We start from the raw sequence: 57,671 nt of genomic DNA, 5'->3' as shown, positions 1-57,671 counted from the left end.
GCGCGCCTTCCACCACCACTACCGCGGCAACGACGCCAGCGCCTTCGACGCCGAAGACCTGCGCATCCTGTACGCGCTGACCCAGCCGCTGCTGGCGCGGCCGCAGCCGGTGCCGGCGATGGAGCCGGACGCGCCCTGAGCCGGGGCGCTGCGGCCTGGGTGCCGGTCCCGACGGCGTGCACGCCTGTCACTTGGCGTCGCCGCGGTTCTTGGTAGCATCGCGCGCCAACGGACTCCAAAGGACGCAGTGCGATGAGGCGAGGAACCACGGCCCTGTGGGCGGCAACCTTCCTGCTGTTGGGCGGGTGCAAGGACAAGGCCGCCGATGCGCCGGCCGCGGCGCAGACCCCGGCGACGGCGAGCGCGCCCGCATCCGCCGCGCCCGCCGACACGAACGCGGCGGCGCAGCCGGCCGCCGCCGAGGTGCCGGCACCGGGCCAGGTGCTGGCCGACATCTACGGCGCCAAGGGCGACGGCTCGGCGTCTTACGCCATCGACAACGGCGCGGTGGCCAGCTTCTGGTACGGCTATCGCTTCGACCTCGGCGGCAAGCAGTACTACACCGGTTTCGCCAATGCCACCGGCGGCAAGTACGCCAAGCCCGGGGACCCGGCCGGCGACCAGGACCTGCCCGACCCGGCCGCGACCGTCAGCATCAGCCAGGCCACCTACGTGCTCGACAGCGCCGGCGGCAAGCCGGCCTGGACCCTGTTCCACGCGCAGCGCTGGGCCGGCGACTTCGGCTCCGACGGCAAGGCCGACACCCTGGACGAACAGCGCAAGCCGCAGAGCACCGAGACCAAGGATGGCCACCTGCTGCTGGCGCTGCCGACCACCCGTTTCGCCGACGGCATCACCAGTGCCGGCTTCGCGGTGTTCATCTTCGACCCGAACAAGAACGACCTGGGCGACTACAAGGGCTGGGTGTACCTGGGCACGGTCGCCGCCGGCGAGGACAACAGCGCCGCCTGCGACGACCAGGGCACCATGAAGTGCGCCACCAGCACCGGCACGCTGAGCTTCGTGCCGCCGGCCAGCGGCAATGTGCCGTCGCTGCGGATCGCCCTGCAGGGCACGGCGGTGGAAGGGCCGGGCAAGGTGCGCACGCTGGGCCCGGCCGATACCGTCACCTACACCTACGACCCCGCCAAGCAGCAGTACACCCCGCCGCTGGACCGCTGAACGGACGGCGCGCGGATGTGACGCGGCGCGCGCGGCAGCGGTGGTTTCGGGCGTAGGACCTGGTTTAAGATGCGCCCCACGGGGCCTGATGATCAGGCGAGTCATTCGCGAGCGGCATGGGATGCTGCACTCGCCCGAAATGCCGGCGTGGATTGCCGGCGTGCGGTTCGCCATGCGCGACCGCCATCACCGCCCCTGCTCGGGGCCGGCGTGCATGTCACCTTGTTCCGTCCGAAGCTGCGCCTGCGGGGAGTGTGCTCTCCGTGCAGCGCGCCGCGTCCGCGTCGTGCGCCTCCTGCGTCACGCCGGCCGCGGTAGCGGGGCGCATCGGAATGTGCAGGTGGGTTCTTCCGGCTTCTTCACCGAATACAGGATGTTCTGGACATGTCGAACGACAACAAGCGCGCCGCTCCCGAAGTGCCACCCGATGCGGGCAGCGTGCTGTACCTGATCTACGGCTGGGACGGCGATGGCGCCGTGTCCTACGAGATCGACAACGGTGCCGTGGTGAATTTCTGGGGCGGCCGGCATTTCGAGCTGGACGGCAAGCAGTACTACACCGGTTTCAGCTACGCCACGCCGGGCCGGTACGGCATCGACGATGCGGAAACCTTCCCGAACCCCGGCGAGGGCGTCTCGCTCGGTGCCGCCACCTTCCAGCTGACCACCCCGGGCGGCGAGCGGCCGTGGATGGTGCTGCATGCGCAGCGTTACGTCGGCAGCTTCGGCGCCTACGCGCGCGCCGATGCGTTCGATACCACCCGCGCGCCGCAGCAGCATGCGCTGGGCGATGGCCGGTTGCTGCTGGCCGTGCCGACCACCCGCTTCGAAAACGGCATCACCGAAGCCGGTTTCGCCATGTTCGTGTTCGATCCGAACCGGCACGACCTCGGCGATTACCGCAGCTGGGTCTACTGCGGCACGGTGGCGGCCGGCGAGGACAACGAAGCGGCCAGCGACCCGGACGGCGTGGTGCCGCACGTGTCCAGCACCGGCGCTCTGGAATTCCAGGCGGTGCCCGGCCAGCCCATGCCGGCGCTGCGGGTGGCGCTGCACGGCACCGCGATCGCCGGTCCCGGCCGCGCGCGCCTGCTCGATGGCAGCGACGTCCTGCAGTACGCCTACGACCCGGACAGCGGCCAGTACCAGCCGACGCCCGTCGCATGACTCCACGGCGCGCGGCGGCGCGCCGGTGACGCAGCACCCGATGTTCCGCAGTACGCAATCGTTCTGTTGACCGCGCACTAACAAGCTCATGGACGAGCTCGGTTGACCCAGGCGGCCGCGATGGCCGTACCTCAACCTCAAGGAGTTACACGAGATGGCACGCGATACCAGCAAGGCAGAGAATCTCGACATCATCGAGCGGGAAGCCAGGCAGCGGCAGATTCCGGTCGACGATTTCATGCGTTTCGCCTACATCGAAACCGGCGGCCGCTTCGACGAGCAGGCCAGCCGCGGTCCCAACAGCGCCAAGGGCCTGTTCCAGTTCACGCCCGGCGCCGCCAGCGCCTACGGCATCCGCGGTCGCGAGCTCGACGCGGTGGTCAACACCGATGCCGCCGCACGCATGTACCAGGACAACCGCAACAGCCTGACCCGCCAGCACGAGCGCGACGGCCGCGCCTACCTGTCCGGCAAGGCGCAGCCCGACGGCCTGGACATGTACATGGCGCACCAGCAGGGCGCCGGCGGCTATCGCTCGATCCAGGCCGCGATCGCCACCGGCCACTTCGAGCTGAAGGGCACCCGCGCCAACATCCTCAACAACGTCCCCGGCGAAAAGGATGCGCAGGGCGCGCGCCAGTTCCAGGCCTACACCGGCACCTCGCTGGCCGACTTCAAGAAGCTGTCCGACCAGGACATGGCCAAGGCCTTCGTGAAGTACTGGGAAGCCAAGTACGACCACATCGCGATCCCGGAAAAGGGCATCAAGCCGATCGCCGAGGGCCAGGCCGCCCAGGCGCCCGCGCGCACGCCGGCACCGGCCGGCGGCAAGCAGGGCGGCCACGACGGCATCGCGCTGACCGCCGCCTACGACCTGGGCGTCAAGCACGACGACGTCAAGTACGCGATCAACGTCAAGAGCAGCAAGTACTACCACCCCGGCGTGGACGGCAAGCATCTGTCGCAGGGCTACATCGACTGTTCCGGCTGGGTCACCGAGCTGCAGAACGCGACGATGAACGAGATCAACCGCAAGGCCGGTCGCGACGTGTTCACCCAGAAGGACATGCTGGTGCAGGGCATGACCGGCTCCGGCGAGATCGTCAAGAAGGCCTACGACAGCTCCGGCGTGCTGCTGGAGGGCAAGGACGTGTTCAAGCCCGGCGCGCTGAAGGAAGGCATGGTCATCGGCGTGGATTCGGGCAAGACCGCACACGAGCACTGGAAGGGCATCGACCACATCATGATGGTCGTGCGCGATCCCAAGAGCGGCGAACTGCTGGTCAGCCAGTCCACCGGCAGCAAGGGCGTCAACACCATGCCGCTGGACGACTACCTGGCCACGCATCAGAACGCCAAGCTGTTCGCCTCCGATCCGCTGGCCAAGGGCCGCGACCTGCTGCAGGACCGCCAGCAGACCCAGGCGCAGACGCAGGGCGCGCAGGAGCCGCGCACGGCGCTGAAGCCGGGCGAGCAGGGCGCCGACGTCAAGGCGATGCAGCAGCGCCTGATCGAACTGGGCGTCAAGGACGACCAGGGCAAGCTGCTCAGCGGCACCGGCTACTACGGCGATCGCACCAAGGAAGTGGTCGCCAACCTGCAACGCGAGAAGGGCCTGGCGCCGACCGGCATCGCCGACAAGGCCACCCTGGAGGCGATCGCCAAGCAGCCGGCGCAGGCCAAGGCGGAGGCTGCGGCGCTGGCCGACAACCCGCTGTACAAGCAGGCCATGGACCACCTGCAGAAGCAGGGACCCAACGGCGGCTTCAAGAGCGCCGAAGAGATGCAGCGCGCCGCCGGCCAGGTCGCGTTCGAGGCCAAGGTCAGCGGCATGAACCGCATCGACGACCTGGTGCTCAGCGGCGACCGCCGCGGCCTGATCGCCGTGCAGCGCAATCCCGACAATCCGCACGACGTCAATCGTGCCTACGTGGACAGGCAGCAGGCCGCGGCGGTGCCGCTGGAGCGCAGCCAGCAGCAGCTGGCCGCCGAAACCCAGCGGCAGGCGCAAGAGCAGCAGCCGGATCCGCAGCGCGAGAAGACTCAGGCGCCGCGCTGATCGGTCTCGCGGCAACGGCCGCCGTCGCGCGTTGCGCGGCGGTGGTCGTGCGTGGCGATGTCGAGCGCTGCGCAAGACCGCCGCGCATGCGCCGGCGCGACATTGCCCAACGCCGGCCAAACACGATCGCCTGCCATCGCGGCGTGCGATGGACAGTGTGCACGACGATCGATTAGAACCTCGCCTTCCCGCTCGCGCAAACGACAAGGACGCAACCCCACCATGGCCATCGCCAAGGCGTTCCAACGCTCTTCCCTGCTGCTGTTGTGCGTGGCCGCCGCCGCGTGCAGCGCGCCGTCTTCCACCCCCAGCCAGACGCAGGCACCGGCCGCTCCGGCGGCAGACGCTGCGGCAGCCGCGTCCCCTGCCGCCGCGCACGATGCCGGTACCCAGGCCGATGCGGGCGCCGCCACGCCGGCTGCACCGGCTGCGGCACCCGCCCCTTCCACCGCTTCAGGAGATTCGCCCGTGCTGCGACCGTCCTACGACACCTGCATCACCGCCGCCGGTGGCGCGACCCCGGCGATGCTGGACTGCATTTCCGACGAACACGCCTACCAGGACCAGCGCCTCAACACCGCCTACAAGGCGGCGATGGCCAAACTGAGCGAGGCCGAGCAGCACGCGCTGCGCGAGCGGCAGCGCAAGTGGATCGCCGAGCGCGACGAAAAGTGCGTCGCCGATCCGGACGGCGGCCAGGCCGAGCGCGTGGATGCGGCCGAATGCCGGCTGGAAATGACCGCGCACCGCGCCGACGAACTCGAAGCGCACTGACCACCCCTGTATCGAACCCGACGCGCGGCGCCTTCCACGCCGCGCGTCCTGCCAAGGAGAACGCGATGAGCGACAAGGATTGGGAACTGGGCCAGACCTCCAAACACTACGAGACCGGCGGCCGCGGCGCGTCGACCGTGTCCTCCGGCGTCGACGACCCGGGCGGCGTGTCCTACGGCTCGTACCAGATGACCTCGCAGACGACGACCCGTGAGGGCAAGGTCATCAACGGCGGCACCGTCGCCGCGTTCGTCAAGGACAGCAAGTACAGCGACGACTTCGCCGGCCTCAAGCCGGGTTCGGACGCGTTCAGCGCCAAGTGGAAGGAACTGGCCAAGACCGACCCCGGCTTCGGCCAGGAACAGCACGACTACATCAAGCGCACCCACTTCGACAAACTGGTCGACCGGCTCAAGGACAAGGGCATGGACCTGTCCGACCGCGGCCCGGCGGTGCAGGACGCGATGTGGAGCACCGCGGTCCAGTACGGTCCGGGCAGCGACAAGAAGCCGGGCGGGTCCGGCGTGTTCCTGCGCGCCATGGAAGAGAAGTTCGGCAAGCAGGCGGATCTGTCCAAGATTTCCGACAAGGAGATCGTCAGCGCGGTGCAGGACTACAAGGCCGAGCACGTCAAGGAGCTGTTCCCGCGCGTGCACAAGCAGAAGACCCTGGACTCGCTGGAGAACCGCGCCGAGAACGAGAAGGCCGACCTGCTCAAGCTGGCCGACCTCGGCAAGACCGTGGCCAAGCCCGGCGAGCAGCGCGACGGGCACACCGCGCCGAAGCCGCACGACGGCCATCGCGAGCCGGCCGCGCACAACGGCGTGCTGGCGCGCAATGCGCAGGGCGAGGCGGTGAAAGGCCTGCAGGAGAAACTGGCCACGCTCGGCTACCTGGAGGCCAAGGATGCGATCGGCACCTACGGCCCGAAGACCGAAGCGGCGGTGGAGAAGTTCCAGCAGGACCAGCACCTGAAGGGCGTGGACGGCAAGGCCGGCCCGGAGACGCTGGGCGCGATCGACCGCAGCGTGCAGCGGCAGCAGGGCGTGGAGCAGTTGCGGCGCGACAGTCCGCTGTTCGACCAGGCGGTCGCGCAGCTGGAAAAGCAGGGGCGCAACGGTGGCTACGGCGACCGCGAGTCCATGCAGCGTGCGGCCGGGCAGTTGGCGTTCGAGGCCAAGGTCAGCGGCATGTCGCGCATCGACGACCTGGTCGCCAGCACCGATGGCCGCGGCATGATCGCGGTGCAGCGCAATCCGGAGAATGCGCACGACGTGCATCGCGCGTATGTTGACCGTCAGCAGGCGGCGACCGTGCCGCTGGAGCAGAGCCAGCAGCAACTGGCGGCCGAGACCCAGCGCCAGACCCAGGAACGGCAGGTGCAGGACCAGCAGCGCACCCAGACCCAGGCGCAAGCCCCCGGGCGCTGAGTCGCCCCGCGCAGGGCGGTCATCGGCACGCGCTGCTGGCCGCCCTGCCTTGCGCAGTTCGCATCGCGCGTCGTGGCAGGCGCGCGGCAGGACAGCGGCCGCGGCCATGGCCTATGCTGCACACATGTCGCATGACCGCTTCTGCCGCCACCTTTCTTCGTCGCGCCCCGGGCGCCGGGCTGGCGCACTGCGCGCAGTGGGCCTGACGCTCGCGTTCGCCGTCGTGCCTGCTACGTTCGCGGTGGAACCGACCACCTCGCCGGCGACCACGCCGGAACAGGCGGGACTGGTCGACGTGCACACGCTGGCGCCGGACATCGCGATGGACATCCGCTACGCCGGCCACGACAACTTCACCGGTCGCCCGGTGCCCGGCTACGACGCACCCAAGTGCTATCTGCTGGCGCCGGCCGCGAAGGCCTTGGCGCAGGTGCAACGCGACCTGCAGGCCAAGGGCTACCGCCTGCAGGTGTTCGACTGCTATCGGCCGCAGCGGTCGGTGCGCGCCTTCGTCGCCTGGGCGCGCGATCCGCAGGATCAGGTCGCCAAGGCGCGCTACTACCCCAAGCTCGACAAGGGCGTGCTGCTCGGCGACTACATCGCCGAACACTCCGGCCACAGCCGTGGCGCCACCGTCGATCTGGGTCTGCTGGACTGCCGCCAGGGCGCTTGCCGCGCAGTGGACATGGGCACCGGCTTCGACTTCTTCGACCCCAGCGCGCACACCGACACGCCGGCCATCGACGCCACCCAGCGCGGGCACCGCCAGCAACTCCTGAAGGCGATGGCCGCGCGCGGCTTCGTCAACTATCCGATGGAATGGTGGCACTACACCTTCCAGCCCGAGCCCAGCCCCGGCGTCGCCTTCGACGTGCCGGTGCGCTAGCGCCTCCTCGTCTTCGCCACGGACCACCCATGACCGGCACGCATCAGTTCGTCGACCTGCAATGCCCTTACTGCGGCGAGTGGATCGATGTCGCGCTGGATCCGTCGGTGGACGTGCAGCAGTACGTCGAGGACTGCCAGGTGTGCTGCAAGCCGATGCTGATGACGGTGCGCTGGGACGAGGACGGCGCGCCGGTGGTGAGCGCGATCGCCGAAAACGCCAGTTGATCCGCGCGCCGGCGCGGCGCGGCGTACGCCGATGCGCGACACCCTCTAGACTTGCGGCCTTGCCGACCGAGGACACCCGATGAACCTGCCGCTGCACTTCGGCCTGCTGGGCTCGCTGGAAGCCGGGCTGATCGCCTTGGCGGTCGGCTTCCTGGTGTATGCGCTGTGGCAATGGCTGGGCCGGCGGCTGGGCTGGTCAGAGGGCCAGCAACTCGGCGGCGCCTGCCTGATCGCGGTGGCGGTGTCGGCCGGCATCGACTGCTGGAACCTGTTCTACACCAGCATCGTGCGCCTGGAGTCGCCGCTGTACGCGCGCATCGCCCTGGCCAGTATCCACGATCCGGACGAACTGGGTTCGCGGGTGGTGCTGGAAGTGGCCGGCGCCCTCTCCGGCGTGGCCCTGGCGTGGGTCGTATTCAGGGCGCGTTCAAGCGAAAACGTCGGCGACGGCGGTCACGAAACACGCTGAAACAGACGTTTTCTTTCTGCAATCCAAACGTCTTGAATGGTCGCCTTACCGCGTGCTCACCGATCCCTAACCAGCGCGGTAACGTGCTGCGCGGACGCCGTGGTTAACGAAGCGTTTTGCGGCGAATTTCGACAGGGAATGGATTCAGTCTGAGACCGGCACGGTAGCGCCGTGTTCCGGAATCGACCGGACATGCCACACCGAGAGAGCCAAGGAGAATCCACCCATGAACATTCGCACCCGCACCCCGCTGATCGGTACCGCCGCCCTTCTCGCCGCCGCGCTGGCCCTGCCGGCGTTCGCCCAGGACGCGCAGGCCGATGCCGCCGCGCAGGCGCAGACGCAGTCGTCCACCAGCGCCACGGGCCAGAGCGGGCAGGCCGGCGCGGCCTCCGGCGGCGCCCAGACCTGGGCCGACGTGGACGCCGACAAGGACGGCGCCATCAGCAAGCAGGAGGCGCAGGTCAACGCCGGCCTCAGCCAGATCTTCGCGCAGGCCGACGCCAACCACGACGGCAAGCTGACCCCGGACGAGTACAAGGCCTACGTCGCCAAGCAGCAGGGCGGCGCGGCGACCGGCAGCGACAGCAACGGCGGCCAGTAACCGGAGCGGTACCGGCACGGCGGTCGCGCGGCGATGAGGACGCGCGCCGCCTGGCCGTGGCCGACCCTGGTGTACCACGAACCTCGTGGTGCACGCTGACGCTCCACCACGACGGCGGCCTTGGGCCGCCGTCGTGCGTTGTGCGTCAGGGCAGTGCCTGTCGTCTATTGGTCGGCGACCCGCTGCTATGCTTGGCGGATGATGCCGACACCTACCGCCTTGCGTTCCTCTCCCATCGCCCTGGTCGGCTTCGACGGCGACGACACCCTGTGGAAGAGCGAGGATTATTACCGCGACGCCGAGGCCGCGTTCGAAGCCATCCTCGGCCAGTACCTGGACCTGCAGGACGCCGGCACCCTGCAGCATCTGCTGGCGGTGGAGCGCCGCAATCTCAAGGTCTTCGGGTATGGCGTGAAGGGCATGACCCTGTCGATGATCGAGGCGGCGATCGAGCTGACCGAGGCGCGCATTTCCGCGCACGACATCGGGCGCATCGTCGAGATCGGCCGCGCCACGCTGCAGCATCCGGTGGAGGTGATCGCCGGCGTGCGCGAGGCGGTGGCGGCGATCGCCGCCGAGTTCGAGATCGTGCTGATCACCAAGGGCGACCTGTTCCATCAGGAAGCCAAGATCGCGCAGTCCGGCCTGGGCGAGCTGTTCCCGCGTATCGAGGTGGTGTCGGAGAAGGATCCCAAGACCTACGCCAAGGTGCTGTCCGAGTTCGGTATCGGCGCCGAGCGCTTCGTGATGATCGGCAACTCGCTGCGCTCGGACGTGGAGCCGGTGATCGCGCTCGGCGGCTGGGGCATCCATACGCCGTACACCACCACCTGGGCGCACGAGGCCGAGCACGGGCTGTCGGCCGACGAACCGCGCCTGCGCGAAGTGGCCGCGGCCGCGGACTGGCCGCAGGCGGTGGCCGAACTCAACCGGCATGCGGCGAGCCTGCAGCGCGGTTGAGTGGATCCCTCGCCCTGCGGCGTTGGCATCACCGGCCTCTGGCCTTGTCGCGTAGGAGGGGCTTCAGCCGCGACACCGCCGAGCCTGCGCTGTGCGTACCCGCCGGCTGTCGTCCTGCCTTGCCGCACTGACAGCGCCCACTGCCTCCGGCAGAATCGACGCATGCCTCCGCTTCCGTCTCCTGCCGGTCTGTTACTGAGCGCCGCCCTGTTGGCTGCCGGCCCGGCCATGGCGCAGGGGACGCCCGCGCGCGCCCCTGCCTCCGAGAGCGGGGAAACGGCACCGGCCGAGGTGCCCGGTACCGACGATGCCTGGATCGATCGGCAGTTGCTGGACATCGACCGCTACGCCGCGCGCTACCCCGACAGTTTCCTCGACGAGGTCGTGCGCTACGCGCAGATGCCGCGCGGCTATGCCGAGGTGCTGCTGCGCGATCGGCGCTGGCCGCCGCGCGATGTCTATGTCGCCGCGTTCCTGGCCAAGGCCGCGGGACGGCCTTACCGCGAGGTGGTGCGCGCACGCACCGCGGCCGGCGTTCCGGCCGGCTGGGCAGCGGTGGCGAGCGACATGGACGCGCCGCCCGGTTCGCTGGCCTACCGCGCGCTGCGCCATGCCATCGTCGCCAGCTACGACCACTGGGATCGGCCGATCGTGCTGGACGCGCTGTTGCGCCGGCAGCTGGGCGACCGCGCCACCCGCGACCGCGCTGCGACGCAGCCCCAGGACGGATCCACGCGCACGCAATAAGCGCGGGGGAGCACAACGACACAGAGCGGCCGCCTGCACGTTCGCCCATGTCGTTGCGCGAACCTCCCGTTGCCTGCACGGCACGCAGGCGACGTTATGCATCCACTTCAGCGCGCACGAGCCCCTCTCCCCCCGGGAGAGGGGTTGGGGTGAGGGTCGGGGCGCGCAGCGCCCCAGGCAGTTTGGGTGCACGAGGCTGCGCCCGGACCCTCATCCGCCCCTGCGGAGCACCTTCTCCCGGCGGGAGAAGGAGACAGCGGTGCCGGCCACTCGCGTGCCGCACCGGTACGCGCCGCCCATTCATCCACACTGGCCGCGCCGGCGCCGCGGCGCGAGAATAGGCGTTCTGCCGGTCCTGCTGCCGGCGCCACCGCCGCTCCGGACCGCCCGATGACCAACGCCTTCGTTTCGCCCGACGCTATCCGCAGCCTGTTCGCGCAGGCCATGTCCGACATGTACCGCACCGAGGTGCCGTTGTACGGCACGCTGATGGAGCTGGTGGCGCAGGTCAATGCGCAGACCCTGGCCGCGGACCCGGCACTGGAGGCGCAGCTGCAGCGCAACGACGAACGCGCGCGCCTGGACCAGGAGCGGCACGGCGCGATCCGCGTCGGCACCGCCGAGGAACTGGCCACGCTGCGCCGCCTGTTCGCGGTGATGGGCATGGCGCCGGTCGGTTATTACGACCTGTCGGTGGCCGGCGTGCCGGTGCACTCCACCGCGTTCCGCCCGCTGGATGCGGCGGCGCTGGCGCGCAATCCGTTCCGCGTGTTCACCTCGCTGCTGCGGCTGGAGCTGATCGAGGACCCGGCGCTGCGCGAGCAGGCGGCGCAGATCCTCGCCAAGCGGCGCATCTTCACCGACGGCGCGCTCGCGTTGATCGCGCAGTGCGAACGCGACGGCGGCCTGGCCGACGCCGACGCGCAGCGCTTCGTCGCCGAGGCGCTGGAGACCTTCCGCTGGCACAGCGATGCCACCGTGAGCCTGCCGACCTACCGCGCGCTGAGCGAGGCGCACAAGTTGATCGCCGACGTGGTCAGCTTCCATGGCCCGCACATCAACCACCTGACCCCGCGCACCCTGGACATCGACGCGGCGCAGGCGGAAATGCTGCGCCGGGGCATCGACGCCAAGGCGGTGATCGAAGGCCCGCCGCGCCGCGCCTGCCCGATCCTGCTGCGCCAGACCAGCTTCAAGGCCCTGGAGGAAACCGTACGCTTCCCCGCCGGCGCGGACGGCGCCGAGGCCGGCACCCACACCGCGCGGTTCGGCGAGATCGAGCAGCGCGGCCTGGCCCTGACGCCGAAGGGCCGCGCGCTGTACGACGCGCTGCTGGAACGCGCACGCGCCGCCGACGGCAGCGCCGGTGCCGACTACGCCACGCGCCTGCAGGCCGCGTTCGCCGATTTCCCCGACGACTACGCCATCCTGCGTCGCGAGGGCCTGGGCTATTTCCGCTACGCCCTCACCGATGCCGGTCGCGCCGCCGGCGCTGCGGCCCTGGCCGGGAAGCCGGCCGAAGCGCTGATCGCCGACGGCCTGGCCAGCGCCGACCCGATCGTCTACGAGGACTTCCTGCCGGTCAGCGCCGCCGGCATCTTCCAGTCCAACCTCGGCGGCGGCGAACAGCGCGCCTACGCCGCGCACGCCAACCGCGCCGCGTTCGAGCAGGCGCTGGGCGCGACGGTGCACGACGAGTTCGCCATCTACGCCGGTATCGAGCGCGATTCGCTGGAGGCGTTGGCGGGTTGACAGCTGTGTTCCTGTTGTCAACGGCGGTAAGACAAGGACGATGTCCGACGTCGTGGCTACTTGTCTCTGGATGTCCGAGGTTTGGTTGCACCACCAATGATGTCGCCTGATTTGAAACTGCCGGCGTCACTGGTAGGGGTTTCACTTGACGGTACCGTCGATTGGTATCAGTATTTGAACCGAAAACCGGCCGTTTGCAGGTGACATATAAGCGGGGCTTGACCCCCACCTGCATCCGGCCATCTTATTGCCTAGGGAGATGGGCATGCATCGGCGCTTTGCCGTCCTGCTGGATGCGGGATTCGTCAAAAGAAAATTGAAGTCGAGCGGTGAAGTTTCCGCCAACCGCATACAGCAACTTGTAGAGGCAATTCGCAAGCACGAATGCCTTCAGGATTGCCTTCTGCATCGCGTCTACTACTACGACGCTGCGCCACTTGGAAGATCGGTTGAGCAGCCTGTCACTGGCGAGGTCATCGAGTACGACAAGACGCCTGTGTTCCAATCCAACGTGGCCTTGGTGAGGGATGTTGCCAAGCTTCCCCATTTTGCGCTTCGTCAGGGCGAATGCAGCCACGATGGTTGGATGGCAAAGTTCAAGTCGCTGAAGAGTGCGGGGAACTACGATGCCGGGTCTGACACGTTGAAGCTGAAAAGCTCGGACCTGAAACCGGTCATCAAGCAAAAAGGCGTGGACATGCGTATCGGCATGGATATCGCTGCCCTGACTCTAAAAAAGCATGTGGAAGTCATCGTACTTGTCACGGCAGACAGTGACTTCATCCCTGCAATGAAGTTTGCGCGTCGGGAAGGCGCGCAACTCTATTTGTTCAGCCTCGGCCATGGAACAAAAGAAGATGTGGTCGAGAACGCGGATCTTATGATCGTGTCGACAGCTAAATCTTTGATGGACGCGCTGGCGGCATGACCGGTTCCGCACCTCGGAATTCGAAACGAATGGCGCGAGGTGCTGTCCTCGACAAGATCTAGGTCGCGCGCCGCGCTCCTGCCGGATTTACCCCGCGTAACGCGCCTTGAGCATGGCATACGCCGAGCGCAGCGCCAGCGCTTCGCCACCCGCCGGGCGGCCGGGGCGGTCGCTGTCGTTCCAGGCGTACACGTCCAGGTGCGCCCAGGCCTGCCGTGCCGGCACGAAACGCTCCAGGTACAGGGCGGCGGTGACTGCACCGGCCATGCGCGAGCCGGCGTTGGCCAGGTCGGCGACCGAGCTGGTGAGATAGCGCAGGTAAGGACGCCACAGCGGCATGCGCCAGACCGGGTCGCGGGTGCGCTCGCCGGCGGCGATCCAGGCCTGCGCCAGCGTGTCGTCGTTGCAGAACAGTGCCGGCAGATCCGGACCCAGGGCGATGCGCGCCGCACCGGTCAGGGTGGCGAAATCCAGGATCGCGTCGGGGCGCTGCTCGCCGGCATAGGCCAGCGCATCGCACAGCACCAGGCGGCCTTCGGCGTCGGTGTTGTCGATCTCCACGCTGGTGCCCTGGCGGGTGGCGATCACCTCGCCCGGGCGGAACGCGTTCGGGCCGACGGCGTTCTCCACCGCCGGCAACAGCACGGTCAGCCGCAGCGGCAGGCGCTGCGCCATCACCAGCCCGGCCAGCGCCAGCGCGTGTGCGGCGCCGCCCATGTCCTTCTTCATGTTGCGCATGCCGTCGGCCGGCTTCAGGTCCAGGCCGCCGGTGTCGAAGCACACGCCCTTGCCGACCAGCGCCACGTGCGGATGCGCCTCCTCGCCCCAGCGCAGCACCAGCAGGCGCGGCGCGCGGTGCGAGGCGCGGCCGACCGCGTGGATCGCCGGGAAGTTCTGCTCCAGCAGCGCGTCGCCGACGATGCTCTCGAACTGCGCGCCGTGTTCCTGCGCGATCGCGCGTGCGGCTTCTTCCAGTTGCTCCGGCCCCATGTGCTCGGTCGGCGTGTTGACCCAGTCGCGCACGCGCAGGCTGGCGGCGATCAGGTCGCACACTTCGGCCTGCGGCGTGGCCAGCAACTGTGCCGGCAGCCGCGGCGGTTGCTTGTAGCGGGCGAAGCGGTAGCTGCCCAGGCCCCAGCCCAGGTGCAGGGTCGCCAGCGTGTCGGCGTCCAGCGCGCTGTCCACGCGCCAGGTGCTGCCGGCCGGCAGCGCGAACGGCGCATGCGCGTAGGCATATGCATCGCCGCGATCGCCAACGCCCAGCAACGCCGCGGCCACGCCGTCGGCACCCGGCAGCAGCAGCACGCTGCCCGGCGCGGCCATGAACTGCTGGGTGTCCATCCACGCCACCCACGCCGGCGATTGCGCCGCGCGCCATTCGGCCAGGTGCTCGCGGTCGAGCACGTACAGCGGCAGCGCATGGGTGGAGGCGTCGGTGAAGCCGGTCGGCAGGGACATCAGCGGATCCTTGGAAGAGGGAGAAGACCGGTAGGCGAGAGGGCGCGGATCAGGCGCGCGCCGCGTCGGCCGGCTGGGTCGCGTCCAGCCAGTCGGCCAGGCCGGTGAGGGTGTCGAAGTGCAGATCGGGCGGGGTCGGCGGATGCCAGGCCTGCGCCTCGCGGTTGATCCAGCAACCGCGCAGGCCGGCCTGCATCGCACCGACCACGTCGATCTCGATGTGGTCGCCCACGTGCAGCACCTGTGCGCAGGGCAGGCCCAGGCGCGCGCAGGCGGCGCGGAAGATGCCCGGGTCCGGCTTGGCCGCGCCGTGTTCGCGGGCGCTGAGCTGGAAGGCGAAATGGTGGTCCAGGCCGATCGTGGCCAGGTCGGCGTTGCCGTTGCTCAGCGCCACCACCGGCACGCGCGCGGCGATGCGCTCCAGCGCGGCGATGCTGTCCGGGTAGCACTCCACCTGATTGCGCGCGGCATGGAACACCGCATACGCAGGTTCCAGCAACGCTTCATCGGCGCCGCTGTCCTGCAGCGCACGGCGCAGGGTCAGCCGACGCAGTTCGCTGAGGTCGTGGTGCAGGTGCGGATGCGCGGCGAACACCGCTTCGCGCAACTGCCGCATCGCCGCGACCGGGAAGCGCGCGGCGGTGGCCGGGCTGTGCTGCAGCAGCCAGTCGTGCAGCACCTGCTCGATGCGCGTACCGATCGGTGCGAACGGCCACAGGGTGTCGTCCAGATCCAGCGTGATCGCGCGGACGGGGAAGGAGGGCATGGAAGTCACCGGCGCATTTTACGCCAAGCGCCGCCGCCGCCGCGGGCCGGGCCCGGTAGACAGCACTCGCGCGCTTCCGCCAATCCCCAATCCCGACTCCCCAATCCCGGCCTCACTCCAGCAACCGCGCCCAACGCTGCATGCCTTCGACCCGCGCCAGCACCATCTTGATGCACACCAGCAGCGGCACCGCCAGCAGCAGGCCGATCATGCCCCACAGCCAGCCGAACAGCATCAACGCCAGGATCAGCATCAGCGGCGAGATCGCCATGCGCCGGCCGAGCACGATCGGCGTCACCACCTGGCCTTCCAGGGTATGCAGCGCCAGGTACAGGATCGCCGGCAGCGCCGCGCTCAGCGGTTCGCGGAAGGCGACGAAGCCCATCAGCAGCATCAGCACCGCGCCGATCAGCGGCCCCACGTAGGGTGCGAAATTCAGCAGCGCCACCACCGTGCCCCACAGCAGCGCTTCCTGTGGCGGAATGCCCAGCAGGATCAGAATGCCGGCGAAGATCAGGCCGACCAGCGTATTGATCACGGTGATGGTCAGGACGTAGCGCGAGACCTCGCGTTCGATCGAGCGCAGGATCTCGGTAGTGAATTTCTGTTGCTGGCGGCTGGGCAGCAGCGCGATCGCATGGCGCTGCAGGTTCTCGCCGAACACCATGAAGAAGAACGTCAGCAACACCACCGCCAGCGCCGAGGCGGCCACCCGCGGGGTCCGCACCAGCGCCTTGTACGGATCGTCCATCTGCGTGCGGATCACCTGCACGCGGCGTCCGCTCTCGCCGCCGGCGGCGCGGGCGAAGTTCTCTGCGGCCTGGTTGGCCTGCTGCATCGGCTTGGTCAGGTCGCGCACCTGGGTGGCCAGATGGCGCAGCTGTGCCGGCGCCTGCTGCGCCCACTCGGCGGCGGGGCCGGCCAGTTGCACGGTCAGCGTCGTCGCTACCGCCATGCCCGACAGCAGCACCAGCAGCGCGGCCAGGAAGCGCGGTAGGTACAGCCGTTGCAGCATGCGCAGGATCGGGTTGCCGACCAGGGCGAAGAAGGCGGCGAGCAGGATCGGCAGGATCACGTCCTGCGCGGCCCACAGGGTGTAGCAGACTGCCAGGGTGGCCAGCACCACCAGCGAGACCGGTCCGCGCGGGCGCGGAGCGGGCGGCGGCGGCAGGGGGCCGTGCGGGGCGTCGTCGGCGACGACCGCGGGATCGGGAACTGTGCTCATCGGACCTGCGATGCGGTGGCCGCGGCGCGCGTCGCAGTGCACGCGCCGAACGGCGTCGAAAAGGAAGCGAAGTGTAGGCCGGATCGTGGCCGGCGCGATATCAAGGCGGCGTGGCCGCCGCGTGCGCGCGGCGTGGCGGCCCAGGCCAGCCACGCGCCGATCCCAGGAACGTCAGTCCTTGCCCTGGCGCTCGGACAGGTCGGTGGCCGCTTCGGCCGCGGCGGGTTGCCCGGGGCGCGAGGCCATCGGCGGCCGCGGCGGCTGTGGGCGGACCGCGGATGGGGGAACGGGTGCAACGGGAGGCGGGGTCTGGGTGTCGGCATCCACGGCCGCATCCTGTGCGGTGTCCGCCGCTTCCTCGGCATCGTCGGAGGCGCGCTCGGCGTCATCGGACGCGCTCTTGGCGGTGGTGGCGTTGATCAGGCTGGAGAGCGCGCTGAGCATCTGCAGCCAGCGCGCGCCACCGAGCTTGCCGACCACCGCCGCCGGTTCGGCGCGGCCGACCAGGAAGCCGGTGCCGAGGCCGACGATCACGATCCGCCATGGTGTCCAGCCTTCGCGCCAGACCTGCTGCAAGGTCGTCCAGTGCGTGCGCACCTGCTCCTGGCGTCCCTCCAGCACCGCTTCGGCGCGGGCGATGCGGTGCTGCAATTGCCGCAGGGTCATGGCGTGGCCTCGCGCTTGGCGACATTCTCGTCGCCGTCCTCGTCGTCGCCGCCGATGCCCAGCTTGGCCAACTGGCGGCGGGTGGCGTCGAGCTTGCTCATGTCGAAGTAACGCAGCGCCTGCCAGGCACCGAGCGCGGTGACCACCAGGCTGAAGGCCGCGGTCGCCGAGATCGACGCCAGCCACGACCAGCCCATGCGCTGCAGCAGGGCGATCATCGCGCCCATCAGCAGCATCCAGGCCGAGGCGCCGAACGCCACCGACACGGTCAGCCACACCAGCGCCCGCGCCAGTGCGGCGCGGGCCAGGGCGAAGTCCGCGGCCACCAGCTTGCGCAGCGCGCGGCCGGTGTCCAGGGTGGCATTGAGTCCTTCGCGCCCGGCCGTGCCGAGCGCGCGGAAGGATTCCTCCAGCGACGGTGCGGCCGCGGCGTCTGCCGCGGCGCCGTCGGTGCGGGCCTGCTCCTCGCTCACGCGCGGCTTACTTGTCGCCGCCGCTGCGCGCCAGCTTGGCGATGATCCAGCCGGTGGCGAAGGCCACGCCAAACGAGGCCAGCGGACGCTCGCGTATCAGTTCGGCCGCGCTGTCGATCAGGTCGCGGCCCTTGTCCAGCAGCACGTCCACCTGCTCCTTCGCCGCCGCACCGCCGAACTCGGCCGCCGCCAACCCGGACAGCGCGCTGTCGGACAGCTCGGCCTTGACGTTGGCCTTGCCCAGCTTCAGTTCTTCGCCGGCGGCACCGGCAGCGCCCTTGATCGCGTCGCCGGCGTAGCTGGCCGCGGACTTCAGGTGCGCGCCGGCTTCGCTCAGGTTGTCCTTGAGGTTCTCGGTATTGGTCGGGCTGGCATTCATGGGCATGTCTCCTCTGGGGTTTGGGGGCCTGCCGTCCGCCGATGCGGACGCTGCGCAGAACGGGGCGACACCAATACCATCGGCGGGGTGTACGGGGTGTTAGCTCGTCGCCGCAGGCAGCACGCCATAGTGCCGGCGCTCGCCCGCGATCGGCCAAGTCCCGGAGGAACCGCAATGCACACGTACGGCAACCGGAGCGGCCATGCCGGGGTGGTCGCCTACGACAGCGGCCCGGACTGGATCGTGCTGCGCTTCGCCGACGGCGCCACCTACCGCTATGACCGCCAGCATCCCGGCCTGCTCCAGGTCATGGAGATGCAGCGCCTGGCCGCCGCCGGGCGCGGTCTCACCACCTACTTGAACCAGCACGTGCGCGACGACTACGCCGCGCGCCTGGACTGAGCGCGCCGGCTCACTGCATGACCAGGTCGGCCTGGGCGCCGCCGCGCACCACGCGCAGCACCAGTTGCGCCGGCTTGCGCGCGAAATTGGCGCGGTAGCTGGCCAGATCGGCGAATTCGCCGACCGAGGCGGCCACCACGATGTCGCCGCTGGCCAGGCCGTTGCGCGCCGCACGGCTGCCCCGCGCCACGTTGCCGATCAGCACGCCGGAGATGCCGGACTGGCGCAGCGATTCGGGCAGGTCAGCGAAGGTGGCGCCGCTCAGCCGCGGGTCCAGCGACTCGCCGCTGATCGCGCGCGGCTGTTCCTTGAGCGTGGCCTTGAGCTGCAGCGGCTTGCCGTCGCGGCGCACGTCCAGGGTGACCGTGCTGCCCACTGGCTGCAGACCCTCGTAGTTGTGCAGCGCCTCGGCACTGTCCAGGCGCTCGCCGTTGGCGCCGGTGATCACATCGCCCGGCTGCAGCCCGGCGGCCGCGGCCGCCGAGCCGGCCAGCACCCGCGTCACCAACGCCCCGCGCGGCGCCGACAGGCCCAGGCCCTGCGCCATCTGCGTGGTCAGGTTCTGCGTCTCGATGCCGAAGGTGCCGCGGATCATCACCCCGTTGTTCTTGATCAACTGGTCGACCACTGCGCGCGCCAGGTTCGACGGGATCGCCAGGCCCAGGCCGATGTTGCCGGCCATGCTGCCCTGCGGGTTGAAGCTGGCGGTGTTGATGCCGACCAATTCGCCGCGCAGGTCCACCAGTGCGCCGCCGGAGTTGCCGGGGTTGATCGAGGCGTCGGTCTGGATGAAGTTCTGGTAGCCCAGGCCGCGGATGCCATTGCGGCCCATCGCCGAGACGATGCCGGAGGTGACGGTCTGGGTGAAGCCGAACGGGTTGCCGATGGCCGCGACGAAATCGCCCACGCGCAGCTTGTCGCTGTCGCCCAGGCGGATCTCGGTGAGGTTGTCGGCCTTGATCCGGATCAGCGCGATGTCGGTGTCCGCGTCCGAGCCCATGAACTCGGCCTTGAAGCTGCGCCCGTCGGCCAGGGTCACCTGCACGTCGTCGGCGTTCTCCACCACGTGGTGGTTGGTCAGCACGTAGCCGTTCTTCGCATCGATGATCACGCCCGAACCCAGCGATTCGTTGATGCGCTCCTGCGGGATGTCCGGGAACAGGCGGCGCAGGATCGGGTCGTTGAAGAACGGATTGCGCACCCGCACCACCTGCTTGGTGTTGATGCTCACCACCGCCGGCATCACCTTCTGCAGCATCGGCGCCAGCGACGGCAGCGGCTCGCCGGCCACCGCGGACGGCAGGCGCGCGGCCCCGGACAGCGGCGGCGCCGCGACCGGCGCGGCCTCGGCGCGGTTGTCCAGTTGCGCATTGATGGCGGTGGCGGCGAAACCGCCGAAGGCAGCGGCGGCGGTCAGGGTCAGCAGCGTGGGCAGCGGTCGCATGAGGTCGGTTTCCGGGGAACGCGGGAGACGTGGGGCAGATGGGCGCGCGTGCGCGTAAATCAAGATGAACGCGCGGCGTTTAACCGCCAGTGAAAGCGTTCCGACGGCACCTGCGCAAGGCCGCCACGGCACCCCGCGTGCACATCCGCTGACGTTACGTGATCGGCGCGCGACGACGTTGACAGTCGGCCTGCCCGGCGTTAGCGTTCACGCTTGCATTAGCCACTACATGTAGCGGTATCGATTCGGTACGGCACTAGAACTAGGGTTTTCTTCACCAGGGCTTCACATCCAGGGGCGCGCTCGGCGGTGCATGACGGGACGGTGACAGGGGACGTCGCGGAATCAGGGGATTTTTGATCGGTCGAGGGCAGGCGCCGTGTGCGCTGCCGCGGCCGTCGCTGCCGTGCAGCGCAAGTGCGATAGAGACAAGACACACGGCGGATGACCACCCATCCGTCCCATCGGGACAGGTTCGAGGAGAACACAGCAGAATGAGTACGGTGCGCCTGGAAGTCGTCCATACCGGATCCAAGCACGACCCCATCCCGATGCAGCCGGCGTCGCAGGACATCTGGGACAAGAAGTATCGGCTCAAGACCAAGCAGGGCGATCCGCTGGATGCCGACATCGACGGCACCTACCTGCGCGTGGCGCGGGCGCTGGCCGATGCCGAGACCGGCGAGGAGCAGCGAGCCTACTGGTTCGAGCGCTTCGCCTGGGCGCTGCGCCGCGGCGCGATCCCGGCCGGGCGCATCACCTCCAATGCCGGCGCGCAGGAACACAAGCCGGCCACCAGCACCATCAACTGCACCGTGTCGGGCACCATCACCGACTCGATGGACGGCATCCTGGAGAAGGTCCACGAGGCCGGGCTGACCCTCAAGGCCGGCTGCGGCATCGGCTACGAGTTCAGCACGCTGCGCCCGCGCGGCGCGTTCGTGGCCGGCGCCGGCGCCTACACCTCCGGGCCGATGTCGTTCATGGATATCTTCGACAAGATGTGCTTCACCGTGTCCTCGGCCGGCGGCCGCCGCGGCGCGCAGATGGGCACCTTCGACGTGTCCCACCCGGACGTGAAGGACTTCATCCGTGCCAAGCGCGAGGACGGGCGCCTGCGCCAGTTCAACCTGTCGCTGCTGATCACCGACGGCTTCATGCAGGCGGTGGAGCAGGACGCCGACTGGCCGCTCGTATTCCCGGTGAACCGCAAGGAAGAGGCCGACGTCGACCTGGCCGACGCCAGCGCCGTGGTCTGGCGCGACTGGCCCACGCACAAGGACTACATCGTGCGCGACGACGGCCTGGTCGCGTGCAAGGTGTACGGGCACATCCGCGCCCGCCACCTGTGGGACATGATCATGGTCTCCACCTACGACTACGCCGAGCCAGGCTTCATCCTGATCGACCGCGTCAACGAAATGAACAACAACTGGTGGTGCGAGAACATCCGCGCGACCAATCCCTGCGTGACCGCCGACACCTGGGTGCAGACCGCCGAGGGGCCGCGTCAGGTCGCCGATCTGCTGGGAACGCCGTTCCTGGCGCGGGTCGATGGCGGCGACCATGCCACCGGTGCGGAGGGTTTCTTCAAGACCGCGCACAAGCAGGTGGTACGACTGCAGACGCAGGAAGGTTACGCGCTGCGCCTGACCGCGGACCACCGCGTGCGGCGCGTGGTGCGCCAGACCCGTTGGTCGTTGGACACCCAATGGTGCCAGGCGGACCAACTGGTCGCAGGCGACCGGGTGCTGCTCAACAATCACCGTGCCGGTGCGGAGTGGGGCGGCGCGCGCAGCTATGAGGAAGGTGTCCTCCTCGGCATGCTGGTGGGCGACGGCACGCTCAAGCAGGACGCCGCCGTGTTGTCTGTCTGGTCGCAGGCCGCCGCCGTCAATGCAGCGCCGCAGGCGCCGGTGGCGCTGATGGACGAAGCCCTGCGCTGCGCGCGCAGCCTGCCGCACCGTGCCGACTTCGCCGGCTGGAGCGAGGTGCGCGACCGTGGCGAGTACCGCCTGAAGTCGGCCGCCTTGCGCGATCTGGCGCTGGAGCTGGGCCTGCGTCCGGGCGACAAGGCGATCACCCCGGCCGTCGAGAAGACCTCCAGCGATTTCCATCGCGGCTTCCTGCGCGGCCTGTTCGACACCGACGGCTCGGTGCAGGGCAGCCAGGAGAAGGGCGTCAGCGTGCGCCTGGCACAGTCCGACCTGGCGCGGCTGGAGGCAGCGCAGCGCATGCTGTTGCGGCTGGGCATCGCCTCGCAGATCTATCGCGACCGGCGTCCCGCCGGCACCGCGTTGCTCCCCGACGGGCACGGCGGCACGCGTGCCTACGCCACCAAGGCGCAGCACGAACTGGTCGTCAGCGGCGACAACCTCGATGCCTTCGCCCAACGGGTGGGCTTTGCCGACACCGCCAAGGCCAACCGCCTCAAGGCGCTGCTGTCCGGCTATCGCCGCCAGTTGAACCGCGAGCGTTTCGTGGCGACCGTGCAGTCGGTGGCCGCCGATGGCATCGAAGACGTCTACGACGTGCAGGTCCCCGGCATCAACACCTTCGACGGCAACGGTCTGCACGCCCACAATTGCGGCGAGCAGCCGCTGCCGCCCTACGGCGCCTGCCTGCTCGGCTCGATCAACCTCACCACCTTCGTGCGCGAGCCGTTCACCGAGCGCGCCCGCTTCGACTGGGAGGAATACAAGGAAGTGGTGCGGGTGTTCACCCGCATGCTCGACAACGTGGTCGAGGTCAACGGCCTGCCGCTGCAGCAGCAGCGCGACGAGATCATGCGCAAGCGCCGCCACGGCATGGGCTTCCTCGGCCTGGGCTCGACCATAACCATGCTGCGCATGAAGTACGGCAGCGCCGAGTCGTGCGAGTTCACCGAGTCCATCGCCCGCGAGATGGCCGTGGCCGGCTGGGAGACCGCGCTGTCGCTGGCCAAGGAGAAGGGCCCGGCGCCGATCATGCAGGAGACCTTCGAGGTCACCGCGGCGATGCTGCGGCAGCGCCCGGAGATGGTGCGCGATGGCTGGCGCGTCGGTGAGCGCATCGAGGGCCGGCTGCTGCACGCCAGGTACAGCCGCTACATGCAGCGCATCGCCGAGGTGGCGCCGGCGCTGGTCGAGGAACTGGCCGAGGTGGGCGCGCGCTTCACCCACCACAGCTCCATCGCCCCCACCGGCACCATTTCGCTGAGTCTGGCCAACAATGCCTCCAACGGCATCGAGCCGAGCTTCGCCCACCACTACAGCCGCAACGTGATCCGCGAGGGCAAGAAGAGCAAGGAGAAGGTGGACGTGTTCTCCTTCGAACTGCTGGCCTACCGCCACCTGGTCAACGCCAAGGCGATGCCGTTCGCCGAGGACGCCGCCGCGCGCCTGCCGGAGTACTTCATCGCCGCCGACGACATCCACCCCAAGGAACACGTGGACGTGCAGGCCGCCGCGCAGAAGTGGGTGGACAGCTCCATCTCCAAGACCGCCAACGTCCCCACCGACTATCCCTACGAGCAGTTCAAGGACATCTACCGCTACGCCCACCAGCAGGGGCTGAAGGGCTGCACCACGTTCCGCTTCAACCCGGCCGCCTTCCAGGGCGTGCTGGTGAAGGAAGCGGACCTGGAGAACACCACCTACCGCTTCGAGCTGGAAGACGGCAGCGTGGTCGAGGTCAAGGGTAACGAACAGATCGAATACGACGGCGAGATGCACACCGCCGCCAACCTGTTCGATGCGCTGAAAGAAGGGTATTACGGCAAGTTCTGACGCCGTCCCGTCTCCCCTTCGCGCCGGCGGAGGGGAGGGCGGCGGTGGAAGCCCTGGAGCGCGGCACGCCGCGCTTCCCCAACGCTTCCCCACCGTCCGCCGAATGTCGCCGTTTCCGGCTCCCCGCTTCGCTGCAATCGGTATAGCATCGCCCGCGTGACATAAACACTGACACCCTGAGGAGGGTTTTATGAGCAATGGGAATGGCGTCACGGCGACGCTGACGCAGGTCGCCGAGAACGTGAAAGAAACCGCCACCAACGTCGGCGAGACCATCGCCGCCACCGCCAGCGAGGCCGTCGCCACGGTCAAGCAGACCGCCGAGACCGTGCAGAAGCGCGTGCAGGACCAGGTCGCCAAGACCCGCAAGGCGGTGAAGAAGGCCGAGAAGGCAGTGGCCAAGCGCGCCGAGAAGGCCGGCAAGGCCGTCAAGAAGACCGTCGCCAGCGCGCGCAAGAAGCTGGAAGCGGCCAAGGCCAGCGCCCAGGCCGAAGCGGCCGCGCTGACCAAGGGCGGCAAGAAGACCGCCAAGAAGGCGGCTGCGAAGAAGGCGCCGGCGAAGAAGGCCGCTGCCAAGAAGGCCGTTGCGAAGAAGGCTCCGGCCAAGAAAGTGACCGCCAAGAAGGCCGCGCCGAAGAAGGCGGTCAAGAAGGTCGCCGCCAAGAAGGCCGTTGCCAAGAAGGCAGTGAAGAAAGCGGCGAAGAAGGTTGCAGCGAAGAAGGCCGTCGCCAAGAAAGCGGTGAAGAAGGTCGCCAAGGCGGTCAAGAAGAGCACCGCCAAGGTCGCCAAGAAGAGCGCCGCCGTGAAGAAGACCGCCGTGCGCAAGGCCGCCGGCAAGAAGGCCGCGGCCACCCGCGCCAAGAAGTAAGCCGTCCCGTCGCACCCTCTCTCCCGTGCGCGGGAGAGAGGCCGGGCCCACGCCCGTCCCGCTCCGCCTTCCAGGAACGCACGCCTCATGGCCATCAAGATCGACCAGAAAATCAAGGGCTACGCCGTCGTCACCCCCGAGGACAAGGCGCGCGACGCCGCCGCCGCGGTGCCCGCCTCGTCGATCGACCGTGCCACCGCCGAGGCCGAAGCGCCTGCCGACAACATCATCCACATGCACGAGCGCATCGAGCGCCCGGACGTGCTGATCGGCAGCACCTACAAGATCAAGTCGCCGTTGGTGGAACACGCCATGTACGTGACCCTCAACGACATCGTGCTCAATGCCGGCACCGAGCACGAACTGCGCCGCCCGTTCGAAATCTTCGTCAACTCCAAGTCCATGGAGCACTTCCAGTGGATCGTGGCGCTGACCCGCATCATGTCCGCCGTGTTCCGCAAGGGTGGCGACGTCACCTTCCTGGTCGACGAGATGAAGGCCGTGTTCGACCCCAAGGGCGGCTATTTCAAGGCCGGTGGCGTGTACATGCCGTCGCTGGTCGCCGAACTGGGCAGCATCGTCGAAGAACACATGAAGTCGATCGGCCTGCTGCACGACCCGGAGATGAGCGACCATCAACGCGCGCTGATCGCCGAGAAGCGCAAGCAGTACGAAGAACGCTCAAAAAAAAACAGTGAAGTGAGCAAGGCGGTTCCTTCTCCTGCGGGAGAAGGTGCCCGCAGGGCGGATGAGGGTGCGCTGTCCGCCGACTCCACCGCCGACCACGAAGAGGACATCGCCGTCACCGGCGACGGCGCGAGTTTTCCGCCGTCGGCCACGATGTGCCACAAGTGCAACACCAAGGCGCTGGTCATCATGGACGGGTGTGCGACTTGTTTGAATTGTGGGTATTCGAAGTGCGGGTGAGTTTTCCTCCGCATTTTTTTTAGGTGGGCAGTGTGAGAACACCCCAAAGGCGCTATTTCAGTGCGCATAAGGCTCTAGCGCGGAGCCCATAAGGGGCTAGTTGCGCCCATATTTATGTTCGGATGATGGCTCAAAGCCTAGTTGGACAACGGTTGGGCTCAGACTTGGTGGTTGGGGCAACCTTGCAGTTACCTGGGAGGTCGTCGCCCCATTGATGTGGCAGTATGGGATCTCGGCGTAGCGTTAAAGGCGGCCTCTCTAATCGTAAAGATCGAACAATCGCCAGCCTAAAGCCACATTCCTTGACACTGTCTTAGCATGAACAAGTGGATACGCTGAATGGCTTCGGCTTTGTTTCCGTATCGAGGTCCGCCTATTGGGCCTCTGGGCTATCAGGTCATAGGGGCACGCCTCGCAGCCGCTGGATAAGATCACCCTGACGGGACATGCTATTACCTTACGAGCGATAGGAATGTTCCATGCCCTATACATTCGGTGACATCGCTTGCTTTAAAGAAAAACGCCTTCCGGGCGACGCAGGACTATCGCGCCTGTGGCGACTACAGGCGGGAAAAACATCATGATATACAGAGCTTGAATCAACGCTTCCGCGCTGATCTCAAGCTTTCTTTCGTACGCCAGCACGCGTGTACATTCGGGTTGCTTGCATTGGCCCAACAAGGCCCACGAGGTGATCGTTCCATACGAGGTAGCCAGCTTCGTCACGCGGCGTTCCTGTGCGAAAATGAGGACCGGATCGGCGTGATGGTGATGCTGCCTTGGAGTTGTTGATCCACGACTGCTGGGGCGTCCGAGCGTAATGCTAGGGGACTGAACGATACTTCACAGTAATACAGTTGCGGGGGGCGAAGTGATTAATGTATCGGATGATACTTGGAAAAACGAAACGGCTATTCGTCGTCTTCCTTCCGTTGAGCTGCAGTTCTTTGCATGGGTGCAGCTCGTAGATGATGGAAAAATTTCGCGCTGCATTGATCTTAGAAAGCGAGGCTACAACCTGTATATTCGTCGATCAACATGCTGGTCACTTCCACTTGTTGGAAGGGGCGCAACGACCTTGGACGTTGCCAGCGTCTTTCTCGCGCCAAAGCTACGCGGAAATGGCTGGTTTAAGTGCTTCCTGGACTTGGCCGATCAACTTGTTCCTTGGGATGCGATATACGTCCAATCGGTACAAAACCCAAAGCTAGGCTCCTATCTGCTTTCAACTGGCTTCATCGATCTAGGGCAAGATAACTTCTATCGCCCCACAAGGAACTGGCGAGCCAAGTACGCCTGGGATGACACAAGTCGCGAATTGGCAGCTGCTGAGGCACTTGCTTCAAGACCTGTCACGCTACCCGAATTAGCAGGTTTGGCTGATATAAAAGAGTGGCCTAGCCTACGAGTCTCGTGATCATTTGGACATCGCGGCGTGCAGCGCCACGCCCAGCTAGCGGTCGCAGCGGCGGCCATGTTCATCGACTTTGTGGCCGACGCCTACCGGCATTGAGAAGCGACGAACGGCGAATCGGGGGCGCCGGATCAAAGCCGGTGGGTGATGAGCATGTCCTCGCATGGTTCCCCGCCATCGTATACTGGCGTCCGCAGTGCCATACTCGAGCCAGCTCAGTCATGGAAAGGCATAGTGCTCGATGAAGACACGGACTCTCCCTATACTGTTTCTGATACTGGTTGCGGCAGTTGCCTGCGATCGCGCCGGCAAGCCGCACGCACAGCCGGTAGCTGCTTCCATCTCGCTGCAGTCGCTGACAGTTGGTAGCAACAAAGCGCCGGATGGCGTTCTTGCGCAGCCGATCACTGTGCTGGACGCGCTGACCATCGAGGTCACATTGAATTCGGCTCCGCCGACAGATGCCGGCCCGATCGAAGCGCGATTCATCAACCTGGCGACCGGCCAGGTGGTGTCCACAGGGTCCGGCGCCGTCACCGACCGGCGCGCCACCTTGACTCTGAACCCAAAGGATCGCAGGGAATGGGAACCGGGGCGCTACCTGCTAGAAGTCAGTCTGGGCGGCTCCTTGCTGGGTACCCGCGATATCGATGTTTCCGCACCGGGGCCGGCAAGCTGATCCTCGGTGGAGAGGGCGCGCAAGAAGGCTGTCAGTTGCCTCTGTTCGGTCACCGTCAGGTTCACGGCCCGACCGCGTCCAAGGCTGCGGTAGTAGATTTCGCGCTCCACCGCCTTGTCCAGCGTGGCCACACTTCCATCGTGCATGTACGGCGCGGTAAGCGCGACATTGCGCAAGCTGGGAGTGCGGAACGCTCCCAGGTCGGCTGGCTTGCGCGTCGCCGCGAAGCGCCCCGATTCGGCGACCTCTCGATCGGACAACACCAATGCGCCCAGTGGCTGATTCGTGCGCCTGGCCTGCTCCAACCGTTCCAGCAGCGCAGTGACATCGCCGGCGATCTGTTCAAAACCGACGCCGGCATGATGGAACTTCTGGTCGGTCAAGGTAACTGGACTGCCGGCAAGCTGGTGGCACTCCGCACAGGCCGCCTTGCCAGTGAAGAGTGCGAGGCCGGCACGCTCGTTTGCATCAAGTAGCGACGGTTCGTCGATGCTTCGGTCGTAACGCGTCGGCTGGCGTGGCAAGGAGCGCAGGTAATGCGTTAGACCGTCCGCTACCGCCGATCGGTCTAGCCGATGTCCATTCGCATACTTGGCATAGCGCGGCTGCGCGTTGATGCGCGCCAGCAGCATCTCCGCATCCGCCAACCCCATCTCCCGCGGATTGGTGAATGCCTGCAGCGCCACGACCCTGAGATCGTGCTCGCGGCCGTCCCAGAACAGCGCGGAGTAGATGCCGGCATCGGCCAGATCAGGCGCGTTGCGTGTGCCTGCATTGCCGAGCACGCCGAGCGAGACCTTACGGCCATCGGTGAACGATTTCGCTGGGATATGGCAGTCCGCACAACTGACTGCGCCATCCGCGCTCAAGTTTCGATCGAGGAAGAGGTCGCGCCCTAGCGCGATCCTGTCGGCGTCGCCCTGTGCTGCCGCAACGCGCGCGCCACGTTCGCATCCCGTCAATCCAATGGTGGCGAAAACCGCAGCGGAAATGACAAGAAAATGTCGTGTTTTCATGCTGTGTGTGCGCTCCGTCGCTGTTTTGTGTCATTGCTTGACATGCACGATCGCATTATGCAACAAATGATGAAGCTGAAAGACTGCCAACGGAAGGCATGCCTGGCCACGCAAGCTGGCCTACGTGCTGATGCTCAACAGTGCGCACAAGCAGATGGGGCCAAAGGATATGGACGTTCCGCAAGACCGCGTCGTACGGCGTGCAGGTTGGCTCTATTCGCTTCTCGGGATTTCCGCCGCCGATCTCGGCCTTGCGCGCCGCATCGGGCTACGCATAGCCGGGTTCGTCGCGCTGCTCGTGGGCAGCGAGTCGGCGTTGGCCGCCGCTTATGTCTATGACGCCAACGGGCGGCTGATCGCGGTCACCAATGACGTCGGGGATACCGCCCGCTACCACTACGATGGCTTGGGCAACATCACGCGCGTGCAGCGTCTGCCATCGGGTGCGCTCGCCATTTTCGATTTCACCCCGCGCCACGGCGGCACCGGCGAAAGGGTCACGCTGAAAGGGCAGGGCTTCAGTGCAACCGCGGCGCAGAACGTCGTTCGCTTCAATGGGGTGGTCGCCGACGTGGTGGCCGCCAGCACCAGCAGCCTGACCACCATCGTCCCATCCGCCGCCACCACGGGCGTGTTGACCGTTGCCGTGGGCAATCAAACGGCCAGCAGCGACGTCCCGTTCGTGGTCGACGCCCAGCCGCGCGCGCCGCTCATCACCGCCGTCAGCCCGCACATCGCCTCGGTCGGCGCTGCACTGACCATCAGCGGACAGTCGCTGCTGCCGCTCGATGGGCAGACCAGCGCGCGCCTCGGCCTGGCGCCACTGGTCCTTGGCCAGGCCAGTAACACGACCTTGCATGCCGAAGTTCCTGGTGGCGCGAGTAGTGGCCGGATCCGGGTCACGACACCCTACGGCAGCGCTGTCAGCGCAGACGACGTGCTTGTCGTGCCTGCGGGAATCGACGACGAGGCCATTGCTACGGCCAAGCGCCTGGCCGTCGACGGGCAACTTAACGATCTTTCGACGGCGTCCGCGGGGCAAAGCGTGGCGATCCTGTTCGACGCGCAAGGCGGCGACTACATCAGTGCGCAGTTCTCCGAGCTGGCCAGCGAACTGAACTATGCCCTTTATGGCATCGGCAACAAGCGCCTCGCCGTGGGGACGGTCTCGGCCAATGCGCCGAGCTTCCATATGCCCGCACTGAAGTCGGCCGGCACCCATCTGCTGGTGTTGACCCCCAAGGCAGGCCCGCTGACGTGGAAGTTGCAACTCGAGCGATCCGCCGTCCTGAACATCGACGGCGCCGCTCAGGATGTGAGCACCAGCATCGCAGGGCAGAGTCGCCGGCTGGTGTTCGATGCAAGCAAGGGGTTGCCGCTTGGCATGGGATTGGCGGAAAAGACTGGGCCTCCGGCGTGGGGTTCGGCGACGGTGACCGTGCAGGGGCCAGATGGAGGCCAGGCGGGTTTCCAGCAGTGCACGCAAGCGAACAATGGATGCAGTCTCAATCTTTCCGCATTGAATACGGGTAGACATGCGGTTCTAATCACCCCCGCCGCTTCTGGAACCCGCCTTCTTGCGTTCCAGGCGGTTCTATCGACCGATGCGCAACACACCCTGGCGCGCGGTACGCCACTGGCTCTTTCCCTTGCGCGTGCAGGCCAGAACGCCAGGCTGCGCTTCACCGGAACCGCGGGCGAAGTGCTTGGCCTGCTGGTCGCCGGACAGGCCACCCTTCCTTCCGGCCGCAGCGTCTATTACCGCGTCAACCGTCCGGACGGCACGCTCTGGAAGTCCGTCGCAGCTTCGAGCGGGCTGGTGTTGAACCTCGCACTCCCGGTTACAGGGACCTATGAGGTCTTCGTCGATGCCGGATACGGTGAAACACTCGCCACGGAGGTGCTGCTGCGTGGCAACGAGGGAAGTCCCGTCATCGACGGCGCCACATCGACACACGTCGCAGCACGTGCGGGTGAGGCAGCCTACTTCCAGATCACGGCATCGTCCGGCGACTCCCTTGGCCTGGGCATCAGCGGCCTGACGATCGCCAACGGCAGCGGCGCGGCCGTGAACGTATACCGCCCCAACGGCATGCTGCTGGCCAATACCACCTGCCATGCAGCCAATGCTGGCTGCGATCTCAATCTGTCTTCGCTGGAGGGCGGCGTGCACGGCGTGGAGGTGGTGCCGCTGGATCCGGCGCAGACCATGCAGTTCGACGCCACGGTCTCCCGTGATGTCGCCATGAACATGGCCAGGGCAACCCCGACCTCTCTGAACTTGCCGCGCCATGGAAAAAATGCGCGCCTGGCATTCACCGCCGCTGCAAATGAAGTCATCGCACTCAAGATCACCGGCCAGACCACGCAGCCGTCCGCCGCCGGCGTGTACTTCCGTGCACTCCGTCCTGATGGTGTGACCGTCACTTCCGGCTACGCCGCAGGCGACAAGACCCTGCTGATCGACACCAGCGTCGCCGGGACATATCAGATCTTCGTCGACCCCGAGAACGGTGCGACCACGACCGCGACGCTGACTCTCGAGGCGGGCGTGCTGGGGCAAATGGAACTGGATGGCAGCATCGGCGAGTATGAGGGCGCCGCAGGCAAGGACGTGTCCTTCGCCATCAACGCGGTTGCCGGTAAACATCTCGGGTTCGGCATCAGCCACTTGAGCGTGAACAGTGGCACTTACGTACGCATCTACGCCTATACGCCGAGCGGCGCCAGCGTTGGAAACGAGACGTACTGCTACGTGAGCAACGGCGGCTGCGACGTCCAGCTCTACAACCCGGTCAGCGGTACCTACAGCATCGTGATGCGGCCGGTGAGCAGCACGCAGACGATGAAGTTCAGGGCGACGCTGTCCTCTGCGTTGCGCGCGACGCTGTCCCGCGATGTTCCCTTCAATCTGAGCCTGGACCGGCGTGGCCAGGACGCGCTGATGACCTTCAATGGGCTCGCCGGCGAAACGGTGGCGCTGCAGATCGCCGGCCAGTCGAGCCTGCCCGCGGGTAGGACCGTGACCTACCGGGTCTACAAGCCCAGCGAACGCCGCAGCAGCTATCACATCGCGAGCATCGCGCCGGAGACCGGCGGCGCCCTCAACATTCGATTGCCGGAGAATGGCGAGTATTGGGTATATGCCGATCCTCAGTTTGGCGCAGCCGCGGCGGCGAGGATCACCTTGTCCACGGGAACCACCAGCGGATTGGTGCGGGATGGCGCGTCTGTGGCATTCGCCGCCGACCAACCAGGGCAGACGGCCCACTATAGTTTCAACGCGATCGCCGGGCAGCACATGGGCTTTGCGGTCAGCGACCTGAGCGTCTCCGACGGAACCTATGTGCGGATCTACGCCTATGGGCCGAACGGCAACAGCATCGAGGACGACTCGTACTGCTACGTGGAGCGCGGTGGCTGCGACGTGGATATCTACAACCCTGTCGCCGGCAGCTATAGCGTGGTGGTCGTGCCATCGGTGGCTGGGCAGCGCATACAGTTCACCGCTACGCTGTCCAGCAGTGCTCCCGCTGAGCTGGCGCTGGACACCCCCGCCATGCTGCAGCTTTCGCGGCGGGGCCAGGATGGAATGCTGACCTTCAGCGGTAATCAAGGTGACACCGTCGGTTTGCAGATCGCCGGTCAAGCAAGCGCTCCTGCTGGCAATACGGTGCGCTACCGGATCTTCAAGCCGAGCGAACGCCGGCGTGGCTACCACGTTGCCGAAGTCTTTCCCCAGAACGGGGGGGCGGTCAATATGTCGCTGCCCGAGACCGGTACCTACTGGATATGGGCCGATCCCGACTACGGTGCTGCCGTAAGTGCACAGATCACGCTTTCCAGCGGTACAGCCGGCGGGCTGAACCAGAACGGCGGCTCGGTAGGAGTGGAGACTGTCCTGCCTGGTCAGACCGCCTACTTCCGCTTCAACGCAACAGCCGGCCAGCACCTCGGCTTCGGCCTGAGCGACCTGGTGGTGAGCAGTGGAACGCTGGTGCGCATTTACGCCTATGCGCCGAATGGCAACAACATCCAGGACGACTCGTACTGTTATGTCGCCGATGGCGGCTGCGACATCGACATCTATAACCCCGTCACCGGCACCTACAGCGTCATGGTCGTGCCCGAGCACGGCGATCAGGCGATGCAGTTCAATGCGACGCTCTCGTCCAGCGCGGGTGTCGCCCTGGAGCGCGATGTTCCGGCTGTGCTCGATCTGACGCGCCGCGGCCAGGATGGCTTGATGACGTTCAACGGCACCCAGGGCGAGAATCTCGCTTTCCTGGTCGCTGGCCAGACGACCGTGCCTGGAGATCGCCAGGTGACCTATCGGGTCTTCAAGCCAGGCGATCGCCGGTCCGGCTACTACATTTACTCTTTCAACGCCGAGACAGGCGGATCGGTGAACATGGTGTTGCCGGAAACGGGAACCTATTGGATCTGGGCGGATCCGGTCAAAGGCGCCACCAGCCGCTCGCACGTCACCTTGTCCACCGGTACCGTCAGTGGCATGGAGCGCGATGGTGCGGTGGCCCAGTTCGCCTCCACGCAGCCCGGACAATCAGCGCATTTCCGCTTCAATGCGACAGCAGGCCAACACCTGGGATTCGCTGTCAGCGATCTGGCCGTCAGCGCGAACAACCATGTGCGGATCTCTGCATATGCACCCAATGGGAACAGCATCGCCGATACATCCTATTGTTATGTGGCCGACGGTGGTTGCGACATCGATATCTACAACCCTGTAGCCGGGACATACAGCATCATCGTGTCCGCCGCGGAAGCCGGTCAGACCATGCAATTCAAAGCTGGCTTGAGCAGTAGCGCCGCCCCGGCACTGGCACGCGACGTGCCGCTGAACCTGCAACTGGATCGTCGCGGCAAGGATGCGGTCGTGACCTTCACCGGCAATGCCGGGGAATCGGTGGCACTGCTTGTCGCCGGCCAATCCACCGTTCCCGCGGCGAAGACAGTCCGCTATCGCATCTACAAGCCCAGTGAGCGCCGACGCTCCTACGAACTCGACGTCATTGCAGCCACGACAGGGGGATCGACCAACCTGATCCTTCCGGAGTCGGGGACCTACTGGCTTTGGGTGGACCCTGACACAGGCGCAACCACTAACGCTCAGGTGACCTTGTCCACCGGGAGCGCGAACCCGCTTGTGCAGGATGGCTCGCCAACTCAGTTCGCCTCGACCAAACAAGGGCAATCGGCGCACTTCCGGTTCCCTGCGACGGCCGGCAGTCACCTGGGCTTTGCCATCAGCGGCCTGAGCCTGAACGAAGGCAGCTACGTGCGGGTGTACGCCTATGCACCCAATGGCACCAGCGTCGCCGACACGTCCTACTGCTATGTCAATGACGGTGGCTGCGACATCGATTTCTACAACAGCGTTGCCGGCGACTACAGCATCTTGGTGCAGCCTTACACGAACGGACAGACCATGCAGTTCACTGCAACGTTGTCCTCCAATGTGGGAGCTGACCTGCAACGCGGTGTGGCGGCTCACGTTGAGCTCTCGCGCCGTGGCCAGGATGGCTTGCTGACCTTCGCCGGATCCCAAGGGGAGAAGGTCACCCTGCAGGTTGCCGCGCAAGCCACGCAACCTGCGGGTGGCCGCGTCGTCTACCGCGTATTCAAGCCCAGTGACCGGCGTCGTGGTTACGCGATCGGCACCACCAACCCAACCACAGCAGCCAGCTTGAACCTGACGCTGCCGGAAGCCGGAACGTACTGGATTCTGGCCGATCCGGATTTTGGCTGGTCAGCCAGCGCGACCGTTTCCGTCTCGACCTCGCCCTAAGCGCCGTCAGCGAAGAGATCACGACTATGAAGAATGGAATCTCCAAGGTCCAAGCAGTCAGTGGCATGCGCCCCAAGCTCTTTGCGATGGGCGTGCTGCTGGGGGCGTTGTCGATGGCCGGTTCGCTGTGGCACCTGGACGGGGGCTTGTTGCCGTCCGCCCAGGCCAGCGCGACGGACAGTGCCGTCGACGACGTGCTGCGGCCATTGGCGCCACGAGAGCAGCGCACCCAGCTGAAGGATGGCCGCTGGCTGCGGCTGAACGCCGCCGGCACGCAGCTTCAAAAGGAGGATGCGAGCAAGGCGCCTTCGAAGGCCTTGGACCTGCCGGAAGCGCGCATCAACCCGAGCCTGACGCTACTGCCGAGTGGCCGTGTGCTGATCTGGGGCGGTACCGATGGGAACGGTGTCTTGCGACGCGATGGACTCTGGTACGACCCTGCGCTGGACGCGCTTTCGATCGCCAGCGGCCTGACCCTGTCTCCGCGTGCAGGCCACACCGCGACGGTGCTGACGGATGGCAGCGTGCTGTTCGCCGGCGGCGATACCGCATCGGCGGGCATGCCTGCCGAGCTCTGGGACGAACGCAGCAACCGCGCGTTGGCGCTTGCCGACGAGACCAGCATCGCGCGCCGTGGGCATACGGCGCTGCTGCAGAGCGACGGACAGGTGCGCATCGCCGGTGGCATCGATCGCCACGGAACACGCCAGGAGACGGATCTGGTCTACAGCCAGCTCGACGGGCGTTTCTCCAATGCGCTTGCGCAGCATGACCGTCGTCCGGCCGGCTTGGCAGGCTCGATCCCGGCCCAGGGCAGCAAGGACGTGCTGCCCGCCCAGCGCTTGTCGGTGCGCTTCGCGCAACCGGTCAACGTGGCCGATCTGTCCGCGTCATCGGTCACCCTGATCGGCCCGGGCGGCGTCGCGCCCGTCGAGATCATGCCGGCCGAGGGCGGCCGCCTGCTGTTCGTCTCGCCGAAACGGTCGCTATTCCCCGCCTCCCACTACACCCTCATGGTTGACGGTGTGCGTACCCGGGAGGGAAGGCAACAGCCGCTGGTGGCGATCGATTTCGGCACCGCCGCCCTTGACGCCGCGGGAAGCACGACCGACGCCACCGACACCGCTGTCGATCCAGTGAGCGAGCGTGTCATCACCGGGGATGTGCGTCACCAGAGCGGCTGCGATCAGGCGGGAAGCGCCGCTCAGCCCTGTCGGGCACACGGCTTTGTCGACAGCGGAATCTGGTACCCCGGCCGTGACAACACCGATAGCCGGTGGCGCATCTACAGCGATGAGCAGCGCATCGAGCGGGCCGAGTACTCGGCCGTCATGGCCGCGCGTTACCAACTGACCGCGCTGCGCGGCCGCGTGGTCCGCGTGGACCAGATGCCGGTCGCCAATGTCGAGGTCAGCATCGGCAGCATTACGACCCGCACCAATGCCGATGGCTGGTTCGCGCTGTTCGACCTGCCCAAGGGGCATCAGGAACTGTACGTCGACGGCAGCACCGCCAATGTCGGTGCCGACCAATATGGGCAGTTCGTGGTCGGCGTGGATATCAAGCCCGGTCGCCTCAACGAACTGCCGTACCTGATGCACCTGCCCAAGATCAGCGCGCGGGACAAGGTGCGCATCGCGTCCCCGCTGAAGCAGGACCTGGTCATCGGCCATCCGGACATCCCTGGGCTGGAGCTGCACATCCCCAAAGGCACGGTCATTCATGACCGCAAGGGGCGGCTGGTCAACGAGATCGCGATCGTGCCGACGCCGGTCAACAGGGCGCCGTTCCCGGTGATGGAAAACCATCCCATGGCGTTCACGGTCGAGCCCGGCGCGTCTCAGGTACGCGGGCTGGATCCCGACGCGCGCAACGGCATCCGTGTCTATTATCCGAACTACGACAATTACAAGAAGGGAACCGAGGCCGACTTCTGGATCTACGATCCAACCGATGGCTGGCGGGTGTACGGGCGCGGCACGGTCTCAAAGGACGGACGCCATTTCGTGCCGGAGCAGGGCGTCGCCCTGCACGAAACCATGGGCGGCATGTACAGCGTTCCTGGGGGAAACGGCGCCAGCGAACCCAACCTGGCCGCGGACAACTCCGGGCAATGCGGTTGCAGCGGCGATGCTGCCGTCGCCGGCGATCCGATCGACCTGAAGACCGGCGAGTTCACCCACGCCGAGACCGATCTTTCCATCGACGATATCGTGCCCATCACCGTGGGGCGCAACTATCGGCCCAACGACCTCAAGCGCGGCGTCTTCGGCATTGGCATGTCGTGGAACTGGGGCTACACCCTCAATCGCCCCAGCACCGACAACTACGACGTCCTGGAACTGGTGCAACCCAGCGGCGCATCGTTGCGGTTCGACAGGATTTCCGGCACTGGCAACCAGGGCGAGTGGCGGCAGGCTGGCTCCAACACCCGCTTCGCCGGCGCGCTGATCAAGACCGTCTACGACTCGGATCCCACCCAGCCATGGGGGCGTGCGTTCCTGCTGACCCTGCGTGACGGTTCCCGGATGCAGTTCTCCAGTTGGAACGACATCCGCGTGCGCTGGATCGAGGATCGTCACGGCAACCGGACGTCGCTGCTCTACAACGCGGGCCTGGTGTCGGAGATCATCTCGCCCAGCGGCCGCTCCGTCGCCATCGCCTACGACGGCAGCAACCGCATCAAGACCCTGCGCGACCATACCGGCCGCGAGTGGTCGTACAGCTACGACAGCAACGGCCTGCTCTCGAAGGCAACGTATCCGGATGCGACGTTCCGTCAATACGCATTCCAGACGCGCGTTCAGAACGGGGCCCTGGCTCAGCACCGCATCGAGTCGATCACGAACCAGCGCGGGCATCGCCTGCTGCTCAACCACTTCGAGACGGTCAATGGCGTTTCGACCGGGCGGGTGATCAAGCAGACCCAGGCCGATGGTGGCGAGATCAGCATCGACTACGCCCACGTCGACAATGGGGTGACCGGCACGCTGGTGACCGAGGTGGATGGCAGCAAGCGCAGGATCGTATTCGCCGCTGGCACCCCTTACCCGGTGTCGGAGACACTGGCATATGGGACCGCGGAGGCGCAGACCTTCACCTACGAGCGCAACAGCAATGGCCAGCTGATTCGCAGTACAGACCCGCTGGGACGAAAGACCGAGTACAGCTACAACGCGGACGGCCAGACCACACAGATCGTAGCGATGGCGGGCACGGCGAAGGCCCGGACCGTCAGCATGACGTACAACGCCGATGGCGACTTGACCTCCATCACCGACCCGCTGAACAGGGTCACGCGGCTGGGCTACCAGAACCGCTGCCTGAGTTCGGTGACCGATACGCTCAATCGCACTGCGCTCTATCGCTGCAATGCCGCTGGCCAGATGATCAGCGCCACCGATCCGCTGCAACGGACACTGCAGCTCCACTACGACGGATTCGACCTGGTCGGGGTCACCGATCCCCTGGGGCGTCGCACCAACTATCGCATCGACTCGCTGGGCCGCGTGATCGCAACGGAGGACCCGCAGGGAAACCTCGTCCGCCGCGAGTACGACGTGATGGGCCGGGTCAAGAAGCTGATCGACGCGCACGGCACGGCATTGGAGTACGGCTTCGATGCCAATGGCAACGTCGCCGCCGTGTTGCTGCCCAATGGCAATGGCATCACCTACACCTACGATAACCGCGACCGCCCGGTGACCCGTACCGACGCGGCTGGAAAGGTCGAGCAGTGGGGATACGACCTGGCCGATCGCGTCACCAGCCACGTCGACAGGATGCAGCGCACCGTCATCAACACCTACGACGTGTTGGGACGACCGAAGACCACCACCTTCCAGGATGGCACCAAGGCCACCTATACCTACGACGCCGGCAATCGTCTGCGGGCGCTGACCGACACTGGCGCGGTCGGCACGCTGAACTGGGACTACGACGACTTCGATGCGGTCATTGCCGAATCCGGTCCGCAGGGAACCGTCGCGTACGCCTACGACGGCGTCGGGCGTCGCAAGGAAATGCGTGCAGGTACGCAGGCCCAGGTCGTCTACACCTATGACGATGGCGACCGCCTGCGGCAGCTGGACCAAGGGATGGAACGGGTCCAGTTCGCCTACGACGATGTGGACCGTCTGGGGACGTTGACGCTGCCCAATGGCGTCGAGGCCGTACACGGCTACGATGAAGGCAATCAGCTAACCAGCCTGGCCTGGCAGAAGCCCAGCAAGCCGGCGATCGGTACCTTGGGCTTCGACTATGACGGCAACGGACAGGTCGTCGGCCAGAGCGGCAGCTTTGCCAGCCAGGTCTTGCCGGCGGCGACGACGGGCACAAGCAGCTTCGACGACGCCAATCGCCAGCTGACGCACAACGGTCGCACGCTGACCTACGACGACAACGGCAACCTCATTAGCGATGGGGTGCGCAGCTATGTGTGGAACGTCCGCAACCAGTTGGTGGAGATCCGTGAAGGGTCCAGCACCATCGCGGCATTCGGCTATGACCCGCTCGGCCGGCGGGTCGCACGCACCGAAGGAGGCGTTGCCACCCAGTACCTGTACGACGGCCAGAACGCGGTGCAGGAAGCGATCGGCAACAGCGCCAATCCGATCCTGACCGGACTCGGCGTCGATCAACGTTTCGCTCGCAACGGCGCGAGCGGTCGAACCTACTACTTGACCGACCAGTTGGGCACCACGCGCGGGCTGACCAACACGTCCGGCGATCTTGTCGAACGCTACGACTACACGCCCTACGGGCAACTGCAGAACGCACCAAGCGGGTCCACCAACCCTTACCGCTACACCGGCAGAGAGCAGGACCAAAGCGGGCTCTACTACTATCGGGCACGCTACTACAGCCCGGACATGGGCCGCTTCATCAGCGAGGACTCCTATGGATTCGCGTCCGGCGATGCGAACTTCTACGCCTACGCGCTGGGCAACCCGATCAGCTACAACGATCCTTCGGGACATATTGCGTGGTTTGTACTGGTTCCATTGATCTGGGGTGGAATTGAAGTCGCTCTTTCTCTATACGACGCATATGACACGGGTAGGACGCTGCTCGATCCTTGCGAAACCACCCAAGCGAAGGTGGCTGCAGTTGCAGGATTCGGTATTGGCTTCATTGCGCCAGGGGGAGGATATGGCACCGTATCCAAAGCCGGGATAAAGCGCGCCGGCTTGGGTGTTACCGACGTCCCTCAACGTTTCCATGGCCCTTGGACCCAGCGAGATCTCGCGCGTGCGGCTGAAGGCAAGGGACCACTAGACTTTGTGCCAACCCGAAATAGCGCCGGCCGAGAAGTGCCCTTGGAGCTCCATCACGCGGATCAGATGCCAGGCTCGGCAATCCATGAAGTTCCACCCTTCCATTACAATATTCCAGGTGCCCATCCGAATCTGCGAAATCAAGGCGTGACTAATGAGATGCGGGCTGCTGATACCCGTCTCCACTGGCAACTACGTGGTCAAGAAATGGGCAACCGTCCCCCTGGAGGATAGATGCGTTACCTAACCAATCTGGATGTGAGAACCAATCTCGCCGCTGGCCGTGAGGTTGAGCAGTTGTTGCCTGAGCGGCACGAGATGAATCAACTCGTAATTCGTTATATTTCTATTGAGAAGAATAGATCAGGCGGCTGGAAAGTCCGTTTTTGTGAGGTGTTTGATGGCGGAAACCCAGAATTTATTGATGTATACGAGTTTGAGGCGTTAGATCCCGACCTCCCATTTGGAGATGAATGGGTATTTGATTCGATCGAAGGCGCTATGTCCTTCGCGGAAGAGAAATTCGGGGCCGCTAATGATCGTTACGTGAACCGTGGGTTAATCCAGGACGAGTACAAGGATCGTTATCATCCGGAATGGTGATTCCTCCGAGCGCTACTGTGTGTGGATGTTGGCGACGCAGATGCGGTCGGAGATATGCGGGCTGACAACTGCAGAACGCACCAAGCGGGTCCACCAACCCTTACCGCTACACCGGCAGAGAGCAGGACGAAAGCGGGCTCTACTACTATCGGGCGCGCTACTACAGCCCGGACATGGGCCGCTTCATCAGCGAGGACTCCTACGGCTTCGCCTCCGGTGATGCGAACTTCTATGCCTACGCGCTGGGCAACCCGATCAGCTACAACGATCCTTCGGGGCATATTGCCTGGTTTGTACTGGTTCCACTGATTTGGGGTGGAATTGAAGTCGCTCTTTCTCTATACGATGCATATGACACGGGTAGGACGCTGCTCGATCCCTGCGAAACCACCGAAGCCAAGGTAATCGCTGCTGTTGGATTCGGTGTGGGCCTTGTGGCACCAGGAGGCGGGTACGGCTCAGGCTCAAAGAAGGTATATCAATATGCGCTTCGAGCTAAAGCTGATGGCTGGTATCCTATCATGACAAGGGGAAGTCGGAATCCAACATCACAGGTTTGGCTATCCAGGGGTGAGGTCTGGAAATTTGGTACAACTAATGATCTTAATGCGCGGTATTCGCAGGTTTACTTGAATGGAATTGGAACGGGTGGCGTCAGAATTCGAAAGGAATTTGAAGGAACTAAGGTGGAGGCGCTTACTTTGGAGCGAATGAAGATTGATAACTTTCGTTGGCAAACAGGCCAGCTTCCTCCGGGGAATAAAATTAGAAGGTAAATTGCAATGAGGATTAATTTCACTGAGGACTACGATTGGCGAGCGCGGCTTGAAAGAATAACCGATCATTACACGGACAATGTTATTGATTTTGCGCATCGATATTACGGAACCGAGGTCACTAGTGTGGCCCTGCTTTTCATGTGCCGGGATCCTGAAATAAATTTTACGCGAAGGGTGCAATTTCGGCGCGCGAAGGCCGAGTTCTATACCGACATAATGCTGGATCTTCCGACAATCCTTCCGCTTTCGATGAAGGAGAAAATGCACTACGTTTCCCGTGAGCTTCTTCAGCAGCTGTCAGAGCAGTTGAACAAACGGAAGTTCAAGGACTTTTATCATGCTCGGTTCCTCCGCGATCTGGAGATCTGGCTTGAGGGAATTGAAGAGCGCTATGATGGCCAGACTACGGGATCTTGGCGCTATGCACCGGACGGCGAGGCGTAGCCGCAAACGAACCTTCGGGCGACAGATCCACGGCTGCCGCACCCGTTGGTGGAAATCCGCGAAGGGACCAGCACCATCGCGGCATTCGCGTCCGGCGATCTTGTCGAACGCTACGACTACACGCCCTACGGGCAACTGCAAAACGCACCAAGCGGGTCCACCAACCCTTGCCACTACACCGGCAGAGAGCAGGACGAAAGCGGGCTCTACTACTATCGGGCGCGCTACTACAGCCCGGACATGGGCCGCTTCATCAGCGAGGACTCCTGGGGCTTCGCCTCTGGCGACGCGAACTTCTATGCCTACACGCTGGGCAACCCGATCAGCTACAACGATCCTTGGGGGCATATTGCGTGGTTTGTACTGGTTCCACTGAATCTGCAAGGCATTGGAACCGGTGGCGTCGATATGGCGAAGGAGTTTGACGGTACTAGGACCCAGGCGCTGATGCTTGAGCAAATGAAGATCGATAACTTCCATTTACAGAATGGTCAACTCCCGCCAGGAAATAAGGTCAGAAGGTAGGTTGCGATGAAGCTAGATTTTACGGCCGACTACGACTGGGAGGCGCGGATCGATAGGATCAAAAGTCACTATGCGCGCAATGCCGAAGATTTTATCCATCGATCTTACGGCAGTGAGGTGACCGCAGTGTCTCTGCTTTGCATGTGTCGCGACCCGTCCATAAAATTCAAACGCAGAGTTAGGTTCTCTTCAAAAGATGCGGAGTTCTATACTGACGTTATGTTGGATCTGCCAACCATCGTCCCGCTTTCGATGAAGGAGAAAATGCACTACGTTTCCCGTGAGCTTCTTCAGCAGCTGTCAGAGCAGTTGAACAAACGGAAGTTCAAGGACTTTGATCATGTTCGGTTCCTCCACGATCTGGAGAGCTGGCTTGAGGGAATTGAAGAGCGCTATGATGGCCAGACTACGGGACCTTGGCGCTATGCACCGGACGGCGAGGCGTAGCCGCAAACGAACCTTCGGGCGACAGATCCACGGCTGCCGCACCAGTTGGTGGAAATCCGCGAAGGGACCAGCACCATCGCGGCATTCGGCTATGACCCGCTCGGCCGGCGGGTCGCACGCACCGAAGGAGGCGTTGCCACCCAATACCTGTACGACGGCCAGAACGCGGTGCAGGAAGCGGTCGGCAACAGCGCCAATCCGATCCTGACCGGACTCGGCGTCGATCAACGTTTCGCTCGCAACGGCGCCGGCGGTCGAACCTATTACCTGACCGACCAGTTGGGCAGCACACGCGGACTGACCAACGCGTCCGGCGATCTTGTCGAACGCTACGACTACACGCCCTACGGGCAACTGCAGAACGCACCAAGCGGGTCCACCAACCCTTACTGACCTGCCCCCACCGGCCATACCAGTGATTACTGATAAAGCCCGGGGTTGAAGGTTACTGCGTTGTTGCCGGTTTGTGCTCGGTGGTTGGAGGCAAACTGCGCTGGCGGGATGCGACCACAGCTGCTGTGCGGACGTACCTCGTTGAAGTCGCGCCGCCAATCGGCGATGACCTCGCGAGCCTGGATCAGCGAGGTGAACCAGTGTTCATTGAGGCATTCATCGCGGAACTTGCCGTTGAAGCTCTCGATGTAGCCGTTCTGCATGGGTTTGCCGGGTTCGATCAGGATGTGTTCGATGCCATGCTGCTGTGCCCAAGCGATGAAGGCGCGGCTGGTGAACTCCGGGCCGTTGTCCGTGCGCACCGCGCGGGGATAGCCGCGGAAGCAGGCGATCTGCTCCAGCACACGCACCACGTAGGCCCCGCTGATGCCATGGTCCACCGCGATGTCAACGCATTCATGGGTGAAGTCGTCGGCGACGGTCAGGCACTTGATGCGGCGGCCACTGGCCAACTGGTCGAAGACGAAGTCCATGCTGATTACCTCGTTGGGATGCCGCGCTGGCCGTAGCTGCTGCCGCTGTGCCGCCGGGAACTTGGCCTTCTTGCGACGGCGCACGCTCAGCTTCGCCTCGCGGTACAGGCGGTAGATCCTCTTGTGGTTCACCTGCGGAAACTCCGGGCGCAGCAGGTCGTGCAGGCGGCGATAGCCGAAGCGGCGACGCGCCTGCGCCAGTTCGACCAGCCTGGCCGACAGGGTTTGCGTCGCCGGCGTGGGCGTCGGCGCGTGGCGGAAAGCATCGCGGGAGATCCCCGCAAGGCGACAAGCCCGGCGCTCGCTGATCGACGTCAGCTCGCACATGCGCCGGATTGCCTCGCGCTTGCGTTGCGGGGCTAGCGTTTTACCCCGAACCCGACCTTCAGCGCCTCAATGTCCAGGTGCGCCTCGGCCAGCAACCGCTTCAGGCGGTTGTTCTCCTGCTCCAGCTCCTTCAGGCGCTTCGCGTCTTCGGCCTCCATGCCGCCGTACTTGGCCCGCCACTGGTAAAAGCTGGCCGGGCTGAAGCCGTGCTGGCGGCACAGCTCAGCCACCGCCATCCCGGCATCCGCCTGCTTGATGAACCCGATGATCTGCTCGGTGGTGAAACGACTCTTCTTCATGTCCGTCCTCATAGTTGACGGACTTTACAGCTTCACGTGGTACGGCTAAGCGGGGGCAGGTCACAAGGGACCCGGTGCTTTCTTTCGACGCTTTGAGCTCAGCTCGAGGACACTGCGTCGTGCGGGCGCTACCGAGAAGAACTTCCCATAAGGCATCCTCTTCTGACGGCTCAGAACTGATGATGCACCATCAGAATCCGGGACTACATATGACCCAGGTCCCTGGTAAACATAGTATTTTTTGGGTTTTGTGGAGCTAGCGCTTTGTGGCTATCTTCCCCTCCGAAACTATCGCCTTACGCCTCTCCTTTGCTAGCGGAAAGGCTATCCACGCTAGTTCAAAGCCTTGGCCGCGTGGCTGGTTAGTAGTTCCTTTGGGTCAAACCCACACCTGGCACGGCGATCTGCTAACGCTGCAAGTTGCTGGACTATGTCCTGCGAATGTGGGGATGGTCGACATACGACCAAGTGGGCGAGTTGTACCAGTTGCCAACGTCGATGTCTCTTGTCGCACTTAGCCACTGGACACCGTCATCCAGAGCATCCTGCGCCAGACTGTATTTCCCCATGGACAGGTCCTGCTCGAACTTTCGAAGAAAGTCATTCATCGAACGCGCTAATAGAAGGGCTACTCCCCATTCTTGATCTATAAATATGACCTGGCCATAGGTGCCGTTCTCTTCAGGGGACAGGTCAACACAAAGGCGGCACTGGGAACAGTCGCTTCCAATCACTAAGCGATCCTTTCCGAGTTTCAGCACAGGACGGATTCCCTTATCCGCGAATTGGGCAGAAGCTCCTGCATCGTCGTTGCAGGAGCTTCTTTCGACCTCGAAAGTCACTGTTGCCACATCCATGAAAGAGAATCCTAGAGCGAAATTTGCTGTGGCATCAGGATTCAAGCCTGCACTTTCGCGATAGACTGCCACGAGATCCTCGGGCAATGGGCGCCCCAACGCTGACTTTAGTGCGTTGATCTCTAGTTCGTTGGCTGCCGGAAGTAGTGCCTTCTCCACTTCTGGTGCAATAACTCTCAAATGATCGCGGATTCGTTCAAGCATTTCATTCGCCAGGTTAAATTCAAGATCCACATCTTAATTCAGGACAAGTCTGCTTGCGCAGTAGAAATCCGTCGGCACAACAAAAGTGACGTGGTAACGCTGTAGTAGTCAGCGTTTCACGTTCAACCTTACGAGATCGCTGTCATGAATGCCATCATGCCTCCGCTGACATTCGCGCTGTTGGAGCAGAAGATCGAGGCTATGCCGGAAGGGCCGGTGTCTGCGTTGTCGACGCCGCGCTGGATGCGGGTGCTCAATGCGGTGGGTTGGGTGGGTTCCATGCTCGCGCTGCTGCCTTCGCTGCTGTTGATTTGGCTCGCGCCGCAGCTGTGGATGGTGAGCCTATCGCGGGTGGGATTGGCGCTGACAGTCGCCTTTACACCTTATTTGTTCGCACGGTATGGCTGATCATTTGCGAGTTCTCCAATGCTCGCCGGCAGTGGATCTTGCAGCACGATCATGATGTCGGCGAACTGCGTCAGCTAGTTCAGTGGTTGCTTTTTTATCCACGCGACGTGCTGGAGGACCAATTGCGTTACGCGAAGATGGCACAGGAACGTCTAGCTGCCAAGCTTGGTCTGTTTGTCGGCGGTATGGATAAGCTGGGGCTGCTACCTCTGTGCTTGTCGCTGCTCGTCGTCTTGCGCAACTGGCGCGATCTGCTGGCCTTGCCTGCGTGGTTGTCAGTTCTGGCGATGTTCGCAGCCATGCTATGGATGGTCAGCTGGTTGGGCGCTAATTTCCGTCTGCGCCTGCACCTATATGAGAGCGTGCTTGCTGCTGCGATCGCCGATACCGGCGCAGCCAAGGCGGACGTGCCAGTTGAGACGACATCGCCCACCTCGCCACAGGATCCACCCGAACCGCATCGCGTCACCAATCTCGACGCCCTTGAAGCCCTGTACGGCCAACAAGCCGAGCGCGCGGTGCGCAAGCAACTCGACCACCTGAACGCCGACTACCAAGCGTTCGTGCAAGCATCGCCGTTCGTGGTGCTGGCTTCTGCCGGTGCCGAGGGACTGGACTGTTCGCCGCGCGGCGATGCGCCGGGATTCGTGCAGGTGCTGGATGCGCGCACGCTGGCGCTGCCGGATCGGCCGGGCAACAACCGCGTCGATACGCTCCGCAATCTACTGCAGGATCCGCGGCTGTCGCTGTTGTTCCTGATTCCTGGCATCGGCGAAACCTTGCGCGTGAACGGCCGTGCCGAGATCCGCGTCGATCCGGACCTGCTGGCGCGGTTCGCGGTCGGCGAGCGCTTGCCGCGCAGCGTGATCGTGGTGCACATCGAGGCGGCCTACTTCCATTGCGCCAAGGCGATCGTGCGCTCGCAGCTGTGGGGCCCGACACGGCACCTGCCGCGCGATCGCCTGCCCAGCCCCGGCACTATGCACGCGCATCTGGCCGACGGCGCGTTCGACGGCGAGGCCTACGACCGGGAATTGCCGCAGCGCACCCGGGACGCGCTGTACTAGCTTGACTGGATTGGTATGCGCGTCGCGCCGCGTGCATCACGCCGGGCCGGGTTGAACTGCACGCCGTCGCGTGACGCCGCCACCGATGTCCCCGGTCATGCCACCCTGCTACGGTGCGCCCCTGGTGGAAAGCGGCGGCGACGCCGTTCCGGCGCGCAGCGAACGACAGGGGAGTGTGGATGCGGGAACGTGGGGAGCCGTCAGGCGGTTGGGGCGAGTTGCTGCTGGTGGTGGCGGTGGCATTCGGGTTGCCGATCTACTGGAGTGCGCTGGCGGTGCTGGCGCCGGTGGTGGAGCCGTCGTTTTCCGACGCGAGCCTGTGGGGCATGGTGTTCTACGAGCTGCTGGTGCTGGCGTTGTTGCTGCCGACGCTGTGGTTCCGCGGCTGGACGCCGCAGGCGCTGGGGCTGCAGTGGCAGGCGCGCGACATCGGCGTGGGCCTGGCGCTGTTGGCCGCCTGCCTGGTGGCGACCTATCCGTTGAATCTGTTGAACGACAGCGTGGCGGCCGAGGTGAATCCGTCGATGGACGCGATGGTGGCCGGGCCGCTGTCGGCGGGCGTGGTGGTGCTGGTCTCGCTGCTCAATCCGATCTTCGAGGAAGTGTTCGTCTGCGCCTACGTGATCCGCGCGCTGGAGCGGCGGCACAGCCCGGCGTTCGCGGTGAACGTGAGCGTGGCGATCCGCGCGTCGTACCACCTCTATCAGGGGCCGGTCGGCACCATCGCCATCGTGGTGATAGGGCTGATCCTGGGCTGGTGGGTGGCGCGCACCGGGCGGCTGTGGCCGGCGATCGTGGCGCATGCCGCGCTGGATTTGCTGGGATTGATGGTCTACGTCTGATGCGCTGGGCGCGCGCGCCGGCAGGGTGACGTGCACCGGCTGGTCGCAGCGTCGGCATGCGCGAGCCCGGCCTCCCATTCCATCGACGACACGGCGTCGGCCACCATGCCTGATCACTCCAGCGCCGGTGGTCGCCCGCCCGTTGGCTGGATTCGCGGCGGCGGACTCACCGAAGCGGTCGCTGCCGTAGACAGCTTGATTCCTGAACGGGCCTGCGCTTTCGCGGCTGTACGTCACGCTTTAGAGTCGAACGACAAGGACGTGTCGCCCGCTGGACAACGGGGGAAGGTCCGGGTTCCCGCTGCTCGATCACCTCGCCCACGGCGCAGCGCCGTGCGCGGCGCGCGGCGCGCGGGTCGCAACGCTCTCAGGGGAGAAGCGGGATGGCGTCGACCGAGGATCTGCCAGAACCTCATCCATTGTTCGAGCTGCTGTCGGGCGAGATCAGCGACCGCGAACTGCGTCGCTGCCTGCGCGTGGTGCGCCTGCACCTGGGCATGGACGTGGCGTTCCTATCGCGCTTCCGGGAAACCGACCGCGTGCTGGATCATGTGGACGGGCCGCCCAACGGGCCGATCCACGAAGGCCAGATCCTGCCGTTCGCCGATGGCTACTGCATGCGCGTGGTGCAGGGCGAGTTGCCGCAACTCATTCCGGATACCTCCCTGGTGCCGGCGGCGCAGTGCATCCCGGCGACGTGGCAGATTCCGATCGGCTCGCACATGAGCGTGCCGATCCAGGTGGGCGGGCGGATCTACGGCACGTTGTGCTGCTTCAGCTTCCTGCCGCGGCACGACCTGGGCGAGCGCGACATCGGCATGTTGCGTGCGTTCGCCGAGATCTTCGCGCTGCGCCTGCACGAGGTGGAGGCGCACAAGCTGGAACGGCAGGCGATGATCGATGAGATCGACGGCGCGCTGGCGGCGGGTGCGCCGCGCATCGTGTTCCAGCCGGTGTTCGCGCTGCAGGGGCTGCGCCTGCATGGGTTCGAGTGCCTGTCGCGTTTCGACGTCGTGCCGCAGCGTGGGCCTGCGCAGTGGTTCCAGCAGGCCGAGCTGGCCGGCGTCGGCATCCGCCTGGAGCTGCACGTGCTGGCCAAGGCGCTGGCGTATCTGCGGCGCTTCCCGCCGCAGTACCGGCTCAGCGTGAACATGTCGCCGGAACTGATCATGTCCGGGTCCCTGGCGGGGCTGCTCGGCGACGACACCGAGGTGACGCGCCTGATCCTGGAGATCACCGAGCACGCCATCGTGCGCAACTACCAGGCGCTGGCGCAGGCGCTGGCGCCGCTGCGCGAGCGCGGCGCGCAGGTGGCGGTGGACGATGCCGGCGCCGGCTACGCCAGCATGCGCCACATCCTGCAGTTGCAGCCGGACGTCATCAAGCTCGACATGAGCATCACCCAGTGCATCCATTCCGACCGCAGCCGCCGCGCGCTGGCCAAGGGGCTGACCAACTTCGCCCACGAGATCGGCACGCGGGTGGTGGCCGAAGGTGTGGAGACGGCGCAGGAACTGGACGCGCTGCGCGAGCTGCAGGTCGACCTGGTGCAGGGATATTTCCTGTCACGGCCGCTATCGGAGGATGCGGCGCTGGCCCTGGCGCTGTCCGACGCCGGCTGAGCCGTGGGGCATCGTTGCAGTCGCGGCGCGATCGATCGAAAGCTTCGCCGATGCAGGCCTGCGGCCGATGCACGCGGCGTCCTCTACCACGGCACCACGCGGCCCAGATAATCCAGGTAGTGCAGGCCGCCGCGGCCGCGGGCGGCATCGATGGTGTCGAGCAGGGGCGGGATGCTGTCGTCGATGGACAGGCGCGCCTGTGGCCCGCCCATGTCGGTGCGCACCCAGCCGGGCGCCATCAGCAGCAAGGTGTGCGCGCTGTCGCGGTGGCGCGCGGCGTAGCTGCGCATCAGCATGTTCAGTGCCACCTTGCTGCTGCGGTAGATCTCGTACTGGCCATTCGTGTTGTTGGCGATGCTGCCTTGCCCGGACGACATCACGCCGATGCTGCCGGTGTCGCGCACCAGGTCGCGCAGGGTCTCGATGGCGCGCATCGGGCTCAGCGCGTTGGTGACCATGACCCGGACGAATTCGTCGGTGGCGACATCGGCGACGGTCTCGCGGTCGTCGTTCTTGACGCCGGCGTTGACGAACAGCAGGTCCAGGACCTCGCCCTCCAGGCGCGCACGCAGCGCGGCCAGCTGCGCAGGGACGGTGATGTCGACGCATTCGATGCGCAGCGTTTGCGGGTATTCGGCGGCGAGGCCGTACAGCGCACTGGGCGTGCCGGCGCGTTCGGTGGCGATGACGCACCAGCCGCGTCTCAGGTAGCCTTCGGCCATCGCCAGGCCCAGGCCGCGCGAGGCGCCGATCAGCAGGACGGTTTTGGGTGCAGGGGTGTCGATCATGGTGGGTCTCCGCGTGGCCGGCGCGGCCTCGGCACGCGAGGCTTACCGGCGGTCTGCGCACTCTAGGCGCGCATGCCGCTCTGCGGAACGCGCGCCGGATGCATTGACGCCTTGCATGGGACGCCTGTGTCCATTCGTCACTGTCGGGAAGCGCGTATGCCGGAACCGGATCTGAATCTGTTGATCGCCCTCGACGCCTTGCTGGCGGAAGCCAGCGTCGCCGGCGCCGCGCGGCGGCTGGGGCTGAGCGCGTCGGCAATGAGCCGGACATTGACTCGGCTGCGCGAAGCGACCGGCGATGCGCTGCTGGTCCGCGCCGGCGGCACGATGGTGGCGACACCGCACGCGGTCGAACTGCGCGAGCGCGCCCGCGACGCGGTGGAGGCCGCCCGCGCCGTGCTGCGCCCGGCGCCGGCCGATCTGGATCCGGCGACGTTGCAGCGCACCTTCATCGTGCGCGCCAACGACGCCTTCGTGGAGGCGTTCGCGGCCATCCTGGTCGCCGCGGTGGCGGCGTCGGCGCCGCAGGTGCGCCTGCAGTTCGTGGCCAAGGCGCAGAAGAGCGCGGGGCCGCTGCGCGAGGGCCTGGCCGATCTGGAAATCGGGGTGCTGGGCGCGATGGGGCCGGAAGTGCGCGTGCAGGGTCTGTTTCGCGATCGCTTCGTGGGCGCGGTGCGTAGCGGCCATCCGCTGGCGCGCGACAAGGAGGTGAGCGCGCAGCGCTATGTGGCATTCGGCCACGTCGTGGCCTCGCGGCGCGGGCGGGCGCACGGGCCGGTGGACGCGGCGCTGCAGCAGCTAGGCCTGGTCCGCCATGTCGCGACGGTGGTGCCCAGTTTTTCCGCGGCGCTGGCGGTGGCGCGCGGCTCGGACTTGATCGCATTGGTGCCGGCCTCGTTCATGGCGGCGCAGCCCGACATGCTACGCGAGCCTGCTTGCACGTTCGCGCTGCCGGTGGTCACCGAGCCCATCACCGTATCGATGTTGTGGCATCCGCGCCTGGAGCACGATGCGGCGCATCGGTGGCTCCGCGGCCTGTTTCTGTCCGAGTTCCGCTTGCGCGTGCCGCTGCGCTGAGTCGCACAGGCCGTTGCTGTCGGGATGCGACATCGGGACTGGTCCGTAGCCGCGGCGATGCCGCACACTTGCCGGCTCAGATCGAAGGCAGGAACAGGCGATGGCACGGCAATACGGATGGAGCGCGATGCTGGTGGGGCTGGTGGCGTTCGCCGCAGCGGCGGCCGGCCCCGCACCCGGCGAATACAGCACCAAGGAAGGCTGGGGCAGCATGCGGGTCACCGACAAGGGCGGCGCGCGCCAGTTCGACCTGTTGTCGGTCGGCGCCAACGGCCACACCTGCTCGCTGTCGGGCACGCTGCAGGGCGACAAGGCGGAGGTGAACGATGCCGGCGACGTGCCGTGCAAGCTGGCGTTCAAGCCGGTGCCGGGCGGGTTCAACGTGGCCGCGCTGACCGAGGAGAGCTGCCGCGACTATTGCGGCATGCGCGCCAGCTTCGAGGGCGACTACCTGCAGTTGCCGGCCGGCTGCACCGCCGCGGCCAGCAGCCGGCGGCGCGAGGCGTATCTGCAGGACTATCGCGGCAAGCGCTACGACAAGGCGCTTGCCGGCATGCAGGCGTTCGCAGGCGAGTGCGGCGGCTTCCTCAACTGGCTCGATCGCGACCGCTTCGCCAACGACCGTGCCATCACCCTGCTGCGCCTGGGTCGGCCGCAGGAGTGCCTGGCGGCGTTGGACGGCACCCTGGCCGGCCGCAGCCGCGACGAGGCCTCGTTCCAGGCGGAACTGGAAAAGCAGAGCACCATGCTGCCGCCCAGCGACTGGGATGCCTACCTGCCGATCGCCAAGTCCACCTGGTTCAACCGCAAGCTGTGCGAGGCGGCCAGGCGCTGACAGACGCCGTGTCGGTGCGGCGCGCGGATGGCCGCTGCACCGGGGCCGTCCGCCGCTGCGAGAGGCGGCGCGGTGGCCGTGGATGTGCTGCGGTTGGCGTGCGACGCGAGAGACGCCCAGGCCCCTGGCGCCGTCCCATGGCCCGATGGTCGCCAGGGCAGCGTGGCGTCGCCGGTTGCCGTGGCCGCGGGCGACTGCGCATACTTCCGGCGACCAATGGCGCGTTGGACGCCCTGGAGCAAGGATGATCGATCGACTGCGACGCCTGTTGTCCCGCACCTCGCCACGCGGGGCCGATACCGCCCACGAGGCTGCAGGGCCGGAGCCCGCGCCCGAGGCGCAGCCGCGCCATGCACTGCAGCAGCTGTTGCTGCAGGTGCTGCAGCGCGAGGGGCATGCGGCGACCCTGCACGACGAGGTGGTCGTGCTCGGCAACGGCCTGCAACTGCTCACCGAATTGGTGGATCTGGCCGAGCTGCGCAAGGGCGTGCGCACGGCCAGCTGCATTCGCGTGCATCACCGCAGCCTGTTCCCCGACGGGATCGTCGAGTTCCAGCATTCCATCGGCGAGGACACCGACGCGAGCCTGGCTTCGGGCTTCACGACCTGGGCGCGCACCGATCTGGTGGCGCTGTCGGAGGCGGTGGCCGCGCCGGCCGATGCGCGCTGCATGACGCTGCAGATGGAGTTCCCCGCCTCGGCCACGGCCGAGTCGGCGCTGCGGCGCACGGTGGTGCTGGGGCCGGTGGCGCACATGAATGGCGACGCCGCGCGGGCCGCGGCGGGCGAGGACACCGAACACGCGTTCTGCCCGTGCTGCCTGTTCACCAACAGCCTGGACGCCTTGATGCCGTTGCTGCAGCGGGATCAGCGCATGCTCGGCATCCGCCTGTTCGCCTCGCGCGACGCCGACGGCGAGGTCGCGGCCGATTGCCGGGTCAACGGCGAGGACTTTCCCGACGGCGTGGCCTGCCTGCGCCGTTACGCCGAGACCTGGCCGGCGCTGGGCGCCATGGAATTCCGCAAGCAGTACGCGGTGGTGCGCCTGCCGGAGCCGGTGGTGCCGGACACCTCGCACTGACGCATCATCGGGCGCTGCCCGAGCGCGTGCGCAGTGTTGGGCAGCGGCGGTTTAGGCCACCGCAGCGGCATCCGCCGGCGCGCTGGGCAGCGCCGACGCCACGATGCCGTGCAACTGCGCGGCCAGCGCCTTGCGGTCGCTGCCCGGCGCCACCGCGAGCGGTGCGTGGAAGGTCACCCTGACCACCGCGCCGGACAGGCGAAGGAAGTGCGCGACGTGCGCACCGGCCTGCATCTCGCCGTAGAAAGCGTAGGCATCGCGATCGCCGCCTTGCGCGATGGGGTGCCCGTCGACGCTGCGCACCTCCAGCGTGAACGGCTGCAGCGTCCACTGCCGCGCACCCGGGTCGGCGCTGAGGAACAGCGAGAACAGGCTGGACTTGAACGGCGCGACGCGCTCGCCGGAGGAGGTGGTGCCCTCGGCGAACAGCACCACGTCGTGATCCGGGCGCAGTTGCGCGGCCACGGCGGCCGCCACCGCCGCAGCATCCTGGCGACGCCGGCTGATGAACACGGTCTGCGCCAGCGCGCCGATGTGGCGCATGCCCGGCCAGCGTTCCATATCGTTCTTGGCGATGAAGCGCGCGCGCAGCAGGCTGCCCAGCACCACGATGTCGAAGTGGGAGATGTGGTTGCCGACGAACAGCGTCCCGCCCGCGTCGCGCGGCGTGCCCACCACCTCGACGCGAATGCCCAACGCGCGCCGCAGGCAGCCGAACCACAGCCGTGGCAGCACGAACGCGCCACGGCCGCGGGTGAAGCGCATCAGCAGCCACTGTGGCGGAATCAGCAGCACGCTGGCCGCGATGCAGACGGCGAGTCGGACGATGGCGCGCACGCGGCCAATCGGGGCGTCTGCAGCATGTCGAGGCGAAGCGGAAGGCATCGGGGTCGCAGGTGAGGGCACGGTCGGCACGCGCGGCGGCGCGCCCTCGGCGATGGTAGCCGAGGCGTGTGTACTTCAGCATCCACGGGTGACCTGCTTGCGGTCCGGCGTGCTGTCTGCTCCGCGCGTCGCGGCTGAAGCCGCTCCCACAGGGACTGGCGATGTGCTGGCTGGGGCACTGTGGGGGGACTTCAGTCCCGACTGCTTTCAGGAACGGATGGCTGGCCTGCTTCGTTCGTCGCGGCTGGAGCCGCTCCTGCGAGTCGACCGCGCTCACCGAGCCATGGCAAGTGACTAGCGGTGCGCCGATGCTGTGCTTGCAGAGTCTGCTGGGGTCGCCGGCTCAGCGCGCGCTGTCGCCTGTGTGCAGTCCGCACGCTGTGAGATGGCGAACGACGTCAGCGTCCAGTCATGCATGGACGCTTCCTCAACGCCGTAGATCCACGATTGGCGCAGGCCGTCGATGCAGCTGGCGATGGCGATGCTGTCGCCGGGCGCGCCCTGGTCGGGCAGCGGCAGCGCTACCGGCGCCTGGGTCGGCACGCCGTGCAGCGCACGTGCGTAGGTCAGCACCAGCGGGCCGAGTCGCTCCAGGTTCTGCGCCCTCGCCGGGCCGGCGTCCGATGGCCGATGCTGCGCCAGCCAATCGCGCACCTGGCGCCATTCGGGCGTGCCCGCGGCGTAGGTGTTGGTACTGGACACGCGCAAGCTGTCCGGCACGTCCGGCGCGGCGTAAGCCGCCAGCGGCAGCAGGGCGAGCAGCAGCGCGCCCATGCCCCATCGTGCGTGCCGGGGGCGCGTGTGCCCGTTTTCGAACGCCTCATCGCTGCACTTGCGCATCCGCCCGCTCCCTGCTGGTTGCCGATGGCGCGACGATAGCACCATCGGTGGCCGTGCCTGCCCGCGTGGCCCGGGCGTGTCGCCGGCTGCGCTCGCGCTCAGCGTTTGCCCGGGCGATCAGCCAATGAGGCCTGCAGCGCGGTGGCCAATGCCGCGTCGCCGCTGACCAGCGCGCTCCAGCGCAAGTCCAGGCCCTTGCGACGACCTTTCTCGGTGAGCTTCAGGCCGTCCGGGTCCACGGTCAGGGTGTAGTGCACGCCGTCGATCTCCAGTGCGCGGCGCAAGGGTTTGTCGAGCGGGGTCATGCGGCGGCTCCCGTTTTCACGATGCGGCGAGGGTAGCGGGGCCAAGGTGATGGCAGGTTCTGCAGGCGCGCCGGATGAAGACGCTCAAGATCGCCACCTACAACGTCAACGGCATCCGCAGCCGCTTGCCGCAGCTGCTGCAATGGTTGCAGCGCGAGGCGCCGGACATCGTCGGGCTGCAGGAGCTCAAGAGCGTGGATGCGGGCTTTCCGCTCGCCGAACTGCATGCCGCCGGCTACGGCGCGGTGTGGATGGGGCAGTCGAGCTGGAACGGCGTGGCGCTGCTGGCCAGGGGCTGCGATCCGGTCGAGAGCCGACGCGGCCTGCCCGGCGATCCGCGCGACACCCAGAGCCGCTACATCGAGGCGATGGCGCACGGCGTGCTGGTCGGTTGTCTGTACCTGCCCAACGGCAATCCGCGCCCGGGTCCGAAGTTCGACTACAAACTGGACTGGTTCGCGCGGCTGCAGCGGCATGCGCAGCACCTGGTGGCGCTGCCGCATCCGGTCGCCTTGATCGGCGACTTCAACGTGGTGCCCACCGATGCGGACATCTACAACCCGGCCTCGTGGCGGCGCGATGCGCTGCTGCAACCGGAAAGCCGCCAGGCCTATGCCGAACTGCTGGCGCAGGGCTGGACCGACAGCCTGCGCCAGGTGCACGGCGAGCGCCGCGTGTACACGTTCTGGGATTATTTCCGCCAGCACTGGCAGCGCGATGCCGGGCTGCGCATCGACCACCTGCTGCTGAATCCGCCGCTGGCCGCGCGCCTGCGCGATGCTGGCGTGGACCGCTGGGTGCGCGACCTGCCGCATGCCAGCGACCATGCGCCGACCTGGGTCGTGCTGGGCGCGGCGTCGACCCGCGGTGCAGCTGCGTCGCCGGCGAAGCCGAAGCGCGGTGACGCGGGCGCTGAAGGAAACACGAAGGGCGGCAAGGCGACGAAGACCACGCGCACCTCCGCATCTGGCGCGACGTCGTTGGCGGAGAAGGCGGCAGCGCGAACCAAGGACAAGACGACGGCCAGGACCAAGGCGAAGTCGACGACGCCAGCGCCGGCAACAAAAAAGAAAGGCGCAACAAAAACGGCAACCGCCAAGACGCCGAAAGCGCGCAAGCCGCGCGCTGCCACTACGGTGCCGCCGACGCCCTCGCGCGGTGGCAAACGCCGGAAACCACCCCTTCTCCCACCGGGAGAAGGTGGCGCGTAGCGCCGGATGAGGGTGCGGCAGAATCGGAAAGACGCAGTTTCCCGCTATGCCGCCGCGCGGTGTGACCGACGTGGCGGCACGTCTTCCCTTACTTCAACATCTCGGTAAACGCGCGATCGGCCTCGATCACGTCCGGCAGCGCGGCGAACAGCGCGTCCAGATCCACGTCGTCCAGCAGCGGGCCGGTCACCGCCTGCCGCGCCTGCGCGTTGGCGCCGCCGTGACGCTCCAGCGCGTCGGCGACCAGCGCGGCCTGGGCGACGACCTTCGGCATCGGCTCGCCTTCCGGGGCCTGCAGCGGCCGCGCCTGGAAGGCGATGGCGGTCTGGATCACCTGCGGCAGGTGCCAGCGCCGCGCCAGCTCGGCGCCCACTTCCGGGTAGCCGAAGCCCAGTTGCACGGTCTCGTCGGCGGCGCGGCCGCTGGACGAGGCGTCCGGGTGCAGTTGCGCGGCGTAGTCGGGCGCGCCGGTCTGGATCAGCAGTTCGCCGATGTTGTGCATCATGCCGCAGGTGAACGCGGTCTCCGCGTCCAGGCCCTTCTGCCGCGCCAGCAGCCGGCACACGCCGGCCACTTCGAAGCTGTGCAGCCAGAACGCGCGCAGGTCGAAATGCGCCGGGGCATGGAAGGCGCCGGTTACCGAGGAGGCCAGCACCAGGGTGCGCAAGGTGTTGAAGCCCAGGCGCAGCGCCGCGTCTTCCACCGTGGTGGAGTCGCGCGCGCCGCGGAAGCGCGCCGAATTGGCCAGCCGCAGCACCTTGGCCGCGATCACCGGGTCCCGCTCGATGTTGCGCGCCACCGCGTCCAGGCTGGTGCCCGGCGCATCGAACTGCAGGATCAGGTCCTGCGCCACCTGGGGAATGGTCGGCAGGGTGTGCAACTGGTCGAACAGCGCCTCTAGCTTCATGGGGACCCTCGGAACGAAACGGGAGGCGGCAGGACCGGAAGCCGGCCGCGCCGCCACGGTGGCGGAATGCGCGCATCCTACCGATTCGCGATGGCCGGCGTGTGGAAAACCGGTCCCGCGGCGACGGCCGCGCTCTGTTGCAGCAGTGCGCGCGGCTCAGCCGGCGCTGCGCACGCGCAGGGTCAGGCCCTTGAGGAAGTTGCGCAGCAACTGGTCGCCGCACAGGCGGAAATTCTTGTGCTCCGGCTGCCGGAACAGCGCCGACAGTTCCGGCTTGGACACCGGGAAACCGGCGGCGTCGAAAATCTGGTGCATGTCCACGTCCTTGAGCTGGAACGCCACGCGCAGCTTCTTCAGCACCACGTTGTTGGTGATGCGCGCTTCCACCGGGCGCGGCGGCAGGCTTTCGTCGCGGCCGCGGTAGTGGAACACCAGCCCGTCCAGCACATGCGCCAGCACCGCGTCGCTGCATTCGACGAAGCCGTCTTCGTCCTCCTTCTTCAGCCACGCCGGGATCTGCGCCTTGTCGATCGGGAATGCGGGATCGGCGAGGTGCGCCAGATCGACGATCTTCTGGTCGCTCAGGTCGAGCATGTAGCGGATGGAGCGCAGGATGTCGTTGTTGAGCATGGCGGGTG

53 protein-coding genes (1 of these 53 running past the window's edge) are annotated in these 57,671 nt (G+C 66.2%); 36 read left to right on the top strand and 17 right to left on the bottom strand.

Annotation, left to right across the window (positions count from 1 at the left end; genetic code table 11):
* From CEK69_RS17070 to CEK69_RS17000, 14 genes are all read left to right on the top strand, one after another.
* Positions 1 to 139 carry the end of an N-acetylmuramoyl-L-alanine amidase gene (locus tag CEK69_RS17070; RefSeq protein WP_152246912.1) on the top strand. The gene continues 662 nt to the left of window position 1, outside the view, so only the last 139 of its 801 coding nucleotides appear in the window; its start codon lies off the left edge, out of view; its stop codon occupies positions 137 to 139.
* Between the two features lie 113 nt (positions 140 to 252).
* Positions 253 to 1,182 carry a hypothetical protein gene (locus CEK69_RS17065; RefSeq protein WP_152246910.1) on the top strand — a complete coding sequence of 310 codons (930 nt, stop codon included), beginning with the start codon at positions 253 to 255 and terminating at the stop codon, positions 1,180 to 1,182.
* A gap of 384 nt (positions 1,183 to 1,566) precedes the next feature.
* Positions 1,567 to 2,349: a hypothetical protein gene (locus CEK69_RS17060; RefSeq protein WP_017916394.1), complete on the top strand. Its 783-nt coding sequence runs from the start codon at positions 1,567 to 1,569 to the stop codon at positions 2,347 to 2,349.
* A gap of 154 nt (positions 2,350 to 2,503) precedes the next feature.
* Positions 2,504 to 4,408, top strand: a complete 1,905-nt coding sequence (locus tag CEK69_RS17055; protein WP_152246908.1) for a peptidoglycan-binding protein — start codon at positions 2,504 to 2,506, stop codon at positions 4,406 to 4,408.
* A 222-nt stretch (positions 4,409 to 4,630) separates the two neighbouring features.
* A complete protein-coding gene (locus CEK69_RS21330; RefSeq protein ID WP_226975203.1) occupies positions 4,631 to 5,182 on the top strand; it encodes a lysozyme inhibitor LprI family protein in 552 nt (183 codons plus the stop codon).
* Between the two features lie 65 nt (positions 5,183 to 5,247).
* Complete coding sequence (locus tag CEK69_RS17040) at positions 5,248 to 6,612, top strand: peptidoglycan-binding domain-containing protein (protein ID WP_152246906.1); 1,365 nt, start codon at positions 5,248 to 5,250, stop codon at positions 6,610 to 6,612.
* Positions 6,613 to 6,808: 196 nt separating this feature from the next.
* Complete coding sequence (locus CEK69_RS17035) at positions 6,809 to 7,498, top strand: M15 family metallopeptidase (protein ID WP_043094414.1); 690 nt, start codon at positions 6,809 to 6,811, stop codon at positions 7,496 to 7,498.
* Between the two features lie 29 nt (positions 7,499 to 7,527).
* On the top strand, positions 7,528 to 7,725 hold the full coding sequence (locus tag CEK69_RS17030; RefSeq protein ID WP_010340161.1) for a CPXCG motif-containing cysteine-rich protein: 198 nt from the start codon (positions 7,528 to 7,530) through the stop codon (positions 7,723 to 7,725).
* A 79-nt stretch (positions 7,726 to 7,804) separates the two neighbouring features.
* Positions 7,805 to 8,194: a hypothetical protein gene (locus tag CEK69_RS17025; protein ID WP_152246904.1), complete on the top strand. Its 390-nt coding sequence runs from the start codon at positions 7,805 to 7,807 to the stop codon at positions 8,192 to 8,194.
* 226 nt (positions 8,195 to 8,420) lie between these two features.
* The gene (locus CEK69_RS17020) at positions 8,421 to 8,798 is read left to right on the top strand and encodes a hypothetical protein (RefSeq protein ID WP_017910738.1); all 378 of its coding nucleotides are present in this window, start codon (positions 8,421 to 8,423) and stop codon (positions 8,796 to 8,798) included.
* A 201-nt stretch (positions 8,799 to 8,999) separates the two neighbouring features.
* Complete coding sequence (locus CEK69_RS17015; RefSeq protein WP_152246902.1) at positions 9,000 to 9,758, top strand: HAD family hydrolase; 759 nt, start codon at positions 9,000 to 9,002, stop codon at positions 9,756 to 9,758.
* 162 nt (positions 9,759 to 9,920) lie between these two features.
* Positions 9,921 to 10,505: a hypothetical protein gene (locus tag CEK69_RS17010; RefSeq protein ID WP_226975202.1), complete on the top strand. Its 585-nt coding sequence runs from the start codon at positions 9,921 to 9,923 to the stop codon at positions 10,503 to 10,505.
* 390 nt (positions 10,506 to 10,895) lie between these two features.
* Positions 10,896 to 12,257, top strand: a complete 1,362-nt coding sequence (locus CEK69_RS17005) for a VOC family protein (protein WP_152246900.1) — start codon at positions 10,896 to 10,898, stop codon at positions 12,255 to 12,257.
* 265 nt (positions 12,258 to 12,522) lie between these two features.
* Positions 12,523 to 13,185 carry an NYN domain-containing protein gene (locus tag CEK69_RS17000; RefSeq protein ID WP_026144719.1) on the top strand — a complete coding sequence of 221 codons (663 nt, stop codon included), beginning with the start codon at positions 12,523 to 12,525 and terminating at the stop codon, positions 13,183 to 13,185.
* 87 nt (positions 13,186 to 13,272) lie between these two features.
* Here CEK69_RS17000 and CEK69_RS16995 read toward each other — a convergent pair whose 3' ends face one another.
* From CEK69_RS16995 to CEK69_RS16970, 6 genes are all read right to left on the bottom strand, one after another.
* The gene (locus CEK69_RS16995; RefSeq protein ID WP_152246898.1) at positions 13,273 to 14,643 is read right to left on the bottom strand and encodes a leucyl aminopeptidase family protein; all 1,371 of its coding nucleotides are present in this window, start codon (positions 14,641 to 14,643) and stop codon (positions 13,273 to 13,275) included.
* 49 nt (positions 14,644 to 14,692) lie between these two features.
* On the bottom strand, positions 14,693 to 15,409 hold the full coding sequence (locus CEK69_RS16990) for an HAD family hydrolase (RefSeq protein ID WP_152246896.1): 717 nt from the start codon (positions 15,407 to 15,409) through the stop codon (positions 14,693 to 14,695).
* A 112-nt stretch (positions 15,410 to 15,521) separates the two neighbouring features.
* Positions 15,522 to 16,634: an AI-2E family transporter gene (locus CEK69_RS16985; protein WP_017910745.1), complete on the bottom strand. Its 1,113-nt coding sequence runs from the start codon at positions 16,632 to 16,634 to the stop codon at positions 15,522 to 15,524.
* A 171-nt stretch (positions 16,635 to 16,805) separates the two neighbouring features.
* Positions 16,806 to 17,300 carry a hypothetical protein gene (locus CEK69_RS16980; RefSeq protein WP_152246894.1) on the bottom strand — a complete coding sequence of 165 codons (495 nt, stop codon included), beginning with the start codon at positions 17,298 to 17,300 and terminating at the stop codon, positions 16,806 to 16,808.
* Entirely contained in the window at positions 17,297 to 17,773 is a 477-nt protein-coding gene (locus CEK69_RS16975) for a phage holin family protein (RefSeq protein ID WP_152246892.1), read from the bottom strand. Before CEK69_RS16975 ends, CEK69_RS16980 begins: the two co-directional genes overlap by 4 nt.
* Positions 17,774 to 17,780: 7 nt before the next feature.
* Entirely contained in the window at positions 17,781 to 18,152 is a 372-nt protein-coding gene (locus tag CEK69_RS16970) for a hypothetical protein (protein ID WP_010340149.1), read from the bottom strand.
* 174 nt (positions 18,153 to 18,326) lie between these two features.
* Here CEK69_RS16970 and CEK69_RS16965 point away from each other — a divergent pair, with 174 nt between their 5' ends.
* On the top strand, positions 18,327 to 18,554 hold the full coding sequence (locus CEK69_RS16965) for a hypothetical protein (protein WP_152246890.1): 228 nt from the start codon (positions 18,327 to 18,329) through the stop codon (positions 18,552 to 18,554).
* Between the two features lie 10 nt (positions 18,555 to 18,564).
* Here CEK69_RS16965 and CEK69_RS16960 read toward each other — a convergent pair whose 3' ends face one another.
* Positions 18,565 to 19,998: a Do family serine endopeptidase gene (locus CEK69_RS16960; RefSeq protein WP_017913191.1), complete on the bottom strand. Its 1,434-nt coding sequence runs from the start codon at positions 19,996 to 19,998 to the stop codon at positions 18,565 to 18,567.
* Between the two features lie 494 nt (positions 19,999 to 20,492).
* Between CEK69_RS16960 and CEK69_RS16955 the strand changes: the two genes are divergently transcribed.
* The 3 genes from CEK69_RS16955 (at position 20,493) to CEK69_RS16945 (ending at position 25,560) form a co-directional block, all read left to right on the top strand.
* Complete coding sequence (locus CEK69_RS16955) at positions 20,493 to 23,765, top strand: LAGLIDADG family homing endonuclease (RefSeq protein WP_152246888.1); 3,273 nt, start codon at positions 20,493 to 20,495, stop codon at positions 23,763 to 23,765.
* Positions 23,766 to 23,955: 190 nt separating this feature from the next.
* Entirely contained in the window at positions 23,956 to 24,633 is a 678-nt protein-coding gene (locus CEK69_RS16950) for a hypothetical protein (protein WP_017913189.1), read from the top strand.
* Between the two features lie 87 nt (positions 24,634 to 24,720).
* Positions 24,721 to 25,560, top strand: coding sequence for an NrdJb (locus CEK69_RS16945; protein WP_152246887.1), 840 nt, complete (start codon positions 24,721 to 24,723; stop codon positions 25,558 to 25,560).
* 510 nt (positions 25,561 to 26,070) lie between these two features.
* Here CEK69_RS16945 and CEK69_RS16940 read toward each other — a convergent pair.
* Positions 26,071 to 26,286 (bottom strand): hypothetical protein, encoded by a 216-nt coding sequence (locus CEK69_RS16940; RefSeq protein ID WP_152246885.1) that lies wholly within the window; start codon positions 26,284 to 26,286, stop codon positions 26,071 to 26,073.
* Positions 26,287 to 26,431: 145 nt separating this feature from the next.
* On the opposite strand from CEK69_RS16940, the gene CEK69_RS21120 reads away from it, so the two are divergent.
* Complete coding sequence (locus CEK69_RS21120; protein WP_193314025.1) at positions 26,432 to 26,977, top strand: hypothetical protein; 546 nt, start codon at positions 26,432 to 26,434, stop codon at positions 26,975 to 26,977.
* 238 nt (positions 26,978 to 27,215) lie between these two features.
* Complete coding sequence (locus CEK69_RS16935) at positions 27,216 to 27,653, top strand: hypothetical protein (protein WP_152246882.1); 438 nt, start codon at positions 27,216 to 27,218, stop codon at positions 27,651 to 27,653.
* Here CEK69_RS16935 and CEK69_RS16930 read toward each other — a convergent pair.
* Entirely contained in the window at positions 27,572 to 28,669 is a 1,098-nt protein-coding gene (locus tag CEK69_RS16930) for a cytochrome c peroxidase (protein ID WP_152246880.1), read from the bottom strand. The genes CEK69_RS16935 and CEK69_RS16930 overlap by 82 nt on opposite strands.
* Before the next feature lie 130 nt (positions 28,670 to 28,799).
* On the opposite strand from CEK69_RS16930, the gene CEK69_RS16925 reads away from it, so the two are divergent.
* The 8 genes from CEK69_RS16925 to CEK69_RS16890 all read left to right on the top strand — a co-directional run bounded on the left by CEK69_RS16925 (position 28,800) and on the right by CEK69_RS16890 (position 42,945).
* Positions 28,800 to 34,478, top strand: coding sequence for an IPT/TIG domain-containing protein (locus tag CEK69_RS16925; RefSeq protein ID WP_226975206.1), 5,679 nt, complete (start codon positions 28,800 to 28,802; stop codon positions 34,476 to 34,478).
* A gap of 65 nt (positions 34,479 to 34,543) precedes the next feature.
* Positions 34,544 to 39,988 carry an RHS repeat-associated core domain-containing protein gene (locus CEK69_RS16920; RefSeq protein ID WP_193314024.1) on the top strand — a complete coding sequence of 1,815 codons (5,445 nt, stop codon included), beginning with the start codon at positions 34,544 to 34,546 and terminating at the stop codon, positions 39,986 to 39,988.
* Positions 39,989 to 40,357: a hypothetical protein gene (locus tag CEK69_RS16915; protein ID WP_152180528.1), complete on the top strand. Its 369-nt coding sequence runs from the start codon at positions 39,989 to 39,991 to the stop codon at positions 40,355 to 40,357.
* A gap of 68 nt (positions 40,358 to 40,425) precedes the next feature.
* A complete protein-coding gene (locus CEK69_RS21115; protein ID WP_193314029.1) occupies positions 40,426 to 41,133 on the top strand; it encodes an RHS repeat-associated core domain-containing protein in 708 nt (235 codons plus the stop codon).
* 6 nt (positions 41,134 to 41,139) lie between these two features.
* Positions 41,140 to 41,580 (top strand): hypothetical protein, encoded by a 441-nt coding sequence (locus CEK69_RS16905; protein WP_152246874.1) that lies wholly within the window; start codon positions 41,140 to 41,142, stop codon positions 41,578 to 41,580.
* Between the two features lie 48 nt (positions 41,581 to 41,628).
* Positions 41,629 to 42,105: an RHS repeat-associated core domain-containing protein gene (locus CEK69_RS16900; RefSeq protein WP_226975201.1), complete on the top strand. Its 477-nt coding sequence runs from the start codon at positions 41,629 to 41,631 to the stop codon at positions 42,103 to 42,105.
* A gap of 6 nt (positions 42,106 to 42,111) precedes the next feature.
* The gene (locus tag CEK69_RS16895; RefSeq protein ID WP_152246870.1) at positions 42,112 to 42,552 is read left to right on the top strand and encodes a hypothetical protein; all 441 of its coding nucleotides are present in this window, start codon (positions 42,112 to 42,114) and stop codon (positions 42,550 to 42,552) included.
* Between the two features lie 48 nt (positions 42,553 to 42,600).
* On the top strand, positions 42,601 to 42,945 hold the full coding sequence (locus CEK69_RS16890; protein ID WP_152246868.1) for a hypothetical protein: 345 nt from the start codon (positions 42,601 to 42,603) through the stop codon (positions 42,943 to 42,945).
* Positions 42,946 to 42,971: 26 nt separating this feature from the next.
* Here the strand turns inward: CEK69_RS16890 and CEK69_RS16885 are convergent.
* A protein-coding gene (locus CEK69_RS16885; RefSeq protein ID WP_152246866.1) for an IS3-like element ISXca1 family transposase occupies positions 42,972 to 44,104 on the bottom strand; the annotation gives its coding sequence in 2 pieces (ribosomal slippage) (positions 42,972 to 43,849 and positions 43,849 to 44,104; 1,134 coding nt in all).
* A gap of 428 nt (positions 44,105 to 44,532) precedes the next feature.
* Positions 44,533 to 45,195, bottom strand: coding sequence for an SMI1/KNR4 family protein (locus CEK69_RS16880; protein ID WP_152246864.1), 663 nt, complete (start codon positions 45,193 to 45,195; stop codon positions 44,533 to 44,535).
* A 114-nt stretch (positions 45,196 to 45,309) separates the two neighbouring features.
* Here CEK69_RS16880 and CEK69_RS16875 point away from each other — a divergent pair, with 114 nt between their 5' ends.
* The 4 genes from CEK69_RS16875 (at position 45,310) to CEK69_RS16860 (ending at position 49,104) form a co-directional block, all read left to right on the top strand.
* Entirely contained in the window at positions 45,310 to 45,573 is a 264-nt protein-coding gene (locus CEK69_RS16875) for a hypothetical protein (protein WP_152246862.1), read from the top strand.
* A 38-nt stretch (positions 45,574 to 45,611) separates the two neighbouring features.
* Positions 45,612 to 46,640, top strand: coding sequence for a pyridoxamine 5'-phosphate oxidase family protein (locus CEK69_RS21325; protein WP_226975200.1), 1,029 nt, complete (start codon positions 45,612 to 45,614; stop codon positions 46,638 to 46,640).
* Positions 46,641 to 46,819: 179 nt separating this feature from the next.
* Positions 46,820 to 47,482, top strand: coding sequence for a CPBP family intramembrane glutamic endopeptidase (locus CEK69_RS16865; protein ID WP_193314023.1), 663 nt, complete (start codon positions 46,820 to 46,822; stop codon positions 47,480 to 47,482).
* 383 nt (positions 47,483 to 47,865) lie between these two features.
* Positions 47,866 to 49,104 (top strand): EAL domain-containing protein, encoded by a 1,239-nt coding sequence (locus CEK69_RS16860; protein ID WP_152246860.1) that lies wholly within the window; start codon positions 47,866 to 47,868, stop codon positions 49,102 to 49,104.
* An 83-nt stretch (positions 49,105 to 49,187) separates the two neighbouring features.
* Here the strand turns inward: CEK69_RS16860 and CEK69_RS16855 are convergent, their stop codons facing one another.
* Positions 49,188 to 49,892: an SDR family NAD(P)-dependent oxidoreductase gene (locus tag CEK69_RS16855; RefSeq protein ID WP_152246858.1), complete on the bottom strand. Its 705-nt coding sequence runs from the start codon at positions 49,890 to 49,892 to the stop codon at positions 49,188 to 49,190.
* 180 nt (positions 49,893 to 50,072) lie between these two features.
* Here CEK69_RS16855 and CEK69_RS16850 point away from each other — a divergent pair, with 180 nt between their 5' ends.
* From CEK69_RS16850 to CEK69_RS16840, 3 genes are all read left to right on the top strand, one after another.
* Entirely contained in the window at positions 50,073 to 50,969 is an 897-nt protein-coding gene (locus tag CEK69_RS16850; RefSeq protein WP_343195292.1) for a LysR family transcriptional regulator, read from the top strand.
* A gap of 100 nt (positions 50,970 to 51,069) precedes the next feature.
* Positions 51,070 to 51,804, top strand: a complete 735-nt coding sequence (locus CEK69_RS16845) for a hypothetical protein (protein ID WP_193314022.1) — start codon at positions 51,070 to 51,072, stop codon at positions 51,802 to 51,804.
* 244 nt (positions 51,805 to 52,048) lie between these two features.
* Entirely contained in the window at positions 52,049 to 52,885 is an 837-nt protein-coding gene (locus CEK69_RS16840) for a DUF6348 family protein (RefSeq protein WP_152246854.1), read from the top strand.
* A gap of 51 nt (positions 52,886 to 52,936) precedes the next feature.
* On the opposite strand, the gene CEK69_RS16835 is transcribed toward CEK69_RS16840, so the two are convergent.
* From CEK69_RS16835 to CEK69_RS16825, 3 genes are all read right to left on the bottom strand, one after another.
* A complete protein-coding gene (locus CEK69_RS16835; protein ID WP_152246853.1) occupies positions 52,937 to 53,722 on the bottom strand; it encodes a lysophospholipid acyltransferase family protein in 786 nt (261 codons plus the stop codon).
* Positions 53,723 to 54,064: 342 nt separating this feature from the next.
* Positions 54,065 to 54,544 carry a hypothetical protein gene (locus tag CEK69_RS16830; RefSeq protein WP_152246852.1) on the bottom strand — a complete coding sequence of 160 codons (480 nt, stop codon included), beginning with the start codon at positions 54,542 to 54,544 and terminating at the stop codon, positions 54,065 to 54,067.
* Positions 54,545 to 54,708: 164 nt separating this feature from the next.
* Positions 54,709 to 54,915, bottom strand: a complete 207-nt coding sequence (locus tag CEK69_RS16825) for a hypothetical protein (RefSeq protein WP_017907475.1) — start codon at positions 54,913 to 54,915, stop codon at positions 54,709 to 54,711.
* 74 nt (positions 54,916 to 54,989) lie between these two features.
* Here CEK69_RS16825 and CEK69_RS16820 point away from each other — a divergent pair, with 74 nt between their 5' ends.
* A complete protein-coding gene (locus CEK69_RS16820; RefSeq protein WP_152246851.1) occupies positions 54,990 to 56,126 on the top strand; it encodes an exodeoxyribonuclease III in 1,137 nt (378 codons plus the stop codon).
* Between the two features lie 88 nt (positions 56,127 to 56,214).
* On the opposite strand, the gene CEK69_RS16815 is transcribed toward CEK69_RS16820, so the two are convergent.
* Positions 56,215 to 57,033 carry an HDOD domain-containing protein gene (locus tag CEK69_RS16815; protein WP_152246850.1) on the bottom strand — a complete coding sequence of 273 codons (819 nt, stop codon included), beginning with the start codon at positions 57,031 to 57,033 and terminating at the stop codon, positions 56,215 to 56,217.
* 156 nt (positions 57,034 to 57,189) lie between these two features.
* Positions 57,190 to 57,663 (bottom strand): DUF1456 family protein, encoded by a 474-nt coding sequence (locus CEK69_RS16810; protein ID WP_017907478.1) that lies wholly within the window; start codon positions 57,661 to 57,663, stop codon positions 57,190 to 57,192.
* Between the last annotated feature and the right edge of the window lie 8 nt (positions 57,664 to 57,671).

The sequence above is a fragment of the Xanthomonas sp. LMG 12462 genome, assembly GCF_009192885.1.
Taxonomy (GTDB): domain Bacteria; phylum Pseudomonadota; class Gammaproteobacteria; order Xanthomonadales; family Xanthomonadaceae; genus Xanthomonas_A; species Xanthomonas_A sontii.
Note: the sequence above shows the minus strand (reverse complement) of the source record. Positions and strands in the feature narration are given on the sequence as shown.

Coding starts and splice junctions, on each gene's coding strand:
- CEK69_RS17065 (WP_152246910.1), top strand. CDS start 253: ATGAGGCGAGGAACCACGGCCCTGTGGGCGGCAACCTTCCTGCTGTTG.
- CEK69_RS17060 (WP_017916394.1), top strand. CDS start 1,567: ATGTCGAACGACAACAAGCGCGCCGCTCCCGAAGTGCCACCCGATGCG.
- CEK69_RS17055 (WP_152246908.1), top strand. CDS start 2,504: ATGGCACGCGATACCAGCAAGGCAGAGAATCTCGACATCATCGAGCGG.
- CEK69_RS21330 (WP_226975203.1), top strand. CDS start 4,631: ATGGCCATCGCCAAGGCGTTCCAACGCTCTTCCCTGCTGCTGTTGTGC.
- CEK69_RS17040 (WP_152246906.1), top strand. CDS start 5,248: ATGAGCGACAAGGATTGGGAACTGGGCCAGACCTCCAAACACTACGAG.
- CEK69_RS17030 (WP_010340161.1), top strand. CDS start 7,528: ATGACCGGCACGCATCAGTTCGTCGACCTGCAATGCCCTTACTGCGGC.
- CEK69_RS17025 (WP_152246904.1), top strand. CDS start 7,805: ATGAACCTGCCGCTGCACTTCGGCCTGCTGGGCTCGCTGGAAGCCGGG.
- CEK69_RS17020 (WP_017910738.1), top strand. CDS start 8,421: ATGAACATTCGCACCCGCACCCCGCTGATCGGTACCGCCGCCCTTCTC.
- CEK69_RS17015 (WP_152246902.1), top strand. CDS start 9,000: ATGCCGACACCTACCGCCTTGCGTTCCTCTCCCATCGCCCTGGTCGGC.
- CEK69_RS17010 (WP_226975202.1), top strand. CDS start 9,921: ATGCCTCCGCTTCCGTCTCCTGCCGGTCTGTTACTGAGCGCCGCCCTG.
- CEK69_RS17005 (WP_152246900.1), top strand. CDS start 10,896: ATGACCAACGCCTTCGTTTCGCCCGACGCTATCCGCAGCCTGTTCGCG.
- CEK69_RS17000 (WP_026144719.1), top strand. CDS start 12,523: ATGCATCGGCGCTTTGCCGTCCTGCTGGATGCGGGATTCGTCAAAAGA.
- CEK69_RS16995 (WP_152246898.1), bottom strand. CDS start 14,643: ATGTCCCTGCCGACCGGCTTCACCGACGCCTCCACCCATGCGCTGCCG.
- CEK69_RS16990 (WP_152246896.1), bottom strand. CDS start 15,409: ATGCCCTCCTTCCCCGTCCGCGCGATCACGCTGGATCTGGACGACACC.
- CEK69_RS16985 (WP_017910745.1), bottom strand. CDS start 16,634: ATGAGCACAGTTCCCGATCCCGCGGTCGTCGCCGACGACGCCCCGCAC.
- CEK69_RS16980 (WP_152246894.1), bottom strand. CDS start 17,300: ATGACCCTGCGGCAATTGCAGCACCGCATCGCCCGCGCCGAAGCGGTG.
- CEK69_RS16970 (WP_010340149.1), bottom strand. CDS start 18,152: ATGAATGCCAGCCCGACCAATACCGAGAACCTCAAGGACAACCTGAGC.
- CEK69_RS16965 (WP_152246890.1), top strand. CDS start 18,327: ATGCACACGTACGGCAACCGGAGCGGCCATGCCGGGGTGGTCGCCTAC.
- CEK69_RS16960 (WP_017913191.1), bottom strand. CDS start 19,998: ATGCGACCGCTGCCCACGCTGCTGACCCTGACCGCCGCCGCTGCCTTC.
- CEK69_RS16955 (WP_152246888.1), top strand. CDS start 20,493: ATGAGTACGGTGCGCCTGGAAGTCGTCCATACCGGATCCAAGCACGAC.
- CEK69_RS16950 (WP_017913189.1), top strand. CDS start 23,956: ATGAGCAATGGGAATGGCGTCACGGCGACGCTGACGCAGGTCGCCGAG.
- CEK69_RS16945 (WP_152246887.1), top strand. CDS start 24,721: ATGGCCATCAAGATCGACCAGAAAATCAAGGGCTACGCCGTCGTCACC.
- CEK69_RS16935 (WP_152246882.1), top strand. CDS start 27,216: ATGAAGACACGGACTCTCCCTATACTGTTTCTGATACTGGTTGCGGCA.
- CEK69_RS16930 (WP_152246880.1), bottom strand. CDS start 28,669: ATGAAAACACGACATTTTCTTGTCATTTCCGCTGCGGTTTTCGCCACC.
- CEK69_RS16925 (WP_226975206.1), top strand. CDS start 28,800: ATGCTCAACAGTGCGCACAAGCAGATGGGGCCAAAGGATATGGACGTT.
- CEK69_RS16920 (WP_193314024.1), top strand. CDS start 34,544: ATGCGCCCCAAGCTCTTTGCGATGGGCGTGCTGCTGGGGGCGTTGTCG.
- CEK69_RS16915 (WP_152180528.1), top strand. CDS start 39,989: ATGCGTTACCTAACCAATCTGGATGTGAGAACCAATCTCGCCGCTGGC.
- CEK69_RS16905 (WP_152246874.1), top strand. CDS start 41,140: ATGAGGATTAATTTCACTGAGGACTACGATTGGCGAGCGCGGCTTGAA.
- CEK69_RS16895 (WP_152246870.1), top strand. CDS start 42,112: ATGAAGCTAGATTTTACGGCCGACTACGACTGGGAGGCGCGGATCGAT.
- CEK69_RS16875 (WP_152246862.1), top strand. CDS start 45,310: ATGAATGCCATCATGCCTCCGCTGACATTCGCGCTGTTGGAGCAGAAG.
- CEK69_RS16865 (WP_193314023.1), top strand. CDS start 46,820: ATGCGGGAACGTGGGGAGCCGTCAGGCGGTTGGGGCGAGTTGCTGCTG.
- CEK69_RS16860 (WP_152246860.1), top strand. CDS start 47,866: ATGGCGTCGACCGAGGATCTGCCAGAACCTCATCCATTGTTCGAGCTG.
- CEK69_RS16855 (WP_152246858.1), bottom strand. CDS start 49,892: ATGATCGACACCCCTGCACCCAAAACCGTCCTGCTGATCGGCGCCTCG.
- CEK69_RS16845 (WP_193314022.1), top strand. CDS start 51,070: ATGGCACGGCAATACGGATGGAGCGCGATGCTGGTGGGGCTGGTGGCG.
- CEK69_RS16840 (WP_152246854.1), top strand. CDS start 52,049: ATGATCGATCGACTGCGACGCCTGTTGTCCCGCACCTCGCCACGCGGG.
- CEK69_RS16830 (WP_152246852.1), bottom strand. CDS start 54,544: ATGGGCGCGCTGCTGCTCGCCCTGCTGCCGCTGGCGGCTTACGCCGCG.
- CEK69_RS16825 (WP_017907475.1), bottom strand. CDS start 54,915: ATGACCCCGCTCGACAAACCCTTGCGCCGCGCACTGGAGATCGACGGC.
- CEK69_RS16820 (WP_152246851.1), top strand. CDS start 54,990: ATGAAGACGCTCAAGATCGCCACCTACAACGTCAACGGCATCCGCAGC.
- CEK69_RS16815 (WP_152246850.1), bottom strand. CDS start 57,033: ATGAAGCTAGAGGCGCTGTTCGACCAGTTGCACACCCTGCCGACCATT.
- CEK69_RS16810 (WP_017907478.1), bottom strand. CDS start 57,663: ATGCTCAACAACGACATCCTGCGCTCCATCCGCTACATGCTCGACCTG.